Below are 57,671 nucleotides of genomic sequence, written 5' to 3'. Positions count from 1 at the left end.
GGTGCGGCCATCGAACGCGATGCCGCCGCGCATGACGAGCGCGATGGCACGGGCATGGGCGATGTCGGTGCGTGGATCGGCATCGAGCACGACGAGATCGGCCAGCTTGCCGGGCGTGATGCTGCCCAGGTCATCCGGGCGGCCGATGATCCGGGCGTTGTCGATCGTCGCCATTTCCAGCGCTTCCAGCGGGGTCGCGCCGCCGGCCACGAAGGCGCCCATTTCCCAATGCACGCCGATGCCCTGCATTTCCCCATGGCTGCCCACGCCCACCAGGCCGCCAGCGCGGCGCAGGCGCACGGCATCACGCGCAAAGCGCTGCCAGGTCTGCCAGGGGGCAGCGGTCCAGTGCCGATCGCGCAGCCGGGCCGCCAGCGCGAACGGCGGGGTAAAGCGCGTGAGCCGCGCATCGTCTTGCGGGGCGTGGTTTTCGATTTCGTCGAAAAGCAGGGGCGCGCCGCCATAGAGCACGGTGATCGTGGGGGTGTAGGCGATCTGGCTGGCCACGAACAGGCGCACCACGTCGTCATGGATCGGGGTGATGGGCAGGTTGTGCTCGTTGCCGGAAAAGCCGTCGATCGCGTGGGTCAACTCCAGCACATAGTCGGCCGCGCCCTCGGTCGTGGGCATCAAGCCCAGCTTGCGCGCGGCATTGGCCATATCCTGCCGGGCCGCGCGGTCGCCGATCATGTAGCTCTTGATATTGCGCGTGCGATAGGCATCGCGATAGCGGGTGAGCACATCCTGCGCGACGCCCTGCGAGGTAATCGCGCTGTTGACGAAGACGCCCGGCCCGGTGCTGAACAGGCGCGGCCCGGTCGAAAGCCCGGCGTCCATGCGATCGGCATAGGCAAAGATATCGGGCGTGAATGGCTGCACTTCCAGCACGGAAGTGACGCCATATGCGAGCAGCGCGGGAAATTCCCAGTGCGTGCCATCGTGGATGGTGCGCGGAATGGGGAAGAAGTGGGCATGCGCGTCGATCAGGCCCGGGATGATGAACTTGCCCGCCAGATCGCGCACCTGCGCCCCGACGGGAACCGGCACGGTGCCACGCGGGCCAATCGCGGCAATACGGTCGCCCATGATCACCACATCGGCATCGGCGATGACGGCACCGTGGTCCATGGTCAAAACCGTGGCGCCGCGCAGCACCTGCGGCATCGCGGGCAGCGCGCGGGGTACCTGCACCGAGAGATCGCGCGGGGTGGCAGTGCTTTCGGGATCGGCGGCGGTGAGTGCCGCAGGCGCGGCATGGCGCCAGAACGGCCCGGTGGTCCACGACAGGCCATCGCCATCCCAGCGCATGGTATCGGCGCCAATGCGGGTGATCTGGCGCTGCGCCGCAGTGGCATCGGCCAGGTTCACCGGCTGGTCCGTGGCGGGCAGGGGCAGCAGGTGCAATTCGAACGCGGTGCGCGCGGCGAGCCAGTGGCCGTCGGGCGAAATCCGCAGTTCGTCGACCGGGCGCGGCTCCTTGACATATTGGCCAGCCGCGCGGGCGACGATGCGGGCGCGTGGGCGCAGGGTGCCATCTGCTTCCACGCGGGCGAGGGCGCCGCCGCTGTTGACCCACCAACTGCTATCGTCGGTCTGCTGCAGTTGCTTGAGGCCGGCGCCGTGCGCGATCACGCGCGGCGCGCTGCCGTCCTGGCCCAACGCGACCACGTCTACCGGCCAGGCGGGATCGAGTTCGTTGGGCGCGTGCAACCGGTCGAACTGCGCGGCGCGCAGGGCCACCACGCCGCTGCCATCGCGGCTCCAGCGCGGTTCGGTCCAATAGGCGCCCTGCGGCCCCAGCGCGTGGGGCGTGCCGCCATGGGCGGGAATGGTCCACACGCCGCCGCCCGTTTCCGCGCTCCAGCGCACGAAAGCCAGGCTCTGCCCATCGGGCGACCAGGCGGGCTGGAACGCATTGCCGGCAAACAATGCGCGTGGGGCGCCACCGGCGCGGTCGGCGAGATAGAGCGTGCCCAGCGCGGTAAAGGCAATGGCCTTGCCATCAGGAGACAGCGCCGCGCCTTCGGCCAAGTGGCTGCGCACCGTGGGGCCGTCTTCCACGCGCTGCCTGACGCGGCTTGGCGGGGCGAGCGCGAGGTCGACCGGTGCCGTGAACGGAATCGGGGTTTGCGCGCCGCTGGCCAGGTCGATCCGCACGAAACCGCCGTTCTTGGCCAGGATCAGCGCGCGGCCATCGGGGGTAAAGCGATAACCGGGGGTGAGGTCGTAGTAATAGCCGCCTTCCTGCCCATCGTGGTCGATCGGCCAGGCAATCCAGCGGTCTTCGCCCGTGGCCAGGTTGCGCAGGCGCAGGCCGGTCTCGCTGGTGGCAGGCGTGGTGCCATCGCGCCGCGCGGCATAGGCCAGCAACTGGCCATCGGGCGAGAGCACTGGCCGCATGCCGCCCGGCACCACGGTTTCCACCGCGCTTGTAGCCAGATCCTGCCGCACGATGGACCAGGTGGGCGGGTCCTTCTCGGTCCAGGTGTGGCCGCGCTTGGTGGCATACCACACCGCCTTGCCATCGGGCGAAGGCGCCGCGCCCAGGGCGTTAACGCGCTCGTCCCAGCCTTCGTTGCCGCTGGGTTGCGCCTTGACCAGCACGTGCGCCGCGCCGCCGTCGAGCGGCACGCGCCACAGCTCGAATGCGAGGACGGCATGGACCGCGCGGCTGACATAGACGCTGCGGCCATCGGGCGCCCATGCCGGAGAGGTCATGAGCACGAGCGACGTTTCGTGCGTCAATTGGCGTGCGCCGCTGCCATCGCTGCGCGCGACCCACAGGTTGGTCACGCCCGAGCGATCGGAAATGAACGCAATCCATTGCCCGTCGGGGGAGGGCACCGGATTGCGTTCGAATGGCGTGCCGGTGAGCACCGCTTGCGCCGTACCGCCGCCAGCCGGCATACGATAGATATCACCCAGGATATCGAACCACAGCCAGGCGCCGTCGGGCGAGAGCGCTGGCTGCGCCCAGGTCGCTTCGTGGGCCTGATAGGCCAGATGCCGGGGCGGCTCGGCATGAGCGGCCCCGGCGGCCAGCGCCAGTACCAGGGAAAGAACCGGCGCGGCTTGGCGCATCAGAGCGACCAGTCGGCCCGTAGGCCCAGCGTGCGTGGGCGCACGATCGAACCGGCCGGCACCGCCTGCGACGTGAATGGCGCGTTGAGAATGCCGAACTTGTCGAACACGTTGTTGGCAAACACCATCACCCGCAGCTTTTCGCCCACGGTCACGCTGGCGCGCAGATCGAAGATGTTGAAATTGCCGCGTGTCGCGGTGTTGCCAAACGCGACCGGAGCTGACGACAGGTAGCGATGCGCCACTTCGAACGAAGGCTTGAGCGGCGCATCGGCAAACTCGAACTTAAGGTTGTTGGCCACCGACCAGCGCGACGATCCGGGCAGGACCGAGCCCGAGGCATAGCCGCCGCCCACGGCAAAGGTATCGGGCAGGAACGCGGTGAGGCGCGCATCCTGGACCGTGGCGCTGGTGCTGAAGCTGGCAAAGCGCGCCAGTTGCGCCGTGGCGGACAGTTCCACGCCGCTGATATTGGCGCTGCCGGCGTTGGAGACATAGGAATAGTATGACGGCGCCGGGCCAAACAGGCGTGCCTGAATGCCTTTCCAGTCGATATTGAACACCGTCGCCTCGACATAGAGGCGGTTGTCGAGCGCGTGGAATTTCACGCCCATTTCATAGTTCTTCACCCGGTCGCTGTTGTATTTGACCGGGATGGTCGGCAGCAGGCCGGCGTTGGGGTTGATCCCGCCCACGCGATAGCCTTCCGAATAGGTGGCGTAGGCCAGGAAATCCTTGGTGGGCCGCGCCGTGATCGTCACCTTGGGGGTGAAGCCGTCTTCCTTGTTGGAGACGTAGCCCTTTGCGTCCGTGGCGTTGTAGCCACCCGGATAGCCGCCCAGCGCACCCGCCTGGTTGACGACGGTGGCGTTGTAGCGGTTCCAGAAATAGCGGCCGCCCACGGTGATCTCGATATCGTGGCGCGGGGCATAGGTCAGTTCGCCGAAGACGCCCACGTCCTGGTTATAGGTATCGGAAAGATAGCCATAGAGGCGGTCGCCGGGGGTCAGCACGCTGCCGGCATAGCCGCCGAACAGCGCGGGATTGGCGTCGATGTAGGCCGCCGCCCCATTCTGGAAGATCTGGTCGTAGCTATGCTTGCGCGCTTCCATATAGCTCGCGCCGATCAGGTAGCGCAGCGGGGTATTGCCCTTGGAGGCAAGGCGCACTTCCGCCGTCTTGATATTGGCATTGGCATTGCCGGCCGAATAGGCCGCACCCGATCCCGTGGTCACGCCGGTGACGTAGTAATAGGGATAGGAAAACTGGGTGAAATTGTGCTTCTCGATAACCGAGCCGATCGCGGTCAACTCGGCGCCGCCCAGGTCCTGGTCGAGGCGCAGCGAGTTCATCCAGAAGCGCGTGCGCTGCGGCTCGGCCCGTGCGGTGTTGCGGATGTAGGGGTGGTCGAGGTCGAGGTAGGTCTGGTCCTCGAGGTAGGTATCCTGCCAGGATGACAGATAGCTGACCTTGGTCGCGGCCGTGGGCGTAAACACCACCGAACCGCGCAGGCCGCGCGTGCGGAAATCGTTGCTGCCGTTCACCCCGGTGCCGGGATTGTCGAGATAGCCTGCGTCAAAGCGCTGCAGCGCGACCAGGCGCACCGCCAGCTTGTCGGTCACCAGCGGCACGTTGATCATGGCCTTGGCGGCATAGTTCGCTTCGCCATGGCTGTTCTTGGTGGTGCCGACCAGGCCCGATGCGGCGGCATCGATCTTGGTCGGATCGGCCAGGTTCACCACATAGTTGACGAGGCCGCCCAAGGTGGAAGAACCGAACAGCGTGCCTTGCGGGCCGCGCAGCACTTCCACCCGGTTGAGATCGAATGTGTCGACATCGGGGATGGCGATGGGAAAGCCCGGTTCAACCAGCGGCACTTCGTTAAGGTAATAGCCAACCGTGGTCTGGCCCTGTTCGTGATAGGTCGTCGCCGCGATCCCGCGGATCACCACCTCGGAAATGCCAGGCTGATAATCGTTGAACACCACGCCGGGCAGGCGGGCGATGTAATCGCCCAGGCTCTGCGCGTTGGCGGCGGCCAGATCCTTGCCCGAGACGGCGCTGGCGGCGATCGGCGTCTGGTCGAGCGCCACGGCGCGCTTGGTCGCGGTGACGACGATGCTGCCGGCGCTTTCGGCCGCCGGTTCATCTGCGGCCAGGGCCGGCTGGGCAGCGAGTGCCAGCGCGGAAACGCCGGCCAGGCAGGCAAGATGCAGTGTGGTCCTCATGGTACTTCCCCTGTGCATGTCATGGATCGCCCGGTTCGGCTATCCTGCGGTTTCGTCCCTGTGTGCCGCTGCATGGGCCTGCAGGCGGTCGTCGTTGAGCCGCTGCATCCACCCGGCAAGCACCGGATCGGGATGGGCGGCGATGATTTCGCGCAGTTCGGGCAGGTCTTCCTCCTGGCCCAGCTTGAACCGCGCATCGGTGGCGGTGACGGTGGCGCGAAAGCCGATGATCCGCGCCATCAGGTGGGGCAGGCGCGCGCCGGCCTCTTCCATCTGCCAGGGCCGCGGCTGGTCCGCTTCGACATGGGTGGTCAGTCGGCGCACGGCAGGCATCGTGCCATCCTCGTCGAACGTTACGCGCACCGCGAAGGCGGCGACGGCAAAGTTCCAGGTGGGGGCCCAGTGCGGCTTGGTCACCAGCGCGGGCGAGACATAGCCCTGCGGCCCCATGACGAGCACGTGCGCGCGCGGATCGGCCTGCAAGGCGGCGACCTGCGCGTTGCGGCGCGAGCAATGGCCGATCAGCGCCGTCACCTGGCCGCTGTCATCCAGTTCGGCCACCAGCGGCAGGGGCGTCGCGAAAAAGCCGGCCTCGCCATGGTTGACGAGCCATGCCAGCGGATAGTCCGCCACGAGCCGGGCCAGATCGGCAGGGGTGCCAGAAGGAAAGTCCATGGCCGCCATCTTGCCGCTTCCCTGGCCCGGCAAAAGTGCCAGATCCGCAATTTGTCGGGGGCCAATACGCCGGGCTCAACCCCGGCCCAGTGCACCCAGCACGCGCACCGCCTGTACCGTGCGTTCCGCGGCATGGCTGGCAAAGCCCAGGCGCAGGCCATGGGGGGCATTCTCGGCCAGGCGATAGGATGCCGATTGGGCAAAGGTGATGCCCGCCGCGCCTGCGCCTTCCTCGATCCGGGCGAGCGCGGCAAGATCCTGAAATTCCAGCCACATTGCCAAGCCGCCGGCGGGCAGGCGGGCGCTGACCAGATCGCCCAGTTCATCCTGCACGGCCTGGGCCAGCGCATCCCGGCGCTGGCCATAGATGCGCGTGGCCTTGCGCGCATGGCGGCGCACTTCGCCTTCCTCGAACAGCATGGCCACGGCATCCTCGGTCAGGCTGTTGCCCATGCCATCGCCGATCGAAACCTGGTGCGCCGCCGCCGCGATCACCGGCGTTGGCGCCACGATATAGCCCACGCGCAGCGCCGGCAGCAGCAGCTTGGACAACGAGCCGACATAGATCACCACATCAGGCGCATAGGCGGCCATGGGCAGCAGCGGTTGCGAGCCAAAGCGGAATTCGTGGTCGTAATCGTCCTCGATGATGGCAAAGCCGAACTGGCGGGCCAACTCCACCAGGCGCAGCCGTCGCTCGGGCGCGAGCGAAACGGTAGAGGGGAACTGGTGGTGCGGGGTGAGGAACACCGCGCAGACCTTCCGGCTGCGACAGGCATGCTCAACCGCGTCGACGTCGATGCCCTCGTCGTCGAGCGGTACCGGCAGCACCGGCACTCCGGCGGCCTGGAACGCGGCGACGGCGGGTTCATAGGTCAGCGCCTCGGCCAGGGCGACCGCACCGGGACGGGCCAGCAGCCGTGCGGCGAGCGCGATGCCCATCTGGCTGCCCCGCGTGACGCACACGTTTTCCGCGTCCACCACCAGCCCGCGCTCCTCGCGCAGCATGGTAGCGAGGCTCGCGCGCAGCTTGTCGCTGCCGCAGGGATCGCGATAGCCCAGCTGCTGGCGCCGCGCGGCATAGAGCGCAGCGGTGCGAAAGGCGCGCGCCAGGGCCTCGGGTGGGAATAGGCTGCCATCGGGGCTGCCCTCGTCCAGCTTGATCACCCGGCCAGGCGGCACGGCAATGGGTCGATCGGGTGGGGAGACGAAGCGATAGATCGGCCGCCGGCCGATGGGCGGACTGGCCTCGATCGCCTCGGGCCGGCTGCGGGGCAGCCGCTTGGCCACCGCCGTGCCCTTGCGCCCGGCCGCTTCCAGCCAGCCTTGCGCCATCAGTTCCTCGTAGGCCGTCACCACCGTCTTGCGATTGAAGCCCAGTTCCGCCGCCAGTTCCCGGCTGCTGGGAAGCGCCGAGCCGGGTTGCAGACGCCCACGCTCGATCTCGTGGATCAGGGCATGGGCCAGCTGCATATAGAGCGGCGTGGCCTGATCGCTGCGAATGCGCTGTTGCAAGGTAAGGGACCAGCCGCGGCGCATGGACCTGTGATGGACTCCGCAAAAGGGGTGTTGTGGGGTCCAATCGGGGTTTTGGGATTGGGGGTCAAGGGGCTTCCCTTACAGCGCTGCGCGGCACCTCCGTTCGTGCGCCTTACAAGACCTGTCCGAATGGGGTGGGCCCCCGCCGCCGTCAGACCTTTTCGAGCATCAGCGCGATGCCCTGGCCGACCCCGACGCACATGAATGCCAGCGCATAGCGGCCGCCGCTGTGGTGCAGTTCCTCGATGGCGGTCATGACGATCCGCGCGCCAGACATGCCCAGCGGATGACCCAGCGAGATGGCGCCGCCATTGCGGTTGACGCGCGGATCGTCGGCACGGATGCCAAGGGACCTGAGCGTGGCGATCGCCTGGCTGGCGAAGGCTTCGTTCAACTCGATCACGTCGACCTGTTCGAGCCCGATCCCGGTGATCCGGCACAATTTGCGGGCCGCCTCGATCGGGCCTGCGCCCATCACGCGCGGGGCAATGCCCGTTGCGGCCATGCCAAGTATCCGGGCGCGGGGCGTCAGGCCGTGGGTGCGGGCGGCCGCTTCGCTGGCAACCAGCATGGCCGCCGCGCCATCGTTGAGGCCCGAGGCATTGCCGGCGGTTACCGTCCCGTCGGGGCGGACGACCGGCCGGAGCTTGGCAAGCGCTTCCAGGCTGGTGGCGCGGGGGTGCTCATCGCGCGCGAAAATCGTGGGCTCGCCCTTGGGCTGGGGAATGCCGACCGGCACGATTTCCACCGCCATTCGGCCGCTGACGATCGCTGCTGCGGCTTTGTCCTGGCTGGCGAGCGCGAAAGCGTCCTGTTCCTCGCGCGTGATCTGCCACTCGTCCGCCACATTTTCGCCGGTCTGCGGCATCGTGTCCACGCCATAGGCCGCGCGGAGCAGCGGGTTGATGAAGCGCCAACCCAGGGTGGTGTCCTCGATCTTCTGCCCGCGGTCGAAGGGGGTGGCTGCCTTGCCCAGCACAAACGGGGCGCGGGTCATGCTTTCGACGCCCCCTGCAATGATCAACTCGGCATCGCCGGCGCGGATCGCCTGGGCGGCCATACCGACGGCGTTGAGACCAGAGCCGCACAGCCGGTTGACGGTGGCCCCGGGCACCGCTTCGGGCAGGCCTGCCAGCAGCACCGCCATGCGCGCGACGTTGCGGTTGTCTTCGCCCGCCTGGTTGGCACAGCCAAACAGCACGTCGTCGATGGCTTCCCAGTCCACCCCGCCGTTGCGCTCGCCAAGCGCGCGCAGCGGAATGGCGGCGAGATCGTCAGCGCGGATGGTGGAGAGCGCACCGTTCAGCCTGCCGATCGGGGTGCGGATAGCGTCGCAGATAAAGGCGTGGCGCATCAGAGATCCTGGCTTGAGGACGGAGAAGACAGCGCGACCGAGAAACTGGCGCCGGTTTTTGCCCGAATTTCCTCCACCGTCACGCCAGGCGCACATTCGACCAGGCGCAGGCCCGGCTTGGCGCAGGCGAGCACGCAGAGATCGGTGACGATCAGATCGACGCAGGCCCGGCCGGTCAGTGGCAGCGTGCAGGCCGGCAGGATCTTGTGCCCGCCGCTTTTGCTGGTGTGCTCCATCACCACGACGATGCGGCGCACGCCCGCGACGAGGTCCATTGCCCCGCCCATGCCCTTCACCATCTTGCCCGGGATGGTCCAGTTGGCGATGTCGCCGCCTTCGCTGACTTCCATCGCGCCCAGAACGGCCATGTCGATCCGGCCGCTGCGGATCATCGCAAAGCTGTCTGCGCTGGAAAAGAAGCTGGACGTGGGCAGGGTGGTGACGGTCTGCTTGCCGGCGTTGATGAGATCGGGATCGGCTTCGCCGGGATAGGGAAACGGCCCGATGCCAAGCAGGCCGTTTTCCGATTGCAGCGTCACGTCGATGCCGGGGGGAACATGGTTTGCCACCAGCGTCGGAATGCCGATGCCAAGATTGACATAGTATCCATCCTGCAACTCGCGGGCTACGTGGGCCGCCATTTCGTCGCGGGTCCAGCTCATGCCACAATCTCCGGCGCGCGGGTGGTCAGCTTTTCGATGCGCTTCTCGTTGATCGTCGACCGGACGATCCGGTCGACATAGATGCCGGGCGTGTGAATGCAGTCCGGGTCGAGCGCGCCGGCCGCGACGATCTCTTCCACTTCGACGACCGTGACCTTGCCCGCCGTCGCCATGTTGGGATTGAAGTTGCGCGCGGTTTTGCGGAACATCAGGTTTCCTTCGGGATCGGCCTTCCATGCCTTGATGATCGCCAGATCGGCACGCAGCCATGTTTCGCGGACATATTCCACGCCGTCGAAGGTTTCGATCGGCTTGCCCTCAGCCACGACCGTCCCCACTCCGGTCTTGGTATAGAACGCGGGAATGCCCGCGCCGCCCGCGCGGATGCGCTCGGCCAGCGTGCCTTGCGGCGTGAGTTCCAGTTCCAGCTCGCCGGAGAGGTATTGCTGCTCGAACAGCTTGTTCTCGCCGACATAGGACGAGATCATCTTCTTCACCTGCCGGCTTTCCAGCAGCATCCACAGGCCAAACCCGTCGGCACCGGCATTGTTCGAGATGACCGTAAGGCCGCGAACGCCGCGTGCGCGGATTTCCGGGATCAGGCTTTCCGGGTTGCCCGACAGGCCAAAGCCGCCGGACATGATCGTCATGCCGTCGAACAACAGGCCGTCCAGCGCGTCGGCGGGGCTATTGTAGAGCTTGTTCTTCATGGTTCCTCCAGCGGTGCAGACCGTGCGCCGCCCAGATGCGTGTCAGTCGGCAATCGTCAGCAGCCCCTGGCCCGAGACGCCGACGGGAATGGCGGTGAGCGACCGACCCTCGCAGGCGCCCGAGAAACAGGCGCCGGTATCCGCGCGGAACAGCGCAAAATGCTGGCTGCACAGGATGGCGCCGCTCTGCATGAATTCGTCTGGCGCGTGGTTGAGCGGCAGCGAATAGTGCGGGCAGAGGTTGAGATAGGCGCGCACGCCGCCATCCGGGATGTGGACCACGAACATCGAGAAAGCGCTGCGGCCACGGCCAAAGCGATATTCCCTGGCAGTGCCAACCGGAATGTCCGCGATGGGGCCAAGCAGGGTTCCGGGCGCCGGGGCATTGGGGCGGTATCGCCACAGGCCTGGATCATCCATCGTGCCCCGCGGGCGCGTCGGCCAGGGTGAAGGCATAGTCGATCCCGAGGCTGCCATCGGCCTGTGCCTGGGGCCGCACGATCAGCGATTGCTTCACGCCGAAGACCGCGTCGCTTGCCAGATATGGGTCACCCTCGATGAACAGATGCGTGACGAGGCGACGATAGCCTGGTGCCGTGATCATGAAGTGGATGTGGGCCGGTCGGTTCGGATGGCGGCCGAGCGCCTCAAGCAGCGCGCCGACCGGGCCATCGTCGGGGATGGGGTAGCTGACCGGCACGATCGTGGCGAAGGCAAAGCTGCCGTCTGCGGCAGTTTCAAAGCTGGCTCGCAGGTGTCCGGCAGGCTGCTGCGGGTCCTGCACGTCGTATTGCCCGTTTGGTGCGGTCTGCCACACCTCTACCAGCGCACCGGCGAGGGGTGCGCCGCGTACCGTGGATACCATCCCGCGCATGTGCAGCGGCGTGCCTTCTTCCGGGCGCTTGAGGATCGAAGCCCCGGCGGCAAGCACCGGCTGGCGGCCGGCATAGAACGGGCCAAAGACGGTGGACTCGCTCACGCCCTCGCCAGCAGCATGATTGAGCGCATCGACCAGCATCGAGACGCCAAGCACGTCCGAAAGCAGGATGAATTCCTGCCGCTCGGCGGTGCACATCTGCCCGGTGCGGGTGAGAAACGCGATTGCCGCTTCCCATTCGGCCTCGGTAAGGCGCGTTTCCCGGATGGCGTCGTGCAGGTGGCGCAGCACCACGGCAAGGATCTGCCGCAACCGGGCATTTGGTGCCTCGGCCATGCGGTCGATCGCGGCCGTGGTAATGGCGGCAAAGTCGGGCGTGCTCATGCGGACTCGCTTTCGCTTGCAGCGGGTGGATCGCCGGCCCAGGCGCGGGCGATCAGGTCGCGGACCCCTGCGCGCTCCAAGGGGCGCGGGTTCCAATAGGCGTTTTCGAGCGCCTGGTCGGTTGCCACGTCGATGCCGGATTCGGGCATGCCCAGATCGCGCAGCGCGCACGGTGCGCCAACTTGCCGAGCCAGCCGATGGAGCGCCGCAGCCGGATCGTCGTCACCCAGGGCAGAGCGGAGCATCGCCATCGCTTCGGAGATCGCCGGCGCGTTGTAGGCGAGCGCGTGGGGCAACACGATGGCGTGGGTTTCGGCATGGGGCAGATCGAAACTGCCGCCGAGCGTGTGGCACAGCTTGTGGTGCAGCGCCATGCCGACCGAACCGAGCACCATGCCGCACAGCCATGCACCATAGAGCGCCTGGCTACGCGCCGCCACGTCGGCCCCGTCCGCAACGACGCGCGGCAGTGCTGACGCCAGCGCGCGGATGCCTTCCTGCGCGACCAACTGCATCACTGGGTTGGTATCGCGGGCATAGAGCCCCTCGACCGCATGGGCGATGGCATTGATGCCGCTGGTGCCCGAGATGCCCGGCGGCAGGCCCAGCGTCAGGTCCACGTCATAGACCACGGCGTCCGGCAGGATTTCCGGCGCCCGGCGGGTGGTCTTGCGGCCTCCTGCGGTCTCACCCAGGATCGGTGTCATTTCCGATCCGGCATAGGTGGTGGGCACGGCGATGTGGCGCACGCCGGTCCGCACGGCCAGCGCCTTGCCCAGGCCGATGGTGGAGCCGCCGCCGAACGCGACCACGCCATCGGCGCCGCATGCCGCCAATTCCGCTGCGGCGCGGGCCGTGACTTCGACCGGGGTGTGCATCGTCGCCTCGGTGAACGTGGCGACGATCGTGTTGCCAAGCGACCGGGTTGCCGCGCGTGCCTGCTCTGCCTGTTGCGGGGTGGACAGCAGCACGGCGCGACGCGCGCCTTGCTGCGCCAGCACCGTGGGCAGCGAAGCCACGGTGCCGGTTCCGAAGGTGACCTGCGTTGGCAGGCCCTGATAGGTGAAGTGCCGCATCCTTGGCTCAGCGCCGGTAGAAGGGCGGAATTTGCGCGTCGACATTGACCCACACCGACTTGGCCACGGTGTATTCGCGCATCGCCTCGAAACCCATTTCACGGCCATAGCCAGAACGGCCGACGCCGCCGAAGGGTGAGCCCGGATGGACCCGCTTGTAGCTGTTGATCCACACCATGCCGGCGTGAATCTGCTTGGCGAAGCGGTGCGCGCGGGTGATGTCCTGCGTCCACAGCCCGGCGCCGAGGCCATATTCGGTGCCGTTGGCGATCGCCAGCGCCTCCTCGTCGGTGCGGAAGGTCAGCACGGTGACGAAAGGACCGAACACTTCCTCCTGCGCCACCCGGTGATCGGGCTGGGCGCGCACGATGGTCGGCTCCACAAAGCAGCCCGCCGCCAGCGCTGCATCGACAGGCGCGCGGCCGCCGGTCAGCACGTCGCCGCCCTGTTCGCGCGCGACCTCGACGAAAGACAGCACACGCTCTTGGTGCAGCCGCGAGGTAAGCGGCCCCATTTCCGTCTGCGGATCGAGTGGATCGCCCAGCCGGATCGAGCGGGCGAGCGCCACGAACTTTTCAAGGAAAGCGTCGGCGATGGCTTCGTGCAGGATCAGCCGCGATCCGGCGATGCAGGCCTGGCCCTGATTGTGGAAGATCGCAAAGGCCGATCCACCCACTGCCGCCGGCAGATTGGCATCGGCGAAGACGATGTTCGGTCCCTTGCCGCCCAGTTCCAGCTGCACCTTCTTGAGGTTGGTGGCCGATGCCTCGACGATCCGCCGACCGGTGGCGGTAGAGCCCGTGAACGCGACCTTGCCGATGCCGGGATGTTCGGCAATGCGCTGGCCCGCGTCGTGGCCGTAGCCGGTGACGATGTTGATCACGCCGTCCGGAAAGCCGACCTGCTGCATCAGCTCGCCAATCCGCAAGGTGGACAGCGGCGTGATTTCCGACGGCTTGATCACCACCGTGTTGCCCGCCGCGAGTGCGGGGCCCAGCTTCCAACTGGTGAACATCAACGGGAAGTTCCACGGCACGATCGCGCCGACCACGCCGATCGGTTCGCGCTCGACATAGTTGAGGAAGCCCGCATCGACCGGCACGACAGAGCCTTCCAGCTTGTCTGCCATGCCGCCGAAATATCGGAAGCACAGCACCGTGCGCGGCACGTCGAGCGACAGGCAATCGCGGATCGGGTGGCCGGTATCGAGCGCTTCGAGCCGCGCAAGGTTGGCAGTATCTGCCTCGATCGCGTCGGCCAGCTTGAGCAGCAGGCGCCCGCGATCGTGTGCAGCCAGCGCCCGCCAGGCCGGGAAGGCGCGCGCGGCCGCCTCGACCGCGCGATCTACATCGGCGGCCGTGGCGATGGCGACTTCGGCGAGGGTCTCGCCGTCAAAGGGATTGGCCACGGTGATCGTGCCGCCATCGGCACCATCGCACCATTTTCCGTCGATCAGCAGCTTGGTCGGGAAAGCGGGAAGGGGATCGATCCGTGCCATGGTCAGAACTGCACCGGCGTGACGGGGGCGGTGCCCTCGGCAATCATCTGCGGGATCTTGGCGGCGCCGTTTTCCCAGACGAGCAGCATCGAGCGCTTGGTCGAATAGCCCTGGTGGCGGATATCGGCAGGCATGCAGCAGATGTCGCCGGCACGGGCCAGCACGCGGGCGCGCGGCTTGCCGGTTTCCTTGTCCTTCACGTCCCAGGTGATCTCGTCGGAAAGCTGCAGGAACCACTCGCAGCGATCGTTGCCATGTTCGACCGGCAGGATGAACTCCTCCGACGTGGGGCAGAACAGGCTATCGCCCACCACCGAGCAGACACTGGGGTTCCAGGTCACGTCAGAGCGGGACAGGTAACCAAACAGGTTATAGGCGCTCACCTCGTGCTCGAAACCGGGCTCAGCCTCGACCACCGGCTGGTCTTGCGGCACATCGGCGAACTGGCGGTTTACCGGGAAGCCGGCGGTATCGGTGCGCAGCGGCGTGTCGCCGGGCAGGCCGACCATGCGGTGCGCCGTCACGCGCTGGCGGGTGATGGCGGCATCGTTGGCTCCCTGCTTCACACCCCAGGGAACGCCGGTTTCCATCGGCGCGGCAAACGGGTCATAGCCCGCCACCGTCCAGTCAGAGAGCAGTTCCTTGAACGTCGCCATCAGCGCGGCCGACTGGAAACGCTCGGAATAGTCGCGGCCGGCGCTGCGGTAGGCATCGTTGAAGCGCCCGGCGAACATCGTCACTTCGCCATAGTGGTTGATGGTGCCGAACACCGCGTCGAAGTTCACCACGCCATAGAAGAAGCCCCAGGCGACATCGCGCATCATTGCCCGCAGGAACACGTCGATCGGGATGATGTGGGTTCCGCCCGGCCACGAGAGGTGGGCGAAATACTCGTCACGCTTGAAGTGGAAGCCGCCGGCGCGGAAGGCGCGGAACCCGGTCTGGTTGCTGATTTCCAGCGTTTCGGTGTCGGTGCTGGCGGTGCTGGTGGTGGGCGCAGCCTGGGCGTCGAGCGATAGCGACATGGCCATGGAATTTCTCCTGAAAGGGTCGGGAAAGGCGCGGCGCGATCAGGCCGTGGTCTGGCAGATCTCCGCCCATTTCTGGACGGTCACGTCGCCAAGGATCGTCTGCACCAGGATGACGGCGGGTTTTTCGGCATGGAAGCGATAGGCCGCCCCCACCGGCAGCAGTCCCTGGTGGCCGCGCCCGAGCACGAGGCGGCCCATCTTGCGGCCTTCGGGCATGGCGTCGGCCAGTTGCACCGCGCCCTCATGCTCGGGATCGACATGATCATCCGGACGGGCGAGCTTGACGAGGTGGACTTCGACATCGCCATCCATGCACAGGACAAACTCGTCGTGCGCACAGGTGTACCAGGGTGAGGTGCCTTCGGCGCGGGCAGCTTCGATGACATATTCAAAGTTGATGCCCACAGCGACACGGGCATAGGGCGCGTTGGTCTTTGCCACCTCGAAGACGTTGGAAAACACATAGTTGCGGGGATCGTCGTTGATGATCTCGACGCCGCCCTTCTCGTAATCATCCAGCGAACCAAAGCGGGTGATGACGTCGGACATTTCCAATCTCCTGAGCGTGCCACGGCGCGTGTTCGCGCTCCAACCCTGACGGGACAGTGGCTTGGTCGAGGGCAGGCTAGGAGCGTGGCGGCCTGTCTTCCTGCACGATTCCAGCGTGCTTCGGCACGGCTTGCACAGATTCGCCCGAAAGCGCAGGCACGCCCGTTCCGGGGGGCTGTACGATCGTACGGTTCGTCGCTAATCGAAATGGCGAAACGACCTTCAAGGAGCGGAGAGAGAGACATGATCGTGAGGATGGGCGCGGCAAGCATCGCGCGGGTGCGGGCATGACCAGCGTGCGCTCGGCCCTGATCATCGGCGGCGGAATCGGGGGTATGTCCTCGGCCCTCGTGCTGCGGCGCCTGGGTGTGGCGGTGGACCTGATCGACATCGACCCAGCCTGGCGCGTCTATGGCGCCGGCATCACCATCACCAGCCCGACGCTGCGCGCCTTTGATCAACTGGGCATTCTGGACGACGTGCTGCGCGACGGCTTTTCCGGCAACGGCATCCGGGTCTGCACGATCGAGGGGCAGCAGGTGGGCGACGTGCCCGATCCGGCCGGCATGCCCGGCAGCGGCGGGATCATGCGGCCGACGCTGCACCGCATCCTCTCGGAAAAGACCCGCGCATCGGGCGCCACTGTACGGCTGGGGCTGACCGTCGACGCGCTGCATCAGCGGGATGACCAGGTCGATGTCGTGTTCAGCGATGGCGGCCGTGCCAGCTATGATCTGGTGCTGGGGGCCGACGGCGTGTTTTCGCGCACCCGCAGCCTGATCCTGCCAGATGCGCCTCAGCCCGAATATACCGGGCAAACGATCTGGCGGCTGTTCGCCGATCGCCCGGCAGAGATCGACCGCCGCCATTTCTTCCTGGGCGGGCCGGTCAAGGTGGGGCTGTCGCCCGTGTCGCGCGACAGCTTGTACATGTTCCTGCTCGAAACCTGTCCGCGCCGCAGCGTGGTGCCAGATGAGGAACTGTACCTCGGCTTGCGTGATCTTCTGGATGGATACGGCGGCCCGTTGCGGGCGCTGCGCGAGGGCCTTGGCCCCCGCTCGCAGATCGTGATGCGGCCGCTCGAGGCGTTCCTGCTGCCGCCACCCTGGCATGTCGGGCGCGTGCTGTTGATCGGTGATGCCGCGCATCCCACTACGCCCCATCTCGCGTCTGGCGCTGGCATGGCGGTGGAGGATGCCATCGTGCTTGGCGAGGAACTGGCCCGCGGTGACGACCTGCCCGAAGTGCTCGCCCGCTTTGCCGAGCGGCGCACGGCGCGCTGCCAGCTGGTCGTGCGCAACTCGATGGAAATCGGTCGTCTCGAGCGCGCCGGCGCGCCGCCCGCCGAGCAGACCCGGATCGTCGGCGAGACACTCGCCATGCTCGCCCAGCCCATTTGATGCCTTTGCATGCGCTGCGCGCGCAGCAGCAGCAGCAGGAGATAGCGATGTTCGACACCGAACCCCAATTGCCGCCCGCCACCCCCGACACCGGGCGGCCGCGTACCCTGGACGAAGCCAAGGCGTGGATGCTCGATCGCACGGGCAAGGCGATCCACCCGATGAACAACCTGGCCGCCGACGATACCGCTGCCGTCCTCACAACGCTCCAGGGGCTCGATCCGGTGAACTGGGCAGCGGCCTGGCGTGACGCTGGCGAAAAGGCGTGGCAGCGCGCCGAGACGGAAAGCGATCCGGCGCTGCGGCGCAAGGAGTATCTGCGGGCGCACGGTTTCTTTTTCCTCGGCCGTTTTCCGTGCCCCAACCATCCCGACAAGCTTGCCTGTGCCGCGCGCGAGCGGGATGCCTATCTGGCCGCCGGCGCGCTGATGTCGCCGCCGCTGGCCCGCGTGGTGGTGCCGTTTGACGGCCATGCCGGTGAAGGCGGCGAGGTCGTGTTCTACTACCGCCGGCCCCAGGGCGTTGCTCGCCCCCGTGTCGTGGTGATGTGGGGCGGGGTGGACGCGTGGAAGGAACAGATGACCGCGGCGTGCGACCTGCTGCTGGCCCGCGGTATCGCCACCATCGCGATGGATGGGCCAGGCACCGGCGAATCGCCCGTAAAGGGCACCGCCGATGCCGAGCGTCAGTTCCTCCCCGTGTTCGACTGGGCAGCGGCGCAGCCGGATCTCGATGGCGCCAAGGTCGGCCTGCTCGGGCGCTCGTTCGGCGGCTATTGGGCGACCAAGCTCGCCCATGTCGTCCCTGACCGCGTGGCCGGCGCGGTGAACTGGGGTGGCGGCGCGCACTTCATGTTCCAGCGCGAATGGATCGAACGCTCGCGCCATCCTGACAGCTATCTGATGGAACTGGTCGAGACGCGGATGCGCATGCTCGGCGTCGATAGCTGGGAGGGCTATATCCAGGGCTTTGCCCAGCTCTCGCTGCTTGAGCAAGGCCTGCTCGATCGCCCTTCGGCACCGCTGCTGCTGGTCAATGGGCGTGGCGACAGCCAGTGCCCGGTGGCCGATATCGATCTTCTGGTCGGCCACGGCAGCCCCAAGGCAGTGCGCATGTTCCCCGGCGGCCACATGGGCATCACCCCGCAAACGCTGCCGACCATCGTCGACTGGCTCGTCGGCGCCGTAGGTGCGGGAGCATCGGCATGACCGCGCGCAACTGGGTGCAGGACATGCCCACCGAAGAGGCCTATGCGATCAACCGCATCCTCTATCGCGTCCAGCATGACCGCGCGGAGGAAACCCGCTTCTTCGACAATCCGGCGCGCTACATCGCGGACGAACCGCTGTCTGATGCGGCCCGCGCCGCGCTCGACGCCACCGACATCGGCGGGCTCTATTTGCTGGGCGCCAACCCCTATCTGCTGCGCGCCTATTGCCTGCAACTGCGGGTTCCCGAAGCCGACTATCTGGCTGCCCTGCGCGCCGTAGGAGATGCGACCCATGGCTGAGATTACCGGCATTTATGCCGTGAGCCACACCCCCGTGATGACCAATATGCCCGATGCGCCCGCGCCCGCGCGGCGCGAGGCCGCCTTTCGCCAGTTCACGCGGGTGGGACAAGAGATCGCGGCGATGCAGCCCGACGCGCTGGTCCTGGTTTCCGATGATCACCTGCACAATTTCTTTCTCGATAACCTGCCGCCTTTCTGCATCGGCGTGGCGCGATCCTACCCCAGCCCGGTGGAGGGTTGGCTCAAGATCCCGAGGCAGCAATTGCCGGGCGATGCCGCGCTTGCCGCGCATCTGCTCCAGTCGGTGATGGCGGCGGGCTTTGACCCGGCGCTGTCGATGGAACTGACGCTTGACCACGGCATGATGACCCCGCTCGATCTGGCCGGGATTGCGGGGGCCATCCCGGTAGTGCCGATCCTGGTCAACACGGTGCAGCCGCCGATGCCGGCGATGCGGCGCTGCGTGGCGTTCGGCCGGGCACTGGGGCAGGCTATCAGGGGCTATATGGGCGCCGCGCGCGTGGCTGTGCTCGCCACCGGCGGGCTGAGCCACGATGTTGGCACGCCGCGCATGGGCCAGCTCGACGAGGCGTTCGACCGTGGCTTTCTCCAGCAGTTGGAAGCTGGCGGGCTGGATGCGGCTGCCGACTTTGCGGAAGCGACGGTCGACACAGCCGGCAATGGCGCGGAAGAAGTGCGCAACTGGCTGGTCGCCCAGGGCATTGCGGAAGGCGCGCCGTTCGAAACCTATCACTATGACTGCATCACCGACTGGTATACCGGGATCGGGCTGGGCCGCTGGAGCATGATGGCATGACGCTTGCAATCCATATCGACGGCCCCGCCGGCGCGCCGCCGCTCGTCTTCCTACATGCCATCGCCACCTCCGCCGCATTGTGGCGCCCGCAGGTGGAGCAGCTTTCCCAGCGGTTTCGCGTGGTGCGGGTGGACCTGCCGGGCCATGGCGCCAGTGCATTGCTGCCCGAAGGCGCTGGCTTTGCCGACTATGCCGATGCGGTTGCCGAGACGCTCTCAACCCATGGCATCGATCGGTTCAGCCTGGTCGGCATGTCGTTTGGCGCGATGGTGGCGATGCAGGTGGCGCTGCGCCATGCTGCCCGGGTGGAGCGCCTGGTGCTGGCCTGCTGTGCCGCGCGCACGCCCCCGCCCGTCGCCGCGATGTGGCATGAGCGGATCGCGATGGTGGAGCGCGAGGGGATCGAGACGCAGGTCGAAACCAGCCTCGACCGCTGGTTCACGCCCGATTTCGCTGCTGCCTCGCCGCAGACGCTTGACGGGGTGCGCGGCATGATCCGCCAGACGCCCGCCGCCGGCTTTGTTGCGGCAGCGCGGATCATCGCCACGCTCGATCACATGGCCTTGCTGCCAAAACTCGCGATGCCATGCCTGGTGCTCGCTGGTGCCGAGGACAAGGCAGCGGCGCCCGCGATGATGCAAGACTTCGCCGCGCATATCCCGACCGCGCGGTTTGCCACTTTGCCGGCCGCGCACCTCGCCAATGTCGAGGCGCCAGGTGCATTTGGCGAAACGATCGCGCGTTTCGTGGAGGGGCAATGACCGCGATTACACTGATTCATGCGCTGGAAGCCTCGATCGCGCCGATCAACGCCGCCTTTGCCGAGCATTGGCCACAGGCGCGCCTGGCCAACCTGCTCGACGACAGCCTGTCGCGCGACTTGGCCGAGGCTGGCGCGCTTACCGACGCGATCGTTGCGCGGTTCCGCACGCTGGGCCGCTATGCGGCAGGGGCAGGGGCCGATGGCATTCTGTTCACCTGCTCTGCCTTTGGGCCGGCGATCGACGCCGTTGCCGCCGATCTGGCGCCGCTGCCGGTGCACAAGCCCAATACGGCGATGATCGCACGGGCCGTCGCGGCGGCGGGGGCAGGGCGCATCGCGCTGCTGGCGAGCTTTGCACCGACGCTGCCTTCGATGCTGCCCGAATTCCCCGATCCCGACCGGGTGCTGCCGGTACATTGTCCCGGTGCGCTCGACGCGCTGCAAAGCGGCGATGCCGCGCGGCACGATGCGATTGTTGCAGCGGTCGCTGCCACTCTGCCCGAGGATTGCAGCGTGGTGGCATTGGCGCAGTTCAGCCTGGCCCGCGCTGCAGCCGCGATCGCGCCGCAAGCCGGCCGAACTGTGCTGACCACGCCGCAATGTGCGGTAGAGGGCATTCGCGCGGCAATTTTTCACGAGGCTTGCGTCGAGAATCGCGGCGCGATCCGCTAACGCCGCCGCGCGGCCCTGTCGAAGCGCCGCGCTGCACGGGGGACGAAACGAGCGTGACGGGACGTACGCAGAAGAAGACCAAGCGCGAGATCATCCTCGACGCAGCAGAAGCGCTGTTTGCCGTGCATGGCTTCGACGGGGTCTCGATGCGGATGATCGCCGAACGCGGGCCGGTCGGGCTCGGCCTGCTGACCCACCACTTCCCCGCCAAGGATCAGCTGTTCGCCGCCGTGCTGGAACGGCGCGCCGATATCATCAATACGGCACGCCTCGCTGCGCTCGACGCGCTGGACAAGCCAGACCTGGAAGCACTGCTGGCGGCCTTTCTGCGTCCCTATGTCGAACGGATCGCCGAGGGCGACGAAGGCTGGCGCTCCTATGCCCGCCTGCACGCGATGATGACCCAGGACGCGCGGTGGACACCGGTTGCCGCGGCGATCTTCGGTGGGGTGGCCGAAGAAATGATCGCCCGCATCCAGGTGGTGGAGCCGCGCCTCACGCCCGATCTGGCCGCACGTGGCTATGTCCTGCTGCTGGGCGGCATGGTGAGCATGTTTGCCGACACCCGGCTGCTCGACCGGCTGACCCACGGGCGCCTGTCCAGCAGCGATGTCGTGGCGAGCTTCGATCCGATCGTCCGTTTCGCCGCCGCCGGCATCCGCGCCCTGGCGGAGCCGGCGGGAACTGATCCCCACGCCGCCTAAAGCGTCGCGTCGCAGCCGACCTGGGCGCGGCGGCGGATCGCATCGTGTGATCGCGCGGCGGCCTTGCCGACGGCGGCCACATCGATACCCAGCAGCTGGCCTGCGCGCTTGAGGAAGCGGCCGTCGACCATGACGGTGTCAACGTTCGCTGGCTGGCCGTGCTGGACCAGCTGGAAGGTGGCGTTGCTATCGTCCACCGCGATCATGTTGAGGTCGCTGGTGCGCACCAGGATCAGGTCGGCGCGCTTGCCGGGCGCGATCGATCCGGTCGTGTCTTCAAGCCCCAGCACCCGCGCACCGTTCAGCGTCGCGAGCTGCAGCATCTGGCGCGGCATGGTCAGGCCATTGGTGGGATCTGCCGGGTTGCCGGGCCGCATAATGATCTCGGTGAACGAGGCGCCGCGCTGCTGGGCGATTCGCGCAGATGCCATGATCGTGCGCATCGCGGCAAACGGATCCACGCAGGTCTGCGCCGTTACATCGACGCTGAAGCCGATGTCGTGGAACGGCACGCCGTTTTCAAGGAAGCGGATCAGCGGCGGCAAGCCCGCACCAATTATCGTGTCGGTAGAAGGGCAGAGGGAAATCTTGACGCCGCGCGCCGCCAAAAGCTGGAGCAGCTGGTCCGGCGTGCCGGGCCCATGGGTAAAGATGAACTCTGGCCCCAAAAGGTGCAGAACCTGCGACAGGTCGGCATGCGGGGCGATCGATTTGAGCCCGTGGCGCCGCGCCGCTTCCACTTCGGTGACGAAGTGCTGCGTGGTGTGGATGACGACGCCCAGATCGATCCGCTCGTCGCCATGCTGGCCGAGCCAGTCGAGCATGGGGACAATTTCGCCATCGTCGACGGCGGTGGAGCCAGGATGCGGCAGATGGCCATACCCGAAGCGCGCGCGGATGCCGCTGTCTGCCAGGGCCTGCGCCTGCGCCAGCGCGTCTTCGGTATTGCGCAGCGCATTGGACCAGTTGTGGCAAGTGGTGACGCCAGCATTGATCGCCTCGGTCGCGGCATAGCGGATGGCGGCATAGTGATCCTCGGCGTTGTAGCTCCCGGCAAGGCGGTGCAGCGCGAAATAGCCGGGCGCATCATGCGACAAACCGCGCCAGATGCTGTTCCACATGTGCCAGTGCGTCTCGATGAAGCCGGGCATCAGGATCATGCCGGCAGCATCGATCACTTCGGCATCGTCGGCTGGCAACTCCTCGGCCACGGCGACAATGGCGCCGCCGCGCACCAGCACATCGCCGCGGGCAAGGTCGCCTATTGCGGGGTCCATGGTGAGGATGCGGGCGCCGCGGATCAGATATGCACCGCGGGGAAGATCGGTTGCCACGGCCTGGTCGTTATTCACTCGCATCTCTCCTAACCATCCCGCGCTCTGCAGCATGCGCTGCGGCCCGGTCTTTGCGCCATCCTTGGCATTCTCCCCGACGACAGGGAAGTTCCTGCATGTTCCGGGCATTTGCCTGCACGGAAACGACCGGGGAACTGCGCGTGCCGTTTTCATGCATCGGCCGTGCTGCATCATGCAGGATTCCGGCAAAGGGCCTGCCTAGACCAGCATCAACCGCATGTGCCCTGCGCCGGACCAGCCAGCGCAAGGGACACAGCAAACAACGCAAATGGGAGGATGCCTTGAACCCACGCTATTTCCTGTCGACTGCACCGTTGGCGCTCGCGCTGTGCGCGATGCCCGCTGCCGCGCAGACCGCATCGGCCGCCGCGCCCCAGGCGCCTGCTGCGGAGCCCGCAGAGGCCGCCAGCGGCGCGCAGAGCGACGCGAGCGAGCAAGGCCTCAAGGACATCGTGGTTACCGCGCAACGTCGCTCGGAAAACCTCCAGCGCGCCGCGATCGCGGTCAGCGTGGTATCGTCTGACGCACTTGCCCGGCTCAATGTCACCCAGTCCTCGCAGCTGACGACGCTGGTGCCCGCCTTGCAGGTCGCCTCCAGCGGCTCGTCCAACCTGTTCTACTTGCGCGGCGTGGGCACGTTCGCGGTCAATTCGTTCAGCGATCCGGCGATCGCGTTCAACTATGACGGCGTTTATGTCGGCCGGCCGAGCGCTACCACCGGCGTGTTCTACGATGTCGAACGGGTCGAAGTGCTCAAGGGCCCGCAGGGCACGCTCTATGGCCGCAACGCCACCGGTGGCGCGATCAACATCTTGCCGGCGCGCCCGAAACTGGACGGCAATTCCGGCGATTTCTCCGCCACGCTCGGCAACTACAACACGGTGGTGCTGCAAGGCGATGTCAATCTGGTGCTGTCTGACAAGGCCGCGCTGCGTATTGCCGGCATCTACAGCAAGCATGATGGCTATTTGAGCGATGGTACCAATGACGAGGACGGCAAGGGTGCCCGTGCCCAATTGCTGTTCCGCCCGACGAGCGATTTCTCGATCCGCATCGCTGCCGATTATTACAAGGCTGGCGGCGTGGGTGGCAGCGCGGCCCTGGTTGGCGTGCGCAATCCTGTGACCGAGGCAATCACGCCGGCACCCACCGATCGCGGCACCGGGTTGTACGATCCGCAGGTGCAGGCGCTGTTCCCGCAGCAGGTCAGCTTCCAGATCGGTCGCACGCTTCAGCCGCTCGCCCCCTATCCAGGGCAGAACAGCACGTTCTGGGGCGTCAATGCCGAGCTGAGCTGGACTACCGCTGCCGGCACGCTGACCGTGATTCCCGCTTATCGCCGTGCCGATGTGCACGCGCTTAACGCGGTTACCTCGTTCATCAGCCTGTTCGACGAGAAGACCACCCAGAAGAGCGTGGAAGCGCGCTTCGCTTCGCCCGATACCGGCTTCTTCCGCTACCTGCTCGGCGCGTTCTACTATCGCGAGGAATCGCAAACCGCCGACGTGTTCGCCCAGCAAACGCTGACCAACTATCTGGGTGGCGCGCTCGATACGACATCCTATGCCGCGTTCGGCCGGGTGACGCTGGCCTTTACCGACAGGTTCCGCCTGAGCGGCGGGCTGCGCTATACCAGCGATCGCAAGACCGTCGACGGCGCGTCGCAGACGCTGGTGGCGGTCTGTGTTGCGGCCAGCTGCCCGGGTGGCCTGGTGTTGCCCTATACGCAGACCCCGGCCGGGCTGATCTCCAGCCTTGGCCTGGTGGGCCCGCTGCCAAGCCCGGTTCCGGCATTCAGCAGCATCTATGCTGATCCGTCCGCGCCCACCAGCATCCTGGGCAACAACCGCGCGGTGCTCAACATGGAGCAGAAGAACAGCCGCGCAACCTGGCGGGCCGGTGCGGAATATGACGTGGGTCCGCACTCGCTGCTCTATGCCTCGGTCGAAACCGGCTATCGCGGTGGCGGGTTCTCCTTCGCCGTCGATCCCACCCGGCAGCAATACCGCCCCGAAACGATCCAGGCCTACACGATCGGATCAAAGAACCGCTTTTTCGATAATCGCCTCCAGCTCAATCTCGAAGCCTTCTATTGGCGCTACAAGAACCAGCAGATCGCCCATCTTGGCGTCGATTCGAACGGTGCTTCGGCCTTCTTTACCGAAAACATCGGCAACTCGCGCAACTATGGCGCCGAGGGAGAGGCACAGTTCCTGGCTGCGCGCAACACGCTGCTCACTGCCAACATCCAGTATCTCAATGCGAAATACACCGATTTCCGCTATTCGACGCCCGCGCCGCCGCCTACCCGCTGCGCGGTGACGGCCCCGGCGCCGGGCTCTGCCTCCTCGGTGGTGGATTGTTCGGGCCTGCGCGCGTTGCGTTCGCCGGAATGGACGATGAACTTCGGCGTGCGCCAGACCATTCCCATCGGCACCGCGAAGATCGTGCTGCAAGGTGACGCCCGCTACCAGTCGTCCAGCTATGTCGGGTTCGAACTGCTCGATATCGAACAGCAGGCGGCCTATTGGACCGGCCAGGCCTCGGCCACGTATTCGGGCGAAGACGATAAATGGTCGGCGACACTGTTCGTCAACAACATCGGCAACCAGCGTCCGTGGGGCGATATCGTCTATAACGCCAATGCCAACTTGTTCGCCGGTTCGCCCGGCGCACCGCGCCTCTATGGCTTCCGCTTCGCGATCAAGTATTGATGGCGGTGCTGAGCCCCGGGATGGGCGTCCCGGGGCCCAGTGGCCACCGCTCAGCGAAGCGAACGGCGATAGGCGGCCGGGGTAACGCCCGTCGTCCGGCCAAAGATCCGGGTAAGGTGTTCCTGGTGCGTGAAGCCGCACCGCACGGCGATCTCGGCAATCGGTAGATCGCCGCGCAGCAGGTCGCGCGCACGCTCCACCCGCTGCTCGATGATGTACTGATAGGGCGCCCGCCCGGTTGAGCGCTTGAACTGGCGCGCGAAATGGATCGGGCTCAAATTGGCCGCACGGGCAAGATCGTCCACGCTGATCGGCGCTTCCATCTTCTCTGCAACCAGAGCGCGCACCCGGGCGATCTGGCTCGGCTGGAGCCCGGTGATCCGCGGCAGTTCCACCCGTTTTGCCAGAGCATGATGGCGAACCAGTTGCGCGGCGATGAGGCGGGCGACGCTGTCGGCAAACAGATCGGATTGCCGCTCCTTGATCATCGTGCAGGCCAGCCGCGCCAGTTGTTCGAGCAGCGGATCGTGCTCTCCCATGCGCGGCAGGAACTCCACCGATTCCAGCGCGTCGTCGCACAGTTCGCGCACTGTCGCCGCGATCAGCTTGCGATGGACGTAGAGGTGCACCGTCTCCAGCGGTGACATGAGCGCCACGCCGAAGTCGCGCTGCGCCGGCAGGATAAACAGCCCACCGGTGCCGATCCGCGCCTCGCGCCGTTCGCCGCTCAGTTCGCGCCGGATGCGCACCGGGCCATTGAGATGCACGATGATGAGATGATGGTCATTTCCGCCGAACGTGTCGGCATAGGGGGCCTCGCGCTGGTGCGAGGCATAGAACGACTGCCATTCCAGCGAGTCGCTCGACTGCAAGACCTCGTGTTCCGGCCGCAGCAGAATGCCGTGAGTGTCTGCGGCTGTAAGTCCCGATTCGGTGCCGATACGCATAGCCAATCCTCTCTCCCGGCCTGCCGGTTTTTCCGGTCCCGCACGCGGCGTAGCGAAAAACCGTACGATTGTACAGTCGCGGCTTGATGGACGATGCCATGGCCACCTGGCGGACTCGCGGTGCCGTGGCAGCCATGCCCGACCGCCGGCAGCTTTGCCCGGCCGATCAGCCCATTGGTTGACATGGATAATCGGCCGGTGTTCAACACCGCGCCAAGGACACCGCTCCGCAATCGGCACGCGCACCGCCGCCCCTGCCTGGCAAGGACAAGACGATGGCGGAACCTGGAATCGCAGACATCACGTTCGGACGCGCCGCACCCGGAATCAGCGTGCGGGACATTCACGCCGCGCACGACTTTTACGTGGGCGTGCTCGGCTTTGAGAAAATATTCGAGAACGGGTCTCCGGTCGGCTTCATGGTCCTCAAGAAGGGGCGCGCGGAAATTCACCTGAGCCGCACGCCCGGTCACAAGCCGTCGACCACCAACGTCATGCATATCTACGTCAGCGACGTGGCGGCACTTTATGCCATCTGCGAAAGCAAAGGCGTGCGGATCATCAAACGCCTGGCCGACAAGGACTATGGCCAGCGCGCCTTCGTGTTCGCCGATCCGGATGGAAACCGCATCGACGTGGGCGAGCCCTCGAACTGATGCCCGCAGGAATGGATCGATGACCGTGCCTGTTTCCAGCGCCAAGTGCCCGGACCAGCGCCTGGCGCTGGTCGCGGGCCTTGCCGTTGCTGCATTCCACCTGCTGTTTGCCGGGCGGTACGACCTGTTCCGCGACGAACTCTACTTCATCGTCTGCGGGCAGCACCCGGCGTTCGGCTATGTCGATCAGCCGCCCGGCGTGCCCTTGCTCGCCGCTGGCCTGTTCAAGCTGGGATGGGGCGCCTTTGGCTTGCGTGTGCCGACGGCGCTGGCGGGCGGGGCGCTGGTATGGCTGGCGATGCGCTTCGCGCGGCTGCTGGGCGGGGGGAGGCTGGCACAAGCGATGGCCGGCCTGGCCTGCGCCCTCGCGCCCATGCTCATGGGCATCGTTGCCACGCTCAACACCTCCGCGTTCGAGCCGCTGGCCTGGACGGCGCTTGCCTATCTGCTGGTCAAAGCCGGTCGCGAGGGGGATGATCGCGCGTTGCTGGGGGCGGGGCTGCTGGTCGGGCTCACGCTCGAGATCAAGTATGCCATGCTGTTCTGGATGGTCGGCCTGACCGCCGGCCTGCTCGTCACGCCGGGCCGCGTGCTGCTGCGGCGGCCGGCCTTGTGGGGCGGCGTGGCGATTGCCGCCATCATCGCGGTGCCGTCTTTCCTCTGGCAATATGCCCACGGCTTTCCGTTCCTGGAATTGGCAGCAGCGGCCAAGGGCAAGAACGCGGCGGTCGATGCCATGCCGTTCCTCGTCAACCAGGTGCTGGTGATGAACCCGGCGTTCGCGCCGCTGTGGATGGCGGGCCTGGCGGCGCCGTTCCTGGCAAGGCGCCTGGCCGATCTTCGTTTCCTGGTGATCGGCGCCGTCGTGGTGATCGTCATCGTGCGCCTTGGTCACGGCAAGGACTATTATCTGGCGCCGCTCTACCCCACCTTGTTCGTGATCGGCGCGACGGCGCTGGCACCCTGGGTTAAAAGCATGCCGGTCAAAGTGGGTGTGGCGGCGATCGCCGTAGCAGCCGTCATTGTCGCCGCCCTGGCCGCGCCGGTCGCCCTGCCGATCCTGTCACCAGCCGCGTTGGAACGCTATGTGCGGGCAACCGGGCTGGCGCCGCAGCAGCAAGAGCGCAGCTTTGCCGGCACAGCCTTGCCACAGAGCATGGCAGACCAGTTGGGCTGGCGCGATTTCGCGCGGCAGGTCGATGCAGCCTGGGCCCGCATCCCGGCGCCGGAGCGCGCGGTCACGGCCATCAAGGTGGACAACTATGGCGAAGCGGCCGCGCTCGATCTCTACGGCCACGACCTGCCGCCAGCGTTGAGCGGGCACAACCAGTATTACCTCTGGGGCCTGCGCGGACAGCATCCCATCCACGTGCTGTCGGTGCAGGATGACCTGGCCGCCATGCAGCCCTATTGCCGCAAGGTCACGCTGCTCGGCCAAACCTGGTCGCGCTATGCCATGGCATATGAAAACGGTAAGGTGATCGCCCTGTGCGAAAACGTGCAGCCATCGCTGACCGAGATGTGGCCGGATCTCAAGAACTTCTCCTGACGGCAGCCACAGCAGCAAACGTGCCTATTTGGCGGCAACGCCTTTTGCTAGGCTCCCGTTTTCCCCGGAAATGCCCCAACCTGGCGTAAACCGTGGTGCGAAATTCTGGCGCAAAGCGAGAGCATCCGGAAGACAAAATCGCCCGAAAATATGGCCAAATCAATGCATTGAAGTTTTCTGGGAAGAAACCCGTGGTGCGCTTACAGGACCAGTTTTTGTCCAATAACGCTATGAATTGGCTAAACTTTCAAAAGGACCATACGCCAATTCCCCACAAGACGCAACTTTTGCCTTTGTAAGGGGGCGTTTTTGAAGCCAATTCTAGGTTAATGACCCTTTCGCGTGGTCTGGTTCTTACACTGCTGTCGGCGCTTTGCGCAGACAAAAACGTGCAGGGCTCAAACTGCTCGGAAATGCTGGCCGGAGTGATGCGGGAATTGGGGCACCCAGAGCAACCTTGTCGCGCCTTGGCAGCGTTAGCCCCGCCACATCGCGAACTCGTAGCCGAGGGCGCCGCTCAACCATGGGCGGGCACTCGCTTGTTGTAGCCACCGGACCGGTAGGTTGGCATGGCGGGCAATTGAGAGATTTCCGAATCTTGCTGGCGTCGGCAAAGCCTGCACCGTAAGGTCCACGAAACTGGATGGACCGAATGCTCGACAAACAAGCGCTTAGCGAACGCGACATTTGCACCAAATTCATCACGCCTGCCATCAAATCGGCAGGTTGGGACGAGATGATGCAAATCCGGGAAGAGGTCAGCTTTACCAAAGGGCGCATCATCGTTCGCGGCAAGCTGGTGGCGCGTGGCAAAGGGAAGCGCGCCGATTATATTCTTTACTACAAGCCTAATATTCCGCTCGCCCTGATTGAAGCGAAGGACAATACGCAGCCGATCGGCGCCGGAATGCAACAGGCTCTGGAATATGCCGAAACATTGGATATCCCTTTCGTCTTTTCATCGAACGGCGACGGCTTCGTATTCCACGACCGCACCGGCCGGGACGAGACTGTAGAAACCACGTTGCCTCTCGATGGCTTCCCATCACCAGAGAACCTGTGGCGCCGCTATGCGGCCTGGAAGGGCCTGACGCCGCAAGGCGAGGAGATCGTACTCGAGGATTGCTACGACGATGGCAGCGGCAAGCAGCCGCGCTATTATCAGGTCAACGCCGTCAATTCGACAATAGAGGCCATTGCCACCGGTCAGAACCGAATTTTGCTCGTGATGGCGACGGGGACGGGCAAGACCTATACCGCATTCCAGATTATCTGGCGCCTGTGGAAGGGCGGACACAAGAAGCGCATTCTGTTCCTTGCCGACCGCAACGTGCTGGTCGACCAGACCATGGTGAATGATTTTCGGCCGTTTGGGCCGGCCATGGCCAAGCTTTCGACCCATGCCAAAACCATCGAACGCGAGGACGGTAGCAAGATCGACCTGACGACGGCGGTTACAGTCGACAAGAAAAGGTCTGATAAAAAGCGCCGCATCGACACGGCCTACGAGATTTACCTTGGCCTCTATCAGGCGATCACCGGGCCGGAGGAGCGACAAAAGCTGTTCAAGGAGTTCTCGCCCGGCTTTTTCGACCTTATCGTTATCGACGAATGCCACCGCGGCAGCGCTGCCGAAGACAGTGCTTGGCGCGAAATCCTGGAGCACTTTTCGGAAGCGACGCAGATCGGCCTCACCGCCACCCCCAAGGAAACCACGTACGCTTCCAATATCCATTATTTTGGCCAGCCGGTTTTCAGCTATTCCCTGAAACAGGGCATCCGTGACGGCTTCCTCGCGCCCTACAAGGTGATCAAGGTTCACGTTGACCGCGACATCCAGGGCTATCGCCCCGAGAAAGGCCAACTGGACCGCGACGGCAACGAAGTCGAGGACCGCATCTACAACGTCCGCGATTTCGATCGGACGCTGGTGCTGGATGACCGCACCAAGCTGGTAGCACGCAAGGTCTCGGAGTTTCTCAAGGAAAGCGGTGACCGCTATCAGAAAACCATCGTGTTCTGCGTCGATCAGGAACACGCCGCCCGCATGCGGCAGGCCCTGATCAACGAGAATGCCGACCTTGTGGCCGAGAGTTCGCGCTATGTCATGCGCATTACCGGCAACGATCCCGAGGGACAGGCGCAACTCGGCAACTTCATCGATCCGGAAAGTCGCTATCCGGTGCTCGTCACGACATCACGCCTGCTATCCACAGGCGTTGATGCCCAGACCTGCCGCCTGATCGTGCTGGATCGGGAAGTGGGCTCGATGACCGAGTTCAAGCAGATCGTGGGACGCGGCACCCGGGTACACGAGGATACGCGCAAGTTCTTCTTCACCTTGATGGATTTCCGGGGCGCCACCAACCATTTCGCCGATCCGGATTTTGACGGCGAACCCGTGCAGATTTACGAGCCGGGCGAGGATGATCCCATGTCACCGCCCGATGATGGCACCACCGCAGATCCCGACGACGATCACGCACCTGACGATCAGACGGGCGCCCCTGACGATGAGGAAACCATCATCGACGGCGGCGAGCCGCCTGACATCACCATCAACGATGACGGCGGCCGGCGCGGGAAAACCTATGTCGATGGTGTGTCCGTCCAGATCGTGGCCGAGCGCGTGGAATACCTTGACGAAAGCGGCAAGCTCGTCACCGAATCCTTGCGCGACTACACCAAGAAGGCTTTGCGCAAGCACTTCGCCAGCCTGGACGATTTCCTCACCCGCTGGAACTGCACTGAGCGCAAGCAGGCCCTGGTCGATGAACTCGCCGCCGAAGGCCTGGCGCTCGATGTCATTGCCGACGAACTGGGCAAGGACCTCGATCCGTTTGACCTGATTTGCCACATCGCCTTCGATCGCAAGCCGCTGACCCGGCGCGAGCGCGCCGACAATGTGCAAAAGCGCGACGTTTTCGCTCGATATGGCGACCAGGCCCGCACGGTGCTGCGCGCATTGCTGGATAAGTATGCCGACGACGGCGTGCTCAATCTTGACGACACCAACGTGCTGCGTATCCCGCCGCTGAACACGCTTGGCACCCCCGTCCAGCTGATCACGGCGTTTGGCGGCAAGGCTGGCTTCGAAGAGGCGGTACACGCGTTACAAAACGAACTTTATCAGGAAGTTGCTTGAATTTATGTCGGTTCGGACTTTGGTCAAATCCATTCAAGACATTATGCGCAAGGACAGCGGCGTCGACGGCGATGCCCAGCGTATCAGCCAGCTTTGCTGGCTGTTTTTCCTGAAGATCATCGACGATCAGGATCTGGATCTCGAACTCACGCGCAACGCCTACCAGTCTCCAATTCCTGCGCAGTTCCAGTGGCGCAACTGGGCCGCCGACCCCGAAGGGCTGACCGGCGATGCGCTGCTCGCCTTCATCAACGAGCAGTTGTTCCCGGCGATGAAGGGCTTGAAGCCCAGCGGCCAGCCCGGCGACCCATTGAGCAATCGGCGCCGCGTGGTGCGCGACGTGTTCGAGGACGCCTACAACTACATGAAATCCGGCCAACTGCTGCGACAGGTGGTCAACAAGATCAACGGCATCGACTTCAACAACCTGTCAGAGCGCCAGCACTTCGGCGACGTTTACGAGCAACTGCTCAACGACCTGCAATCGGCTGGCAACGCCGGGGAATACTATACCCCCCGCGCCGTCACCGCGTTCATGGTGGACCGCATTGACCCCAAGCCTGGCGAGATCATCTTCGACCCCTCCTGCGGCACGGGCGGCTTCCTCACCTGCGCGATGAAGCACATGCGCGAGCGCTATGTGAAGCGGCCCGAGGACGAGGCGCTGATGCAGGCCTCCTTGCGCGCGGTGGAAAAGAAGCCGCTGCCGCACATGCTCTGCGTCACCAATATGCTGCTGCACGGCATCGAAGATCCCAGCTTCGTGCGCCACGACAACACCCTGGCCCGGCCCTACATTGCGTGGGAGAAGAAAGACCGCGTCGATGTGATCCTTACCAACCCGCCCTTCGGTGGCAAGGAAGAGGATGGCATCGAAAGCAACTTCCCCCAGCATTTCCGCACGCGCGAGACGGCAGACCTGTTCCTGGCCCTGTTTATCCGCCTGCTGCGCAAGGGCGGCGTGGCGGCCATCGTCTTGCCGGATGGCAGCCTGTTTGGCGAAGGCGTGAAAACCCGGTTGAAGGAGGCGCTGCTCGAAGAGTGCAACCTCCACACCATCGTGCGCCTGCCCAACTCCGTGTTCAAGCCCTACGCCTCCATCGGCACCAACCTGCTTTTCTTTGAAAAGGGCGAGCCGACCAAGGACATCTGGTTCTACGAACATCAGGTGCCGGAGGGGCAAAAGGCATATTCGATGACGAGGCCAATCCGCGTCGAGCATTTCGCCTCATGCGTGGAATGGTGGGGCGGCGCGGAGCGCAAGGGCCGCGAGGAAAGCCCGCAGGCATGGAAGGTCAGCCTCGATGAGGTGAAGTCGCGCGGCTATAATCTCGATTTCAAGAACCCGCATAGCGTCGAAGCCGATCATGGCGATCCCGCCGAACTGCTGGCTGCACTGGATCAGGCCGAGGCGAAAACGACGGACCTGCGCGACCAGCTTAAGGCTATTCTGGCCGAGGCGCTGGCCCGATGAACGCCGCGCTATTGCTGGACCACTATGCGCGCATTGCCGACGCGCCCGATGCCATCGTCCGGTTGCGGCGGTTCGTGCTGGACCTTGCCGTGCGCGGTAAGCTGGTGGAGCAAGATGCGTCTGACGAACCGGCGTCGGAACTGTTGAAGCGGATTGCCGCCGAGAGAGCACGGTTGGTCAAGGCGGGGACGATCAGGACGAGAACCGAGCTTCCTGCAGTAGAGCCTCAACACATGCCTTATAGACTGCCGTGCGGTTGGCTGTGGGTCAGATTTGCTGAAATCGTTGAATTCTATGCAGGGCGCACCCCTGCGCGGAATGATTTGTCATACTGGAATACAGGCGATCATGCTTGGGTGAGCATTGCCGACATGGAAGATGGCGGCACAATCGAGCAGACAAAGGAAACTGTAAGCGAGATTGCTCAGAAAAACATTTTTAAGTCCGAACCCGAACCGGTCGGCACTATAGTGATGAGTTTTAAGCTTACCATCGGCAAGATTGCCCGCCTAGGTGTGCCCGCGTTCCATAACGAGGCCATCATATCGATCCATCCCCACGTTAGCGCTTTGGATGGGTATCTGTTCATGTCACTTCCTGAGCTGGCGAGGGCAGGTGACACAAAAGGGGCAATCAAAGGGGCCACCCTGAACAGGCAATCCCTTTCAAACATCCTCATTCCGCTGCCACCGCTTGCTGAGCAGCGCCGCATCGTCGCCAAAGTCGATGAGTTGATGGCACTGTGCGATCAGCTTGAGGCGGCGCGGGCAGAGCGCGAGGCAGCGCGCGACACTTTCACGCTGTCCACCTTGACCAAACTCAACACCCCCGATCCCGAAACCTTCGGTGAAGACGCCCGCTTCGCACTGGCCAACCTCGCCCCACTCACCACCCGCGCCGACCAGATCAAACAACTGCGCCAAACCATCCTCAACCTCGCCGTGCGCGGCAAACTGGTGGAGCAGAATGCATCTGACATAATCTCAGAAGTGCCGCCGCTTCGGCAATTTTCCGCCGCCAGCGGCATTGATCCAGCGGTGTTCGCAGAATTCAGCAAAACGATTGTGTTGCCGAGTGGATGGCAGGTCGCGCCACTGGCGCAACTGTCGGAAAACATTGTTGATTGCCCGCACACGACGCCGAAATGGAAGGAGGAGGGCGAAATCTGCATCCGGACGAACCAGCTTCGTCCCGGTGCTTTGGATTTGTCAGCGCCTCGCTACGTAAGTCTGGAAGAGTATGTCGAACGCGTCGAGAGGTTGGAACCGGTCGCGGGGGACATTCTCTACAGCCGGGAAGGCGGCATCTTGGGAATTGCCTGTCGAGTTCCACCGGGCATCCGGCTTTGCCTTGGACAGCGACTGATGCTCATTCGCGCTGGTGCGGAAACACGCACTGATTTTCTGGAATTAGTCCTCAATTCGCCCTTTATCACGTCAATCGCGAAAGCCTGCACAACTGGCGGTGCCGCGCCTAGAGTCAATATGTCCACAGTGCGGGCCTATCCGATCCCCTTGCCTCCGCTTGCCGAACAGCACCGCATCGTCGCCAAGGTCGATGAACTGATGGCCCTGTGCGACGAACTCGAAACCAGCCTCCTCACAGGCGAACAAACCCGCTCGCGCCTGCTGGGAGCCGTGCTTCACCATGCCCTCGAACCTGCCTGATCGGATCACGCCCAGATGAAGCCCTATACCCGCTCGATCATCGGCCTGTTCGACGGCAAGCGCCGCTACCTGATCCCGCTGTATCAGCGGCAATATTCCTGGCGCGACGACCCGCAGCTTGGTCTGCTGTGGGAAGACATCGAACGCGCCGTTGCCCGGATCGAGACCGATCGCTCCAGCTTGATCCCGCACTTCATGGGCGCGATCGTGATCAACCAGGTCAAGACCTATGGGGCGCAGGTGCAGGCGTTCGAGGTCATCGACGGCCAACAGCGGCTCACCACCTTCCAGCTCCTGCTGGCCGCCTTGCGCGATGTCGCGGCAGAGCATGGATCGCCCTACGCGCAGGAAATCGCCAAGTATCTGCTCAACGACGGGGTGATGGAGCGCCCGGACGAGGAGCGCTACAAGCTCTGGCCCTCGATCACCGACCGCCGTGCCTTCGTCCACCTGATCGACCCGGCCGCCGATCTGTCCGGCATCGCCGGCCTTGCCGAAGGGGACGAACTGGTGGGCAAGCTGGCCACGGCGGCGCATGGCTCGTTCCGCAACCGCATCATCCGGCACCTCACCGTTAACGGTGCCTTTGACGAAACCCGCTTGCAGGTTCTGTTCGAGGCGCTGAAGGATGGGCTGGCCGTCGTATCCATCGAGCTGGAGGGTGGGGACGATCCGCAGACCATCTTCGAAACGCTCAACAGCCGCGGTGTGCCGCTGTCGCCTGCCGACCTGCTGCGCAATTTCATCTTCCAGCGCGCCAAGGGCCTGGGCCAAAGCGCCGGCTCGCTCACCATCGACAAGCTCTATGAAAAGCACTGGCTGCCGCTTGATCGCGCGTTCTGGACGCAGCAGGCCTCGCGCGGGCGGCAGACCCGCACCCGGCTGGACTGGATGCTGACCGACCACCTCGCCATGCATGTGGGGGATATTGTTTCGATCGAGGGGCTGTTTGCCGATTACCGCAAGTGGATCCTCAATCGCTCGCCCTTCGCGACGGTGGCAGAGGAACTCGAGTCGATTTCGGCGACTGCGGCCGTCGAGCATCGGCTGTTTGCACCACGCGATGGCGATCCGGTCGGGCGGTTTGGCCAGATGGCGGATGCCTTCGATGTTTCCACCGCGATGCCGCTGGCCATCTATCTGGCGACGGAGCCAAGCGTTGCCGCGCGGCTGGCCGAGGCTTTCGCCGTGCTGGAAAGCTATATCCTGCGGCGCGACATTTGCGGCCTGACGACGAAGAATTACAACCGGTTCTTCGTGGGACTGGTGACGCGGCTGCGCGATTGCGAGGGTGACAAGGTTGACGAACTGATCGCCTACTTGTCGAGCCGGACGGCAGACCTGGATCGTTGGCCGGACGATGCCGAATGGCGGCACAGCTGGATCATGCGTGAACAATACAAGTCTGCGCGGCAGCCCCGGCTGCGGTACATTTTCGAAGCTATTGAGCGGGCCAAGCGGACATCGCTGAACGAAGATATCGTGATCCGGTCGGCGCTGACCATCGAGCATATCATGCCGCAAAAATGGCAGGCATCGTGGCCGATTCCGGAAATGATCGGGTTGACCGAAGACCAATATGGCCCCGAACTTGTCAGCCAGATCCGCGCCCGCGAGACTGCCGTGAACGCCATCGGCAACCTCACTTTGCTGACCCAGGCCCTGAACGCGACGATCTCGAATGGCCCGCTCTTGGACAAGCTGGCGGCGATCAAGGCGAATACTGCCTTGGCATTGAACCGGGAAATCATGGCCTATGAAACGTGGAGCGAGGCTTCCATCGAAGAGCGCGGCGCGGCGTTATTCGGTGTGGCAGCGAAGCTGTGGACTGCCCCGCAGCGCGCCGAAATTCCGGGGTTGGGCGAGGGCGCAAGCTGGACCGTTCTCCCAACGCCATTCCCCACCAACGGTACGCAGTGCCGCTTCACTTACATGGGGAAGGACTACATAGGTATGGTTGTGGATGGCGCGCTGGTGATCGACGGCGTCGATGGACAATACTATTCGTTCTCAGCCGCCTCCAGGGCTGTCACCTCGACGCATAGAAATGGTTGGAATGACTGGTACATTGGCATTTCAGACGGCAGCTGGATGCCTGCCGCTGAATGGAGGCTCTTGCCAAGCGCCGTTGGATAAATTCACGTTGCCTGTCGTAGATTTACGGCCCCGGAATTGGGATCGCTGACGTTTCTGAATTCTGTGGGTCGGCTCGAGGGATTTTCCAGCCTCACTTATTTCGAGACTAAACCAAGCTAAAGGCGGCAGTGGTTTAAGAGTCACTCACCGTGATTGAGCAGCTCACGCCCTTTCCGACCTTCGCCGCACGCCGCTGGCAGTCCTCCAACGCCTTGGCATTGCTCGCCCAAACGCTGGCAGCTTCCCGCAACGCCCGCCACCTCTGCGGATCGGACACCTGCAGCATCCGCTCCCCAGCCGCCCAGCCATCGCGCTGGAGCAGGCTGGCGGCACGCTCCTCCGGCCAATGCCAGCCTTCTGGCACCGCCCGGTCAACGAAGTCCGGAACAATCCAACCCAGCAGGAAGCCCGTCATCACGCCGATGGCCGCTGCGACACCCAGCCAGCGCAGTTGCTGAAGCCCCCTCAGGATGGATTGCACGATGTCGTTGATCGTGAGGACGGTGCGATCCAGATCAATCCGCGCGGCGCCGAAGTGCTGTCGTTCAACTTCACTGGCCCTGGCCGTGGCATGATAGATCTGGCCGGCAATGCTCTCAGGCGTCAGCTGCAGCGCGGGACTGCTGGCCAGCGTCTCGAGCGCGGCCGCCGCGTCGTCCTGGCAGGCATGGATGCGGGCCAGATCCTCGGTGTAATCGCGGCTGTGCAGTTCCTGCTGCCGGGCGGCAAAGCCTTCGACAGCCGCAACAAGGGCAGCAAGCTTGTGGGTCATCGCCTCGAACGCCACTTCCGGACGGTCGAGGTCGGCCTGGGCGTTCGCGCGGCTGGCGGAATTGTTGGTCACAGCCCCATCCCCCGGTCCCGCCCGCGCTCGAGCGAGTGGGTCAGTTGCTGGGCGATCGACCTGGTCCTCGCCGCTTCGCTGATGTCATGGCCACTGACGCCCGGCAACCATTCCCGCGACCATTGCTTGCCGATCAGCTGGTTACCACGCTTGCTGAGTGCACTGCCCAGTTCGTGGTCCTTCTCCAGGCCCTTGGCCATGGCGCGCATCTGGCTTTCCACCTGCTCGCGCGCCTCGCGGTTGTTGGGGCCGGTGAGACGGCCACGCTGGTCCTGAAGCTGCTGCCAGGACTGAACGAAGTGCTCGGCGCGCAATTCGGGATTGGCGCGAAGCTTGGCTTCGAGCTTCATGGCGCCGATGGCATTGGCGGTGCGGCCGATGGAGGCCTCAACCATGAGGCTCGGATTGCGCTGGAAGGCGGTGTCGAGATCGCGCGCGCTGCCGCCGGGTAGGGCATCGAGCGCCTGGGCGGCGCGGGCCTGCGCGGTCTTCTGGTATTCGAGCGCGGGGAGCTGCTGTCTGGTCATGCGGTCGATCTCCGCCGTGGCGCGGGCATAGCGCTCGACCGCCTGCTCGAGGCTGGGCCTGGTCTGGATCTGCTGGGCGGCTGCCAGGGCCGGTTTCGTTGGATCGCGCTGTGCCTGCTGATCCTGGGCAAGCGGCCTGGCAAAGCTGGGCACGCTGAGCCGCAGCCCGGCAAAGCGACCCTTGCGTTCGGTTTGCTCTGCGTTGGCTGGTGGCTGTAGCGCCGGCTCGGCTTTGCGTTCTCGCTGTTCGTGCTCCTGTTCGGCATAATCCCGCGCCATGTCCTTGGACCGGTCGCGCGACAGCAGCGCGGCCAGCCGCTCGCGGTCGGCAAAGTCAGCCTTGGCGGAATGCAACTCGACATGATCGCGATGTCGCGAGAGCGCGACATAGGCGCCATGGCGATCGAGCCCTGGCGTGGCCAGGACATGCACCCGGTCAAGCGTCGCCCCTTGCGCCTTGTGCACCGTGGCCGCGTAGCCATGGGTGAGGTCGGCATAGTCCTTGTGGTCGAACGCCACGGCGCGGCCATCGTCGAGCCGCACCGCCATGCCGGTGCGATCAACCCGCTCGATGGTGCCCAACATGCCATTCTTCACACCCAGTTCGCGTTCGTTGCGCAGGAACATGATGCGGTCCTGCTCGGCAAACAAGCGCATGCCGCGGGTGGTCTCGACCGCCACATCGGCACCCAGCGTGCCATGATCGCGCAGGCGATCCCGGGCCTGCGCATTCAGTTCATCGCATTCTGCATTGGTATGGGTGAGAATAAGCCGGCTGGCCTCGGGATGGGCCTGCCGATCGGCATCCCAGCGCCCGATCAGCGCATCGCGCGCCGATTCGCGGGTACGTGATTCGACCACCATCCCGGCGGCATGATAGGCTTTGATGGCTTCGCCCGTCCGGCCGGTGGCCAGCTGCCGCGTGGCCTCGCGCTGCCACTCCTCGGCCTGCCGGCGCACTTCGGTGATCTCTACAGCGCCATGCCGCTCGGCCATGCTGCGGAAGGCCGCGCCGGCTTCAATCGCCTGGAGCTGCTGCGGATCGCCAACCAGCACGACCTTGGCGCCTTGCTTCTCTGCCTCGCTGACCACGCGTTCCATCTGGCGCGTGCCGATCATCCCGGCTTCGTCGATCACCAGGATGGAATTGGGCCTCAGGGTCTCGCGTCCCTGCGCCCACTGGTGCTCGAGACTGGCAATGGTGCGCGAGGCAATGCCCGAACCGTTTTCCAGATTCTCGGCGGCAATACCGGACAGCGCAATGCCACGCACATCGTAGCCGGCTTTCTCCCAGGCCTCGCGCGCCACACCGAGCATCGCGCTCTTGCCGGTGCCGGCATAGCCGATCACGCTGGCAATACCGCTACCGCCGGTGACATGCGCGAGCGCATGGCGCTGCTCGACCGACAGCACCAGGCCGCGCGTTTCAGCGCGATCCAGCGCGGCATTCAGATGACGCGCCGGCACGCCATGGTAGCGTTCTGCGTCGAGCCTCGCCGTGGCCATCTCCAGCCGCTGTTCGGTCTCGAGCATGGCGCGCGAGGTAAAGCGCTCTTCGCCGCGCCCGTCAGGTCCCAGTCGGACCAGATCGGGCGAGCCCCGCACCGCCGCCAGCACGGCGTCGAACTGATCTTTCCCTTCGCTGTGCCGGTGCACGAACGTGGCAAGGTCGCGCGACGTGAAAGTCGCCTGTTGGTGGGTGATGGCATCAAGCGCGATGCCGGGGTTTTCGAGGATCTTCTCGCCATTGCTCCGGGCGATGGCAAAATGCTCTTCCAGCCGTTCGCGCACCAGGCCTTCCTGCGCCATGCGCGCGGCGGCCGGGCCGATCTTGTTCTGCGGCTCGAGATCGATGCCCTGCGCCTCCAGGCTGCGGTGATCGATCCGTGCGTCGATATCGAGCTGGGCCAGCCGACCATTGACGTGCTCGGCCCAGGCTTCGCGCCAGCGGGTCAAGAGCTCCGTCCTGTTCCACTCGCGCACCTTGGCGCCGAAGCCGTTCTCGCCAATTTCGCGCATCCCCAACATCACATGGGCATGCGGTTTGGCGAGGCCGTCTGGTCCGACATCCCAGTGCACATTGAGATCGGCCACCATGCCCCGGTCGACGAACTCCTTCTGCACAAAGTCCCGCGCCAATTGGATGCCATCGGCCTGGTTCATCTCGCGAGGAATGGCGAACTCGATCTCGCGGGCGAGCTGCGCGTCCTTGCGCACTTCGACCGCTTCGACATCGTTCCACAGCTTCGCCCGGTCGCGCCATTCTTCCGGCGCGCCCTCGGGCAGCATGACTTCGCTGTGCACGACGCCGGTCTTGTTGGAGAAATCGTGGTGCCGGTCGAGCTGCTCATCATAGAGTCGATCGGCCGAGCGATAGGCCGCCGCGGCCACGGCGCTCGAGCCGCCACCGCGCGAAACAACTTTGGCCGAGAAGTGGTAGATCGCCATGGCGACACACCAGATACGCCTAAAAGCGCACGTCAGCACGACGTATAAGCGCGCCCTCAAAAGATTTCATCATTCTCGGGACGGCGGAATCCCATGAGGTTTCAGGGAATTGGCATTGATCGTCAAGGCCGATAACTGGGAGGCCTCGCGGCACAACAGACCGCCGTCACGGAACCAACACCATGCGCAAGCCCCGCAACTATGACGAGGACCTCAAGGCTCTCACCGCCAAGGCCAGGCAACTCAAGGCACGCAAGCAGAGCCAGCTTGGCGAACTGGTTGAAGCGACTGGCGCCGATGCAATGCCCATTGAGGAGCTGGCCGGCGCGTTGCTGTCGATTGCCAGCATCACCGATCCACAACGACGGGAGGCATGGCGCAAACGCGGCGCCGCGTTCTTTTCTGGCGAGCGGGTCGAACGCGCGCCTGGCACAGGCACTGGCAACAACGCGCAACCAGCAGCGCCGCACGATCAGCGCCCACCATCGCCTGGCCCTGCAACAGGCGCGGCATGACACGAGGGCCTGGCAGGTGAAGCGGCGCGAGCGGACGCGACAATTGATCGAGCTGGGCGGGCTGATTGCCAAAGCGGGCCTCGTCGAACTGACCGATGATGATCGCGCCGTGATCCTCGGGCTGCTGGTCGAGGCAGCGGCGAAGCTGAGCACCGACGAGACCGGCAACCAACTCACGCTGTGGAGGCGACGGGGACAGCGGGCATTTGCCGATGCCGACGACAAAGACTGAGCAGCGGGCAACACGCGTTCCACAACCCGTCGCCAGCGCATTGCCCCGCGCCAGCCGCGTCGCCATAGGGACATGCATGGACGACAAGACCAAGACCCGCATTCTCGGCGTCATCGAACGCGCACCGCAGTGGCTTCGCAACGATCTGGCCGCCAAGGATCCGGCGGCCCGTGCCCGCGCAGAAGAGGCGTTAGCAGCAATGCTCGTCGATGCACTTGATGAGGTCAACAAGGCAGCCGATTGACGCCCAGCGACAATACCAAGCGGACTGGCTGACCTCCACGGCATGGCTATCCCGAAAGGCACAATTCGACGTGCGAGGCATGATGAACAGCGAAGACCTTGATCCGCACCTGCTGCATGCTTGGCTCGCCGCGCGATCGCTGGCGCGTGGGTTGCCCATGCCAGTGCCAGATCATGGCGGCCTCCGCGTCGATACCGGATCGGAAGCTGAGACTGTTCGCTGGGTGTTTCCGTGCATCAGTGATGGGCTCAAGGAGCTTGCCCGCACGATCCATCAGCCGCGCCAGTTCCTGAAGGTCTGTGAACCATCGGAGGCCTTGCGTGCCGCACTGCCAGCACACTGGGCCATTCATGCGCCCAGCCACGTGATGCGTGCGAATGGCATAATCCCGCGCCGACAACTCGCGGACGGATACGCTATCGCGGTCGAGCAGTCTGGCCCCGTGACGTCGGTCCGCATTGTCACAGCCACCGGCATCTTGGCCGCCAGCGGCTACGGTACCGAGACCGATGGCGTGTTCGTCTACGACCGAATTGTGACCGAGGCAGAGCACCGCCGCAAAGGCTTGGGTCATGTCCTCATGCAGACCCTGCACGAGGCTAGAAGCGATCCCCACAGTGTCGAATTGCTGGTCGCCACTGACGACGGTCGGGCACTCTACGAAACGCTGGGATGGGGGAAGATCGCGTCCTACGCCAGCGCTTCGATTGTAATAACGTGAGCCGCTCTGCCGAGGGGCAGCTGGCGACCAACTCAAGCCGTTCCGGTGCGGGCGCCGCAATGACGGCTTGCGCTGAAACCGGTCCTTCGTAAGTTTGACAGCTGCCGTTCGGTGACGCGCCCAATCTTGCCATTCAATCGCAAATTTCCTGCTCACGAAAGCCGACAATATTTCTTACTGGAGCGCGCCGGTCGAGCAGTGTAAGCGGTAGGCGACGTAGCAGTGGGTGGCGCAAAGGCATTATGACGGACAATCTCACGAAGCTGAAAGAGTGGTTTCGGGCCGGTACGGCAGAGGGTGAGAAGGCGTTATTGGAACGGTGCTTCGTCTACGTCGATGAGTTTTCAGATGCGATAGCTCCGCCGGCGGGAAACCCCCACCTATTGGTTGGACCAAAGGGGAGCGGGAAGAGCGCCATTCTCGACTTTACTCTGCGTATTTCGCAGCAGCAAAAAATACCGGCGATTCTACTTACACCCGTCGATTTCGACACAACAGGCTTGCCGAGTGGCGCATCAACAGGCGACTTGGTACGAATTTTCCAAAGCATCCTCGTCAGTGCGATCGCCACAAAACTTGCCGAGGATGGAACGGGTTGGTTCGACGGAGATCAGGCTGACCTCTATCGAGAAGCAGTGAACGTTGGCGCCCGCTCGCCGGATTTTTTTGGAAGGATGGGCAAATTCATCGCATCCGCTGCCAAGCCGCTCATCAAGATCGACCTTAATGCAGCTTTTCCGCACCTCACCTCGCAGACGCGCTCAGAGCTTGAACAAGCTGTTGGACGGGTCCTAGGCACAAAGTCTTTCTATCTTTTGCTAGATGACACTGATCAGATAGGGAGCCCCGATCAGCCGACCCATTTAAACCGAATCTGGGCTCTGATCCTTGCAGTTAGGCGACTTGCGACATCAATCCCAGAACTGAAGGCAATCGTTAGCCTCCGCACTGAAATTTGGGAAAGACTCAAGGTTGATGACGCAGGTCAGCGTGATCAGACAGATCACTTCAAACAGCTCATTGTTAGATTGAAGTCCCAACGAAAGGACGTGGAAGCGATCGTTTCTCGTCGCGTCAGCCTTGCCGCCATTGGATCAAACATGCACAGCGACCCTTACGAAGTTTTTTTTGAAGGTCGGTCGGCGCGTGCACCTTATAGTGAAGAATGGCGCTCGTGGCCAGATTTGATAGCAGTTCGTTCACGAGAGCGGCCACGCGACGCCATTCAGTTGGTAAGCGAGTGCATCGACAAAGCCAAACGAGAAGGCAAGGCGCTCATTGACGAGCAGGTTTTTCAGTCTGTCATGCCCGCATTTTCTGAGTCTGTGGCGCAAGAGTTCGCCAAGGAAGTCAAGCGCGAGTGCCCTCAAGCGTTGGAGATTGTGCGTTCATTCGCTTCAGTAGAGTACGACTCAGGCGGCTTCACGATGTCATCTCAGCTAGCGCTTAATCATCTAAAATCTATTCTTACAAGATTTAGCGTAAGCCTCTATGGCATTAGTCTAAGTCAGCAAAAGGAGGCAGATGTCTTTGAGCTCTGGCGATTCTTTTACCTTAATGGCGTTTTGAATGCTCGTGCTAGTGACGGTATAAATGAAAAATATCGCCATTTGGACCCATATGATGACCCAATGTTCGTCGTTAAGCCGCGATGGAATGACCTTCAGAAGGTGCTATGGGAGGTTAACACCGTGTATCGGGACTTTCTGATAAGCGTGCAGGCTGAAAACCAGAAGTTGACGGGCCTTGCTGTCAAGCGACGTTCAGTAAAAACTCGCAAGCGACCGGCATGATAATGTTGACGATGTGAACTCTAATAACGAGCGGTTTCAGTAAAACAACATGATGGAACGCTCGTGGTTGATAAAATGCATCATACGAATAGCAACTATACTCACATTTTGGATAAGAATCTGACATTCGTCTACCCGCCAGTCGCGAGCAGTCCGAGAATCGAATAACAGTGCTTCAGGAATGGCAGGTCTTTGATTAGGACCTGCCGTTCCCGGCGGGCTCGCGAACGGCCGTTTTGTCCCAGACCCGGACCACAAGGGCTAAAGCCGTTAGGCCATGGAGATCGACACGCCGGTTATTCCTCACCCCGCTTGTCGCGCTGTCGCTTCCAGCTGGGCGATGCGCTCGGAACAGATGGCATGAACGACGCAGCCGAGTTCCTCGACCTGCTCGCCCAGCCAGGCCAGTTCCTCTTCGGTGATCCGGTAGTGCTTGGAATAGCGCGCCTTGACGTAGGCTTCCTTCAACTTCTCGAACATCGCCCGCTGCTTGCGGTTGTCGCTGGGCCAGACGTGGACGAGACGAACGTCCAGCCGTTCGGCCTGGGTACGCAAAAACGCCAGATTGTGGACGTGTGGCGTGTAGAAGGTCACGACCAGCAGCACGCAATGGTAGAGGAATTCCGTAGCTTGATGCATGTCGAATGCAGACTCTTTCAGCCTGCCCTGCGACAACGTGTATTTGGCGGTGTCTAACCTGCCAGCCGCGCTAGGAAACCACTCCTCAAAATACTCCTTCGCCATGGCCAGCGCCGCATGCGGCGTCTTGGGCTTGGGCTGGTGCAGTTCGGTGTCGTCGCTCTGGTAAAGCGCGATGCCATCGCGTGCCACGTCCATGAAGAAATAGCGCCCATGAGCCAGCCCGTCGTTCACCTCCTGCAGGGTGTGGACGATGAAATTGACAGGCGTCTTGATCGTGCCGGCAATGCCGTACTCGCGCATCAACCGGTCATCGACCTTGGCCCAGTACTTCACCCGGTCGGTCAGGCGGTTGTCGTTGACGATGATCAGCAGGTCATAGTCCGACTGGTAGCCCTTGGCGGTGTGGGGCTCATCAACCCAGCCGCCGCGCGCATAGCTGCCATAGAGAATGACCTTGAGAATGCGGCCCTTCTTCTTCCACTCGTGCGAGGCCAGGGCCAGCGCGTCCTCGAATTCCTCGAAGACGATCTGCACCACGCGCTCCAGCTCGCGCTGCTTGTTAGCGGGAAGATGGTCGAGATCGCTGCGCATGACATCGGCACCCTGTCGCGATGGCCGCCCGATGGCAAGTCATCGGGCGGCCTGAATTTTTCACCACGGCCACCAGCGCTGCCACCAGTGCCCATAGACCGCGCGGGTCAGCGTGGAGAGGGCCTTGGCCAGCTCGGCCTGCACCGCCTCGACACTGATGCCGTAGCGCTGGGCCAGCTCGGCATAGCTGGCGCCCTCAAAGCGCACGGCTGCGAAGATCGCCCGCTGCCGCTTGGTCATCCGGCGCAGACCACGCTGGCCACGCCGCCAGAACGCGCGTGGCGACAGGGTCGGTAGAACGGGCGAGCCCCATTCGGGCGGGAGAGGCCGGTTCATGGCCGGTCCTCCCCACAGGCCAGGAGGAAGCCGGCCGCCTTGCTGGCCGCACTGGCGGCGCGGAAAATCGCCTTCTCATCGGCGCACAGCACTTCGAGCCAGGCCCCGATGTAGTCGGAATGCCGCACGGTCGGAACAATGCCCAGCGCGGCACAAGCAAAGGCACTGGCCATTTCCGCGACAAGTTCCTCTTTTGCATAGGACGCAGAGCCGAACTCTCCGGTCTGGTCACGATCCAGCCGGCTCTTGTGGCCGGTAGCATGGCCCAGTTCGTGCAGGGCCGTGCGAAACCAGTTGATCGGCTCGAGGAAGGCAGCCTGGGGCGGCACCTGCACCACGTCATGGGTGGGCGAATAGAACGCTTCCCCGCCGCCGATGCGGAAGGTCACCCCGCTGTTCTGGATCACGCGATCAGCGCCGGCAATCGCCAGCTCGGGCGCGATCGGCGCCACCGGGGCAATCATGTCCTCGGGCAAGCCCTCGCACTGGTCGAGGTTGAACACGGTAAAGCGCTTGAGAAAGGCCACTGTGCGCGCTTCGCGGTCTTCGTCCCTGGCCTTGGCGGCTTCCGCGCGCGGGGTGAAGCGATCGGCACAGCAGACCACCGTGCCCTTCTCGCCGCGCCTGACATGGCCCCCGGCGGCCTCGGCCTGGCGATAGGTCAGCCAGCGCTGCGAGGAAAAGCCCTGCTCGATCGCAGCGGTCCAGAGAATCAGAACATTGATCCCGGAATAGGTCCGGCCCGAACCGGCATTGTGGGGCAGCGTGCAAGGACAGCGGCTGGCGTCCCACGGCTGCACCCAGGGCAGGCGCCCGGCTTCGAGTTCGGCAATGATGCGGTAGGTCACCTCGGAATAGAGGGACTGGCGTTCGCTCGTGTTCACGGTGCTCATGATCTTCAAGCTCCTTAAACCGCCATGGCCCGGCGCCGGGGTGGCGGGGGGCGGCAGGAGCGGACCAAGAGCCCCGCTGTCAGCGGCGGGGTGCACCGCAGGGCGCAACAACGTGGAGCACCCGGACCCGCGCAGCGGGCCGGGTTGCACCCCGTCGCGGCGGGGCTACAGGGCCGTGACGCCCCCCGTCACCCTGGAGCCGAGGCAAACGCCGCCGCGCACCCAAAGCGCGGCGACAATCGGAGGGGAGCCACAGGCGGACCGACAGGACCGGCCAGCGAGGCCGGGCCAGGTGTCAGCGATCGCACCGGCACTGCCGACGAGACGGCGCAGCCGGCTCGGCTGGAGCGCAGCGGAAGGAGAGCGCGGTCAGACCGAGACGGCCTGAGACACAATCTGCACGACCCTCAAAATTTCTTTTCGTACCTTGGCGTTCAATCGGCGGTGCTGGCGTGATCAGGCGTAGATTCAGTGCTTTGGCACCGTTTTTGGCACTCTTGACGCCGACCACAGACCGGCAAATCTCACAGCGAAGGAGCAAGGAAACCAACCACAGCACAGAAAGACCAAGCCATGACCGACCAGCCCCCGGACCGCATCCTGCGTCTCAATGCCGTGCTCGATCGCACCGGCCTGACCCGCGCTACTCTCTATCGCAAAATCCAGGCGGGGACGTTTCCCAAGCAGGTCCGCATCGCCATGCGCTGCACCGGCTGGCGGGAATCCGCTATCCGTGAATGGATGCGCAACCCGATGTTCTACGAGGTCGACGAAGCGCGATAGGAGCGCGCCCTGTTGCGGACTTCGCTAGCGAGACACGCGCAGGTATTCTGTCTGAGCGCGGCCTCACCGAGTGCCGCGCGATGTCAGACCAGTGTGGATGCGACAAGTCTGCCGATGCCGGCAAAGGCCTTGTCGAACTGCGCCTCGGTGGGTCTTCCTCCACGGGTATAAACCGCGATGACGATCGGCAATTCAGGATGGGGCCAAGCGACGGCAATGTCGCCAGCCATATCCTGGCCACTGTGCCCAGTCTTGTTGGCGATCCGCCAGCTTTGGGGCAGCCCGCCGCGCAATCGGGGGTTGGTCTGATTGCCGATCAGCCAGCGCGTGAGCAACCCCTTCGATCGGGCTGCCAGCACATCGCCCAAGACCACCTTCTGGAGCGTGCTGGCCATCGCCGCCGGCGTTGTCGAGTCATCAGGCCCGCCTGACGGCACTCGGTCGAGCGCTGGCTCGAAATGGTCGACCCGCGTCCTCGTATCGCCAATGGAGCGCAGGAACGCTGTCAGCGCAGCGGGGCCACCTGACCGCGCCATCAGCATGTTGGCACACACCCCATCACTGATTTCCACAGCGGCCTTGCACATCGCTGCGACTGTCATCGCGCCCTTGGCGAGGTTTTCCTTTGCGATGGGCCCCCACAACCCGAGCGTATCCTGCGCGGTATAGGGCACGAGAGCGTCCAACTTCTCTTCGCCGCGGTCGACCCGAGCCAGCACGAACGCCGCAAGCGATGCCTTGTAGGAACTGCACATGATAAAGCGCTCGTCCGCACGCCATGTAAGTGTCTGGCCGGTCGTGACGTTCAAGGCATGGACGCCGATCCGCCCTCCGGTCGTGCGTTCATACTCGGCCATTGGATCGGCGCTGGCGCACCGGGCGAGAGCGGGCCAGCACGGCAGCGCCGGCATGCCCAAGGCAATGGATCGTCTTGTAAAGTTCATGGTCGAAAGCCTTTGTCCATGGCGAGGCGGGCAGGGTGCCAGCGCCGTGCCGCGAAGGCGCTGGTCGTGGAGCCGGAGCTAAAGCATGTTGATTTGCCTGAGCCACAGCTCGACCAGTTCCGGCCACTTGCCGACCGGGTCATTCGGATGGCGGAGAGCAAAAGCATGTCCCCCACGCGCGAACAGGTGCAATTCGGTGGGGACACCGGCCTTATTGAGTGCGGACGCATACATCAGGCTGTTGCAGACGGGATCGATCTCGTCGTCCCAGGCCTGGACGATGAATTGCGGGGGCGCGGCTTTGGACACGGGCAGCTTTGGATCAAACGCTCCGTGATCTCTGCAAATATGCCCTGGATAGAGCGCGATAGCGAAGTCCGGTCGGCTGCTGATCCTGTCGATGGCATCGATCGGGCGGTAGGTCGGCGCAAGGATGTTGCTGGTTTGCGCAACCAGATAGCCGCCCGCAGACATGCCCAGCACGCCGATGTGGTGGGGATCGATACCCAGTTCCGTGGCTTTTGAGCGCACCAGGCGGATAGTGCGCTGGGCGTCCTGCAAGGCGCGGGGAATTTTCGGCGTGATCTGGCGGTCTTTCTCCGCATCGTAGAAGTCGTTTCCACCGGGCGCGCGGTATTTGGAGACGATGCAAGTAACGCCCTTGGCCGTCAGCCAATCGCATAACTCCGTGCCCTCCATGCCGACGAAGACTTTCTGGAAGCCACCCCCCGGAAAGACAATGACCGCCGTCTTGGTCCTCGGCTTCTTGGGCGAGATGATGGTCATCGTCGGAACTGCGATGTTCATTACGACCTGTGACTTACCACCAGTTGCCGCAGCGTCGTGGTACGTCCTGACGGTTTCGGCGGGCTGGGGCCGGAAAGTTCCGTCAGGAACGGCGCCCGGCCAGATGTTGATTTGCTGCGATCCTGCCGGAGCCTGCCAGATTTCGACCTTGTCGATGGCGCCATCGGGGGGCGAAGTCTGCTTGCCTTGCTGCGCGATAGCCGAACTTGCGCAAATACAGACGGCACCTGCCAGCGCCAAAAGCCGTACGATGTTCAATCGGCTCATGCCCGTCTCCGTCAACACCCTGAACGACAGCGGCTCGGCAGGCGCGCGACGGTGCATAAAATCTCATGGCGAAACGCTGCCGGTCCGCGATAAAGGAAATGATATTGGCAGGATGCTTGACTAGCAAAGGATCATAAATCGTGTCGGACAAGAGAATTTCTCATGGCGGCGCCTGGCCAGTGTCTCTCAACGGCCTGCGCGCGTTCGAGAGCGCCGCGCGGCACTTGTCGTTCACCAGCGCGGCCAACGAGCTCGGCGTGACGCAAAGTGCAGTCAGTCATCAGGTGAAGGCTCTGGAGGACCGGTTGGGCGTCAAGCTGTTTCGCCGCACGTCGCGCGGGCTTGCCGTCACGGATGAGGGATTGGCGCTCTTCCCCACGCTGAATGCGGCTTTCGAGCAAGTGACAGGGTTGATCGATCGCTTCGATCGCGGGGTGCGCCAGGAGGTGTTGACCGTCAGTGCCGTTGGCACCTTCGCGCTGGGCTGGCTGCTGCCACGCATGGAGCGCTTCAGACAACTGCATCCGTTTGTCGACTTGCGACTGCTGACCAACAACAACCGGGTCGATGTTGCAGGAGAAAGCCTCGACTGCGCGATCTGCTTTGGTGACGGTGCGTGGCGGGGCCTCGAAGCGACGCATCTGATGCAGGCGTCCCTGTCCCCGCTCTGTTCGCCGGCGGTCGCCGAGCATCTTCACGCGCCGGCCGATCTCAGGGATACGACGCTCCTGCGCTCCTATCGCGGTCAGGACTGGCTAACCTGGCTTGCCGCCGCAGGTCTACCTGACCAGCGCCTGTCCGGCCCGGTGTTCGACTCCTCGGCCCTCATGGCACAGGCCGCGATGCGCGGGTTCGGGGTCGCCATTCTACCGCTGGAAATGTTCGAGGCCGAACTGCAGGGTGGATGGCTAATCCAGCCGTTTACGCTGGCCGTTTCGACCGGCTCTTACTGGCTCGCACGATTACGTAGTCGGGAACCGACAGCAGCGTTGATCTCCTTCCGCGATTGGTTGGTGGGGGAGACGGCCGAGTATTGCGATCCATCAAGATAAATCAAGCAGGATGGTTTCTTCCACACTACCCGATCAGACGTGGCGTGCTGAACTGCCACGCGACTGCTACTGCGACCAAGATGGGAAAATTCAATAGGTTGCGCGGGAACCTTTTAGCCTTCACCATCGACAGATAGCTCAGGCCGCACCCTTTTACATTCAAAAGCCAAGGCGGAGTTTTGGGACTTATTGGTCGCTCCCGCGAGGCGTGTTCAGTGGCAAGTTCTTCGCCAAAACCCGACACATTGCGTTCGCTCGATCGGCCTCGCATGGCAGCATCGTCCGGATGGTCGATCAGAAAGTGATTGGCCATTCCCGTTATGTAAAAGCGTGAACTTGGCTACCGATATGCTGTTGAAATCTCGGTAGGCGTCCGGCATCCAACGCCCGGAAAGTCTCACTAATCGCAAGTCGCATAAAGAGCTCATATTCAATTCTAACTTGGACAAATTGTGCGATTACACGAACAAACGTTTGATAAATTGCGCGACTGACTAGCTTGCCGAAGCAGGTTGAAAGTGCCTCACCAGATGAGACAGTCAGAACCTTTCGAGGCTTTCGATTGTAACCCGCTTCTACAAGTCTCGCAGTCAAAGCCAGCACCCTGAGCGAGGGTGGATCGGACATGTCTATCGACGACAGTGGTTTTTGGCGATCAAACAGTGCACCGCAACCACGTTTGCATAAACTAGCGTCGATTTCTGTCCAACGCCGCAAATCGGCTTCAAGCCGTGCAAACCGCGCGCGAAGTTGACTGGCGATGGCCGTACCGTCGGGCCCTGTTCCGACCAAAGTGAAGGCGAGCGCTTCGACTACTTCAATCGCAACCACGTCACTTTCCCAACTATACCCCATACTCCACGCTACGCGAGCCCCTTGTGGGGCCACACCTAGAGCGCGGTCATAGTCAGAATCGCGGCAAATAGTGACTGTATTGATCCCGAGTCTCTCTACATCTTGGCAAATCAAATTGATAGTCGATTTGCTTCCAATAGATTTAAAGTGAGCACTCTTATCTAAATTTATAATGCCAAATAGGGAGCTCCAGTATAATGTATCGAGAGTACTCTGACCAATCTCTAGCTTCACGGCATCTGAGTAAGAGCGCGAGGCTCCGCCTTCGCAGAATACTACAAGGTCAACGCCAAAAAATCGGTGAATTCCGTACAGGGCACTGGCCGTTCGGGTAAATGTCATTTCACCAACGACTCCATGTCAATCGCCTTGTCGATCAACGGCCCGACAATATCAGGAGAATGAGTCGCAGAGACAATTTGAGCGTTAGGATTGAGCGCTCGCAAGCTACTTACGAGACGTTCCTGCCACAATACGTGGAGAGATAGTTCGGGCTCGTCAGCGATAAAAATCGCTGGCATTTCCCTTTGCAACAAAGCTTCGCTCATAAGGATGAGCAATTGTTTTTCGCCGCTCGAAAGCATTTGCGGCGTCAACGACGTACCACTGCGTGAGGTAAAGATCATTTCATTGCTCTCAGAAAACGACATGCGTTTTCTCTGAAATAGATCGTCCGCTATGGATTGGAATCTGTCGCGCTGCTTGAAAATTTCTTTAAGCTGTGCCTGCAAATTCTCCCACTTTCTAACTACCTCTTCAATCCGATATAGGCCGATACGAAATATTATTTCATCAAAATCCAAGCCGCTACGGGGATCTTTCGCCAACTTCGCCTTGTTTTCGACTGCTCGTTCGGCAAAGCCTGCCAACAGCCTCCCTGTCTCTCCCTGCACATGCAATTCTTTGAATATATTTTGCAAAGCTTCGCTATACTGCGGAACAAGCTCCAATCTACTCGCATCGAACGGATCAATGTCGCTCCTGTGTTCGATCAAAGAAACGAAAATATACTCTTGAAAAACTCTTATTTTGTCATCTTTTTGCTTAGAAAGGGTTGCAAAATACCGAACTAGGTCGTTGGAAAGTGCTTCAATTTTCTGGTCAATGCTCGACTCGAAGGTGCGATCATCCCTAGGCCGGTCCTGCGGCGACATTCTATGAATAGAAAGCCAGTTCACTTTTACCAAATCTTGCAATACTGGCAGAAGTCCAGTTTTAAACCTGTGATAGTATTCAAAATAATGAGGGTCACGATGCAAGCGCCGTAACATCATTTGCTCTTCTGTATCATCAAGAGAAAAGCGGACTTCTTTTTGATTTCCCCCACCAGGAACGATATGATAGTCGATTAGTTCGAACGGACTACCCTTTTTCACAGACCTTGTGACTGTTATAGACGGTTTATCGTCCTTTTGCTTCGGAAGAAGCGAAATCGATATCTTTTTAAAGGGCATCCTGTCCAGTGTTCTGAAGTCTGCAGTAAGCGCGGCGGCGAGCAGATTTATAAAGGTCGTCTTCCCAGTGCCATTCTGCCCGATGAAGAAGGTAACCTCCGGGTCCAGCGGAACATCGAAATCGTACGTGCCCCAGAACCCCTCAATTGCCACACTCTTGATCAGATACATACGGATGGCCCTACCTCGCAACGCAACGCGGAATTCGCTGGGTACGGGCTGCGTGTCAAGGGCTAGCGATTTCTTTCGGGCGTTCCCCTGAACAAGCCTGTAGCCGCATTGCCTGTGACACCCACGCTGAGAGTTCTGGGACCAGTATATAGAGATAGATTCTGGCGGCTGCTATCGGGCAGCGGTTGCAGGCCAGAGAACGACCCGAGTTGGGGCGCTTTGCCGACCGTCAGCTTCAGGGCGCCCCATCGACAGCTTTTGTCCGTAGCAGGCGTTCGCATTGGCTGATGTGAACGACGTAAGTTGGTCGACTTGTTCCGGTAAGCCGGGCAGCCTTTAACCGGCTGCCCGGCCGCGCTTACGCTGCGGATAGCTTCAGGCCGTCCAGGTAATCGCTCCACCACTGCGCCATCTTCACGCGTTCGTCCCAGTGTTGCCCTCTGGCGTAAGTGCCGCGCACAGCGTTGGAATGCCCATGAGCCAAGGCCCGCTCGATCGCGTCGAAATGCCACAACCCACTTTCGTTGAGTAGCGTGCTGGCTGTAGCCCGCCAACCGTGGGCCGTAACGGTATCCTGATCGAAGCCCATGCGGCGAAACGCCAGGTTGATTGCGTTCTCACAGATCGGCACAGTAAACTTGCGCTGGCCGGGGAACATGTAGGGCAATTGTCCGGTGCGCTCCTGCAGGGTACCCAGCATTTCCAACGACTGGCGCGAAAGTGGCACGGAGTGCGGCCGGCGAAGCTTGGTGCGCTCGGCTGGTACGCGCCAGACGGCACCCTCCCAGTCGATCTCATCCCATTTGCCAAAGCGCAATTCCCCCGGCCGCAGGAAGACATGCGGCAGAATCTGCATGGCCAGTTTGACCACTTCGGTGCCGGTAAACTCATCGATGGCACGCAGTAGCACGCCGAGCTTGCGCGGCTCGAGGACGGCAGCACGGTGCTTGACGAGGGGGGCGGCAAGAGCGTCGTCGAGTAAGGCGGCGGGATCGTTCTTGCACAGCCCAAGCACGGCGCCATGGCGGAATACGCGACTGGCGAAGGCGCGGGTACGACGAGCGGTCTCGCGCTTGCCTTCACTTTCCACCTTGCGCAGGACGTTCAGCAAGTCCGGCGGCGTGATGTCGGCGATCGGTAGGTGCCCGACAGTATGGGCGAGGTGGGAGAGGAACCAGTGTGCCTTCGTGATGGTCGCGGGCGCCTTGCCGCTGCGTTCCAGCCGCACGCTGATGAAATCCTCGGCCACGGCGCGGAACGTGTTGCTGGCGTGCAGGCGGGCCTCAATCTTCTTCTTGCGGCGCTCGACGGCCGGATCGCCGCCATCGCGAATCAAATCGCGCGCCTTGTCGCGCAGCGCGCGAGCCTCTTTCAGGCCGACGTCCGGCCATTGGCCCAGCGACAGGCGCTTCTCGACGCCGTGAAGGCGATATTTGAAGTACCAGATCTTCGCGCCGGAGGGTCGAACCTCAAGATAGAGGCCTTTTTCGTCGGGCTTGCGGTAGGGGGAGTTTGAAGCCGAAAACCCGTTTATTTGCAGAGCTTTAAGCGACATTTGGGGGCAACGCCTTTTGCTAGGCTCCCGTTTCCCCCAGAAATGCCCCCACTTGGGGTGAAAAGTGGTGAGAAATCCTGGGACAAAGCGAGAACATCCGGAAGACAAAATCGACCGAAAATCTAGCCAAATCAATGCGTTGAGACGTTTTGGGAAGAAGCCCCTGGTGCCGCTTACAGGACTCGAACCTGTGACCCCCGCATTACGAATGCGATGCTCTACCAACTGAGCTAAAGCGGCCCTGCCGTGTGGGCTGGCGGGCGATTAGCTTTGCACGCACGGGATTGCAATGGGTTTTGCACGCGCTGCCGGGTTTTTGTGGATATCTCTGAACATCCATCGCCAGGGCGGTTTGATGGAGCGCAATGCGCGGCGTGCCCAGGCCGGCATGATCGCCGTGCCACGAACACCTTTGCAGGAGCAAGCGATGACCCACGTGCCCGGTGATCTCAAGGATGCCTTTCCCGACGATGCCGCGCTGTTGCACGCGCTCAAGCTCGGCAATGCGCATGTGCACCGCCTGGTCGAGCAGTATCACACGCTCAACCATGCGGTGCACCGGATCGAGAGCGAGGTTGCGCCCAGCTCCGACCAGCATGTGGAAGCGCTCAAGAAGCAGCGGTTGGCGGTTCTGGACGCGCTGGCCGAACAGCTGGCGCTTGCCAAGGCCGGCTGAGCGCACAACGGCCATGCGCAAGCCTGTGGAGAACATCGGGATCGCCGGAAAAAAGCAGGTTGACGGATCAGCCCGCGCCGCCTAATCGGCCGCCCTACCGCGCGTCGCCAGACGCGGCGCGGACCTGGGGCGGAGTAGCTCAGTCGGTTAGAGCAGCGGAATCATAATCCGCGTGTCGGGGGTTCGAGTCCCTCCTCCGCTACCACTTTTCCTGATATTCAGCAGCGATAATGGCGCTCTTACAGGGGCGCGGTCGCCAGGCGCGCAGTGTTTTGCCCGCATGGCCGTGTCCTTGCATTGGCTTTGCGCTGGCGCTGCACGTGGCCTTGCGGCAAACCCTTGGGCATGACCTCACCCCGTGATCTTGGCCCTGCCGCAACGCTGCGGCGACTGCTTGTCGGGCGGGTGCAGGCGTTGTTCCATGATCGGGCCAAGGGCGAAAGCCCGATCGTGCGTTCGAACGATGCGCTGTTTGCGCCGGATTCGGTGATCTGGCGGGTGCATGGCGATGTCACCACGATGATGATCGGGGGCGTGACCGCGCTGCTGCTGCAAATGCTGCACCCGGCAGCGCTGGCTGGCGTGTGGGACCACAGCACTTTCCGCAACGACATGCTGGGCCGTCTGCGCCGCACCGCGCGGTTTATTGCCGTGACGACTTACGCCGAGCGTGGGCAGGCGGATGCCGCGATCGACAAGGTGCAGGCAGTGCACGAATATGTGCAAGGCACCCTGGCCGACGGCACGCCCTATCGCGCCAGCGACCCCCACCTGCTGGCCTGGGTGCACGTGTGCGAGGCTATCGGTTTTCTCGATGCGTGGATCGCCTATGGCGAGCCCGGCATGTCAACCGCAGATTAGGACACCTATATGCGCGAGGCGGGTGTGGTGGCGCGCCGGCTTGGCGCCGATCCGGTGCCGGAAACGCGCGCGCAGGCCGAGGCACTGATCGCCGCGTTTCGCCCTGAACTGCATGCCGATCAGCGCACACGGCAGGTCGCGCGCATGGTGCTGTCGCAGCCATCGCCGTCGCTGGCCGCCGCTCCGGCCCAGCACCTGCTGTTCCAAGCGGCGGTCGACCTGATGCCGCGCTGGGCGCAGGCGCTGCACGGGCGCCACTTGTCCCTGCCGGCGACGCCGATCGTGCGCGGTGGCGCCATGGCCATGGCGCGCACGTTGCAATGGGCGTTTGCCCCGGCCCGCCGCCTGCCACCGGCAGATTGAGCGGCGCGGTTCAGGGCTGGCCCAGCCGCCATTGCAACAGGCGCACGAACGGCTCTGGCTCATCCAGGCGGAACGCCACGCGTCTGATGCTGCGGCGGCGCAGCAGGCGATGATGATCGATCGGGGCGCGCAAATGCACGATCACGTTTGGCCAGGCCAGCAGCGCCGCATTGAGCGTGGCGGCATCGCGCACTTCGGCGCCGTCGATGGCCATGCTGACGCTCTCGATACGGTTGAGCGGCACTGCCACGTCGAGAAGCAGCCCGGCGCGAATGCGCAAGCTGTCTGCCTCCAGCAGGATCGGGCGAAAGCGGAACGATTTGACCACGCCCACCAGGTAGACCAGCCCCAGGTCGCTCACGACGAACATTGCCAAGGCCGCCAGGCGGCTCCAGTGGCCCAGAAAGACGTGATAGACCGCCACTTCGATGGCCGAGAGCGACAGGAGCGTTATCGCCATCGGCGTAAGGTGCCGGTGATAGGCAAAGGCGCCGGCGCCGGGTGGAACGTCGGCTGGTCCTCCCCAGCGCAACAGGGCCATGTGCAGCACCACCAGTTCCGCGCGGGCCAGGCGCACCAGGGCAGGGGGCAGGAATTGTGCGGCCACGCTTTCCCAGCGCGCGGCCGTGCCGCCCCGGCGCATGATAGCCAACGCCTGCCGACCGGCGAGAGCAAGGTGGGCAAGCAGCGCCAGCGCCATGGCCACCATCGTGCCGGGCATGGCCAGCAAGGCGGCACGCAGGGTCGGCGGCGCGGCCATGCTAACGAGGCAACAGGCGCCTGCCAGCGTCGCGCATACGGTTCGAGCGTCGGGACGGCCGGCGCCATCGCGGATGATACGTGACAACAGCAGGCTATCGGCGGCCAGCCACAGGCAAAGCCACAAGGACAGCGCGGGGTGGCTTTGCGCCACCGGTAGGC

At 63.5% G+C, this 57,671-nt stretch carries 48 protein-coding genes, 2 tRNA genes and 1 pseudogene (2 of these 51 running past the window's edge); 24 read left to right on the top strand and 27 right to left on the bottom strand.

The window, feature by feature from the left end:
• From C8K14_RS17405 to C8K14_RS17345, 13 genes are all read right to left on the bottom strand, one after another.
• Positions 1-3,081 carry the 5' portion of an amidohydrolase family protein gene (locus tag C8K14_RS17405; protein WP_107717932.1) on the bottom strand. It extends 57 nt beyond the left edge of the window, so 3,081 of the gene's 3,138 nt are visible here — the first part of the coding sequence; its start codon is at positions 3,079-3,081; its stop codon lies beyond the left edge, outside the window.
• Positions 3,081-5,309, bottom strand: a complete 2,229-nt coding sequence (locus C8K14_RS17400) for a TonB-dependent receptor (RefSeq protein ID WP_107717930.1) — start codon at positions 5,307-5,309, stop codon at positions 3,081-3,083. The genes C8K14_RS17405 and C8K14_RS17400 overlap by 1 nt, the downstream gene beginning before the upstream one ends.
• A 39-nt stretch (positions 5,310-5,348) precedes the next feature.
• On the bottom strand, positions 5,349-5,984 hold the full coding sequence (locus C8K14_RS17395) for an FMN-binding negative transcriptional regulator (protein WP_158271949.1): 636 nt from the start codon (positions 5,982-5,984) through the stop codon (positions 5,349-5,351).
• A gap of 75 nt (positions 5,985-6,059) precedes the next feature.
• A complete protein-coding gene (locus C8K14_RS17390) occupies positions 6,060-7,523 on the bottom strand; it encodes a PLP-dependent aminotransferase family protein (RefSeq protein WP_107717926.1) in 1,464 nt (487 codons plus the stop codon).
• Between the two features lie 151 nt (positions 7,524-7,674).
• Complete coding sequence (gene pcaF, locus C8K14_RS17385; protein ID WP_107717924.1) at positions 7,675-8,877, bottom strand: 3-oxoadipyl-CoA thiolase; 1,203 nt, start codon at positions 8,875-8,877, stop codon at positions 7,675-7,677.
• Entirely contained in the window at positions 8,877-9,539 is a 663-nt protein-coding gene (locus C8K14_RS17380; RefSeq protein ID WP_107717922.1) for a 3-oxoacid CoA-transferase subunit B, read from the bottom strand. The genes pcaF and C8K14_RS17380 overlap by 1 nt, the downstream gene beginning before the upstream one ends.
• Positions 9,536-10,249 carry a CoA transferase subunit A gene (locus C8K14_RS17375; protein WP_107717920.1) on the bottom strand — a complete coding sequence of 238 codons (714 nt, stop codon included), beginning with the start codon at positions 10,247-10,249 and terminating at the stop codon, positions 9,536-9,538. Before C8K14_RS17375 ends, C8K14_RS17380 begins: the two co-directional genes overlap by 4 nt.
• Positions 10,250-10,291: 42 nt before the next feature.
• Positions 10,292-10,669 (bottom strand): Rieske 2Fe-2S domain-containing protein, encoded by a 378-nt coding sequence (locus C8K14_RS17370; RefSeq protein WP_158271948.1) that lies wholly within the window; start codon positions 10,667-10,669, stop codon positions 10,292-10,294.
• The gene (locus tag C8K14_RS17365) at positions 10,662-11,510 is read right to left on the bottom strand and encodes a dioxygenase (RefSeq protein ID WP_107717916.1); all 849 of its coding nucleotides are present in this window, start codon (positions 11,508-11,510) and stop codon (positions 10,662-10,664) included. Before C8K14_RS17365 ends, C8K14_RS17370 begins: the two co-directional genes overlap by 8 nt.
• Complete coding sequence (locus tag C8K14_RS17360) at positions 11,507-12,586, bottom strand: maleylacetate reductase (RefSeq protein WP_107717914.1); 1,080 nt, start codon at positions 12,584-12,586, stop codon at positions 11,507-11,509. The genes C8K14_RS17365 and C8K14_RS17360 overlap by 4 nt, the downstream gene beginning before the upstream one ends.
• A gap of 7 nt (positions 12,587-12,593) precedes the next feature.
• Entirely contained in the window at positions 12,594-14,084 is a 1,491-nt protein-coding gene (locus tag C8K14_RS17355; RefSeq protein ID WP_107717912.1) for an aldehyde dehydrogenase family protein, read from the bottom strand.
• A 2-nt stretch (positions 14,085-14,086) separates the two neighbouring features.
• Positions 14,087-15,115: a hydroxyquinol 1,2-dioxygenase gene (locus C8K14_RS17350; RefSeq protein WP_107717910.1), complete on the bottom strand. Its 1,029-nt coding sequence runs from the start codon at positions 15,113-15,115 to the stop codon at positions 14,087-14,089.
• Positions 15,116-15,154: 39 nt separating this feature from the next.
• Positions 15,155-15,664 (bottom strand): hypothetical protein, encoded by a 510-nt coding sequence (locus C8K14_RS17345; protein ID WP_062784844.1) that lies wholly within the window; start codon positions 15,662-15,664, stop codon positions 15,155-15,157.
• A 287-nt stretch (positions 15,665-15,951) separates the two neighbouring features.
• Between C8K14_RS17345 and C8K14_RS17340 the strand changes: the two genes are divergently transcribed.
• Genes C8K14_RS17340 through C8K14_RS17310 form a run of 7 tightly spaced genes read left to right on the top strand, consistent with a single transcriptional unit; the run spans position 15,952 to position 21,533 of the window.
• A complete protein-coding gene (locus C8K14_RS17340; protein WP_107717908.1) occupies positions 15,952-17,064 on the top strand; it encodes an FAD-dependent oxidoreductase in 1,113 nt (370 codons plus the stop codon).
• A gap of 47 nt (positions 17,065-17,111) precedes the next feature.
• Positions 17,112-18,272: a S9 family peptidase gene (locus C8K14_RS17335; protein WP_051146480.1), complete on the top strand. Its 1,161-nt coding sequence runs from the start codon at positions 17,112-17,114 to the stop codon at positions 18,270-18,272.
• A complete protein-coding gene (locus C8K14_RS17330; RefSeq protein ID WP_107717907.1) occupies positions 18,269-18,574 on the top strand; it encodes a subunit of meta cleavage enzyme in 306 nt (101 codons plus the stop codon). The genes C8K14_RS17335 and C8K14_RS17330 overlap by 4 nt, the downstream gene beginning before the upstream one ends.
• Positions 18,567-19,394 (top strand): 2,3-dihydroxyphenylpropionate 1,2-dioxygenase, encoded by an 828-nt coding sequence (locus C8K14_RS17325; RefSeq protein ID WP_107717905.1) that lies wholly within the window; start codon positions 18,567-18,569, stop codon positions 19,392-19,394. Before C8K14_RS17330 ends, C8K14_RS17325 begins: the two co-directional genes overlap by 8 nt.
• Positions 19,391-20,155, top strand: a complete 765-nt coding sequence (locus C8K14_RS17320; protein WP_022678213.1) for an alpha/beta fold hydrolase — start codon at positions 19,391-19,393, stop codon at positions 20,153-20,155. The genes C8K14_RS17325 and C8K14_RS17320 overlap by 4 nt, the downstream gene beginning before the upstream one ends.
• Complete coding sequence (locus C8K14_RS17315; protein WP_062784838.1) at positions 20,152-20,829, top strand: arylsulfatase; 678 nt, start codon at positions 20,152-20,154, stop codon at positions 20,827-20,829. Before C8K14_RS17320 ends, C8K14_RS17315 begins: the two co-directional genes overlap by 4 nt.
• A 53-nt stretch (positions 20,830-20,882) precedes the next feature.
• Entirely contained in the window at positions 20,883-21,533 is a 651-nt protein-coding gene (locus tag C8K14_RS17310; RefSeq protein WP_022678211.1) for a TetR/AcrR family transcriptional regulator, read from the top strand.
• On the opposite strand, the gene C8K14_RS22470 is transcribed toward C8K14_RS17310, so the two are convergent.
• Positions 21,530-22,885, bottom strand: coding sequence for an amidohydrolase family protein (locus C8K14_RS22470; RefSeq protein ID WP_158271947.1), 1,356 nt, complete (start codon positions 22,883-22,885; stop codon positions 21,530-21,532). The two genes, C8K14_RS17310 and C8K14_RS22470, sit on opposite strands and share 4 nt — an antisense overlap.
• Before the next feature lie 284 nt (positions 22,886-23,169).
• On the opposite strand from C8K14_RS22470, the gene C8K14_RS17295 reads away from it, so the two are divergent.
• Positions 23,170-25,602 (top strand): TonB-dependent receptor, encoded by a 2,433-nt coding sequence (locus C8K14_RS17295; RefSeq protein ID WP_158271946.1) that lies wholly within the window; start codon positions 23,170-23,172, stop codon positions 25,600-25,602.
• 50 nt (positions 25,603-25,652) lie between these two features.
• Here C8K14_RS17295 and C8K14_RS17290 read toward each other — a convergent pair whose 3' ends face one another.
• Complete coding sequence (locus C8K14_RS17290) at positions 25,653-26,549, bottom strand: helix-turn-helix domain-containing protein (RefSeq protein WP_107717900.1); 897 nt, start codon at positions 26,547-26,549, stop codon at positions 25,653-25,655.
• Positions 26,550-26,824: 275 nt separating this feature from the next.
• Here C8K14_RS17290 and C8K14_RS17285 point away from each other — a divergent pair, with 275 nt between their 5' ends.
• The 6 genes from C8K14_RS17285 (at position 26,825) to C8K14_RS17260 (ending at position 37,176) form a co-directional block, all read left to right on the top strand.
• Positions 26,825-27,205 (top strand): glyoxalase/bleomycin resistance/extradiol dioxygenase family protein, encoded by a 381-nt coding sequence (locus C8K14_RS17285; protein ID WP_107717898.1) that lies wholly within the window; start codon positions 26,825-26,827, stop codon positions 27,203-27,205.
• 19 nt (positions 27,206-27,224) lie between these two features.
• On the top strand, positions 27,225-28,754 hold the full coding sequence (locus C8K14_RS17280; protein ID WP_158271945.1) for a glycosyltransferase family 39 protein: 1,530 nt from the start codon (positions 27,225-27,227) through the stop codon (positions 28,752-28,754).
• A 652-nt stretch (positions 28,755-29,406) separates the two neighbouring features.
• Positions 29,407-31,899 (top strand): EcoAI/FtnUII family type I restriction enzme subunit R, encoded by a 2,493-nt coding sequence (gene hsdR / locus C8K14_RS17275; RefSeq protein ID WP_107717894.1) that lies wholly within the window; start codon positions 29,407-29,409, stop codon positions 31,897-31,899.
• Complete coding sequence (locus C8K14_RS17270; protein WP_233251128.1) at positions 31,829-33,373, top strand: class I SAM-dependent DNA methyltransferase; 1,545 nt, start codon at positions 31,829-31,831, stop codon at positions 33,371-33,373. Before hsdR ends, C8K14_RS17270 begins: the two co-directional genes overlap by 71 nt.
• Positions 33,370-35,040 (top strand): restriction endonuclease subunit S, encoded by a 1,671-nt coding sequence (locus C8K14_RS17265; RefSeq protein ID WP_107717890.1) that lies wholly within the window; start codon positions 33,370-33,372, stop codon positions 35,038-35,040. The genes C8K14_RS17270 and C8K14_RS17265 overlap by 4 nt, the downstream gene beginning before the upstream one ends.
• 15 nt (positions 35,041-35,055) lie before the next feature.
• Entirely contained in the window at positions 35,056-37,176 is a 2,121-nt protein-coding gene (locus C8K14_RS17260) for a DUF262 domain-containing protein (protein WP_107717888.1), read from the top strand.
• A 133-nt stretch (positions 37,177-37,309) separates the two neighbouring features.
• Here the strand turns inward: C8K14_RS17260 and C8K14_RS17255 are convergent, their stop codons facing one another.
• Together C8K14_RS17255 and traA are read right to left on the bottom strand one after the other, a co-directional pair.
• Entirely contained in the window at positions 37,310-38,020 is a 711-nt protein-coding gene (locus tag C8K14_RS17255; protein WP_107717886.1) for a DUF6118 family protein, read from the bottom strand.
• A complete protein-coding gene (gene traA / locus C8K14_RS17250; protein ID WP_107717884.1) occupies positions 38,017-40,995 on the bottom strand; it encodes a Ti-type conjugative transfer relaxase TraA in 2,979 nt (992 codons plus the stop codon). The genes C8K14_RS17255 and traA overlap by 4 nt, the downstream gene beginning before the upstream one ends.
• Before the next feature lie 182 nt (positions 40,996-41,177).
• Between traA and C8K14_RS17245 the strand changes: the two genes are divergently transcribed.
• The 5 genes from C8K14_RS17245 to C8K14_RS22465 all read left to right on the top strand — a co-directional run bounded on the left by C8K14_RS17245 (position 41,178) and on the right by C8K14_RS22465 (position 44,500).
• Entirely contained in the window at positions 41,178-41,510 is a 333-nt protein-coding gene (locus tag C8K14_RS17245; RefSeq protein WP_107717881.1) for a conjugal transfer protein TraD, read from the top strand.
• Positions 41,511-41,526: 16 nt separating this feature from the next.
• On the top strand, positions 41,527-41,742 hold the full coding sequence (locus C8K14_RS17240; RefSeq protein ID WP_107717879.1) for a conjugal transfer protein TraD: 216 nt from the start codon (positions 41,527-41,529) through the stop codon (positions 41,740-41,742).
• Positions 41,743-41,818: 76 nt separating this feature from the next.
• Positions 41,819-41,986: a DUF6771 family protein gene (locus C8K14_RS22920; RefSeq protein WP_166643368.1), complete on the top strand. Its 168-nt coding sequence runs from the start codon at positions 41,819-41,821 to the stop codon at positions 41,984-41,986.
• A 79-nt stretch (positions 41,987-42,065) separates the two neighbouring features.
• Entirely contained in the window at positions 42,066-42,707 is a 642-nt protein-coding gene (locus C8K14_RS17235; RefSeq protein WP_233251127.1) for a GNAT family N-acetyltransferase, read from the top strand.
• 242 nt (positions 42,708-42,949) lie between these two features.
• A complete protein-coding gene (locus tag C8K14_RS22465) occupies positions 42,950-44,500 on the top strand; it encodes a P-loop ATPase, Sll1717 family (RefSeq protein WP_133726866.1) in 1,551 nt (516 codons plus the stop codon).
• A gap of 303 nt (positions 44,501-44,803) precedes the next feature.
• On the opposite strand, the gene C8K14_RS17230 is transcribed toward C8K14_RS22465, so the two are convergent.
• Genes C8K14_RS17230 through C8K14_RS17220 form a run of 3 tightly spaced genes read right to left on the bottom strand, consistent with a single transcriptional unit; the run spans position 44,804 to position 46,962 of the window.
• Entirely contained in the window at positions 44,804-45,733 is a 930-nt protein-coding gene (locus C8K14_RS17230; RefSeq protein WP_107717877.1) for a nucleotidyltransferase and HEPN domain-containing protein, read from the bottom strand.
• A gap of 60 nt (positions 45,734-45,793) precedes the next feature.
• Complete coding sequence (locus C8K14_RS17225; RefSeq protein ID WP_107717876.1) at positions 45,794-46,069, bottom strand: sigma factor-like helix-turn-helix DNA-binding protein; 276 nt, start codon at positions 46,067-46,069, stop codon at positions 45,794-45,796.
• Positions 46,066-46,962, bottom strand: coding sequence for an ArdC family protein (locus tag C8K14_RS17220; RefSeq protein ID WP_166643367.1), 897 nt, complete (start codon positions 46,960-46,962; stop codon positions 46,066-46,068). Before C8K14_RS17220 ends, C8K14_RS17225 begins: the two co-directional genes overlap by 4 nt.
• A 573-nt stretch (positions 46,963-47,535) precedes the next feature.
• Here C8K14_RS17220 and C8K14_RS17215 point away from each other — a divergent pair.
• On the top strand, positions 47,536-47,745 hold the full coding sequence (locus C8K14_RS17215) for an AlpA family transcriptional regulator (protein WP_107717875.1): 210 nt from the start codon (positions 47,536-47,538) through the stop codon (positions 47,743-47,745).
• Positions 47,746-47,828: 83 nt separating this feature from the next.
• Here C8K14_RS17215 and bla read toward each other — a convergent pair whose 3' ends face one another.
• Together bla and C8K14_RS17205 are read right to left on the bottom strand one after the other, a co-directional pair.
• Positions 47,829-48,602, bottom strand: coding sequence for a class A beta-lactamase (gene bla, locus C8K14_RS17210; protein ID WP_199223769.1), 774 nt, complete (start codon positions 48,600-48,602; stop codon positions 47,829-47,831).
• A 165-nt stretch (positions 48,603-48,767) separates the two neighbouring features.
• Positions 48,768-49,763 carry an alpha/beta hydrolase gene (locus tag C8K14_RS17205; RefSeq protein WP_199223768.1) on the bottom strand — a complete coding sequence of 332 codons (996 nt, stop codon included), beginning with the start codon at positions 49,761-49,763 and terminating at the stop codon, positions 48,768-48,770.
• Between the two features lie 140 nt (positions 49,764-49,903).
• Between C8K14_RS17205 and C8K14_RS17200 the strand changes: the two genes are divergently transcribed.
• Positions 49,904-50,815, top strand: coding sequence for a LysR family transcriptional regulator (locus tag C8K14_RS17200; RefSeq protein ID WP_304593356.1), 912 nt, complete (start codon positions 49,904-49,906; stop codon positions 50,813-50,815).
• 318 nt (positions 50,816-51,133) lie between these two features.
• Here the strand turns inward: C8K14_RS17200 and C8K14_RS22460 are convergent, their stop codons facing one another.
• The 4 genes from C8K14_RS22460 to C8K14_RS17185 all read right to left on the bottom strand — a co-directional run bounded on the left by C8K14_RS22460 (position 51,134) and on the right by C8K14_RS17185 (position 55,090).
• On the bottom strand, positions 51,134-52,012 hold the full coding sequence (locus C8K14_RS22460; protein ID WP_133726865.1) for a hypothetical protein: 879 nt from the start codon (positions 52,010-52,012) through the stop codon (positions 51,134-51,136).
• Positions 52,009-53,295: an AAA family ATPase gene (locus tag C8K14_RS17195; protein WP_107717871.1), complete on the bottom strand. Its 1,287-nt coding sequence runs from the start codon at positions 53,293-53,295 to the stop codon at positions 52,009-52,011. The genes C8K14_RS22460 and C8K14_RS17195 overlap by 4 nt, the downstream gene beginning before the upstream one ends.
• Before the next feature lie 358 nt (positions 53,296-53,653).
• Complete coding sequence (locus tag C8K14_RS17190; RefSeq protein WP_107717869.1) at positions 53,654-54,850, bottom strand: site-specific integrase; 1,197 nt, start codon at positions 54,848-54,850, stop codon at positions 53,654-53,656.
• 164 nt (positions 54,851-55,014) lie between these two features.
• Positions 55,015-55,090, bottom strand: a tRNA-Thr gene (locus tag C8K14_RS17185).
• Positions 55,091-55,277: 187 nt separating this feature from the next.
• On the opposite strand from C8K14_RS17185, the gene C8K14_RS17180 reads away from it, so the two are divergent.
• The 3 genes and pseudogenes from C8K14_RS17180 to C8K14_RS17170 all read left to right on the top strand — a co-directional run bounded on the left by C8K14_RS17180 (position 55,278) and on the right by C8K14_RS17170 (position 56,750).
• Complete coding sequence (locus C8K14_RS17180; protein ID WP_107717959.1) at positions 55,278-55,526, top strand: YdcH family protein; 249 nt, start codon at positions 55,278-55,280, stop codon at positions 55,524-55,526.
• A 128-nt stretch (positions 55,527-55,654) separates the two neighbouring features.
• Positions 55,655-55,731: transfer RNA gene (locus C8K14_RS17175), tRNA-Met, on the top strand.
• Between the two features lie 140 nt (positions 55,732-55,871).
• Positions 55,872-56,750: pseudogene (locus C8K14_RS17170) on the top strand (oxygenase MpaB family protein).
• A 10-nt stretch (positions 56,751-56,760) separates the two neighbouring features.
• On the opposite strand, the gene C8K14_RS17165 reads toward C8K14_RS17170, so the two are convergent.
• A protein-coding gene (locus C8K14_RS17165) for a hypothetical protein (protein ID WP_107717868.1) crosses the window boundary here: on the bottom strand, positions 56,761-57,671 show its 3' portion. 88 nt of this gene lie beyond the right edge of the window; 911 of the gene's 999 nt are visible here — the last part of the coding sequence; its start codon lies off the right edge, out of view; it ends in the stop codon at positions 56,761-56,763.

Origin of the sequence: Novosphingobium sp. GV079, assembly GCF_003058045.1 — a bacterium.
Lineage (GTDB): Bacteria > Pseudomonadota > Alphaproteobacteria > Sphingomonadales > Sphingomonadaceae > Novosphingobium > Novosphingobium capsulatum.
This window is presented reverse-complemented; position numbering and strand designations above follow the sequence as displayed.

Coding starts and splice junctions, on each gene's coding strand:
- C8K14_RS17400 (WP_107717930.1), bottom strand. CDS start 5,309: ATGAGGACCACACTGCATCTTGCCTGCCTGGCCGGCGTTTCCGCGCTG.
- C8K14_RS17395 (WP_158271949.1), bottom strand. CDS start 5,984: ATGGACTTTCCTTCTGGCACCCCTGCCGATCTGGCCCGGCTCGTGGCG.
- C8K14_RS17390 (WP_107717926.1), bottom strand. CDS start 7,523: ATGCGCCGCGGCTGGTCCCTTACCTTGCAACAGCGCATTCGCAGCGAT.
- pcaF (WP_107717924.1), bottom strand. CDS start 8,877: ATGCGCCACGCCTTTATCTGCGACGCTATCCGCACCCCGATCGGCAGG.
- C8K14_RS17380 (WP_107717922.1), bottom strand. CDS start 9,539: ATGAGCTGGACCCGCGACGAAATGGCGGCCCACGTAGCCCGCGAGTTG.
- C8K14_RS17375 (WP_107717920.1), bottom strand. CDS start 10,249: ATGAAGAACAAGCTCTACAATAGCCCCGCCGACGCGCTGGACGGCCTG.
- C8K14_RS17370 (WP_158271948.1), bottom strand. CDS start 10,669: ATGGATGATCCAGGCCTGTGGCGATACCGCCCCAATGCCCCGGCGCCC.
- C8K14_RS17365 (WP_107717916.1), bottom strand. CDS start 11,510: ATGAGCACGCCCGACTTTGCCGCCATTACCACGGCCGCGATCGACCGC.
- C8K14_RS17360 (WP_107717914.1), bottom strand. CDS start 12,586: ATGCGGCACTTCACCTATCAGGGCCTGCCAACGCAGGTCACCTTCGGA.
- C8K14_RS17355 (WP_107717912.1), bottom strand. CDS start 14,084: ATGGCACGGATCGATCCCCTTCCCGCTTTCCCGACCAAGCTGCTGATC.
- C8K14_RS17350 (WP_107717910.1), bottom strand. CDS start 15,115: ATGGCCATGTCGCTATCGCTCGACGCCCAGGCTGCGCCCACCACCAGC.
- C8K14_RS17345 (WP_062784844.1), bottom strand. CDS start 15,664: ATGTCCGACGTCATCACCCGCTTTGGTTCGCTGGATGATTACGAGAAG.
- C8K14_RS17340 (WP_107717908.1), top strand. CDS start 15,952: ATGACCAGCGTGCGCTCGGCCCTGATCATCGGCGGCGGAATCGGGGGT.
- C8K14_RS17335 (WP_051146480.1), top strand. CDS start 17,112: ATGTTCGACACCGAACCCCAATTGCCGCCCGCCACCCCCGACACCGGG.
- C8K14_RS17330 (WP_107717907.1), top strand. CDS start 18,269: ATGACCGCGCGCAACTGGGTGCAGGACATGCCCACCGAAGAGGCCTAT.
- C8K14_RS17325 (WP_107717905.1), top strand. CDS start 18,567: ATGGCTGAGATTACCGGCATTTATGCCGTGAGCCACACCCCCGTGATG.
- C8K14_RS17320 (WP_022678213.1), top strand. CDS start 19,391: ATGACGCTTGCAATCCATATCGACGGCCCCGCCGGCGCGCCGCCGCTC.
- C8K14_RS17315 (WP_062784838.1), top strand. CDS start 20,152: ATGACCGCGATTACACTGATTCATGCGCTGGAAGCCTCGATCGCGCCG.
- C8K14_RS17290 (WP_107717900.1), bottom strand. CDS start 26,549: ATGCGTATCGGCACCGAATCGGGACTTACAGCCGCAGACACTCACGGC.
- C8K14_RS17285 (WP_107717898.1), top strand. CDS start 26,825: ATGGCGGAACCTGGAATCGCAGACATCACGTTCGGACGCGCCGCACCC.
- C8K14_RS17280 (WP_158271945.1), top strand. CDS start 27,225: ATGACCGTGCCTGTTTCCAGCGCCAAGTGCCCGGACCAGCGCCTGGCG.
- hsdR (WP_107717894.1), top strand. CDS start 29,407: ATGCTCGACAAACAAGCGCTTAGCGAACGCGACATTTGCACCAAATTC.
- C8K14_RS17265 (WP_107717890.1), top strand. CDS start 33,370: ATGAACGCCGCGCTATTGCTGGACCACTATGCGCGCATTGCCGACGCG.
- C8K14_RS17260 (WP_107717888.1), top strand. CDS start 35,056: ATGAAGCCCTATACCCGCTCGATCATCGGCCTGTTCGACGGCAAGCGC.
- traA (WP_107717884.1), bottom strand. CDS start 40,995: ATGGCGATCTACCACTTCTCGGCCAAAGTTGTTTCGCGCGGTGGCGGC.
- C8K14_RS17245 (WP_107717881.1), top strand. CDS start 41,178: ATGCGCAAGCCCCGCAACTATGACGAGGACCTCAAGGCTCTCACCGCC.
- C8K14_RS22920 (WP_166643368.1), top strand. CDS start 41,819: ATGGACGACAAGACCAAGACCCGCATTCTCGGCGTCATCGAACGCGCA.
- C8K14_RS17235 (WP_233251127.1), top strand. CDS start 42,066: ATGATGAACAGCGAAGACCTTGATCCGCACCTGCTGCATGCTTGGCTC.
- C8K14_RS22465 (WP_133726866.1), top strand. CDS start 42,950: ATGACGGACAATCTCACGAAGCTGAAAGAGTGGTTTCGGGCCGGTACG.
- C8K14_RS17230 (WP_107717877.1), bottom strand. CDS start 45,733: ATGCGCAGCGATCTCGACCATCTTCCCGCTAACAAGCAGCGCGAGCTG.
- C8K14_RS17225 (WP_107717876.1), bottom strand. CDS start 46,069: ATGAACCGGCCTCTCCCGCCCGAATGGGGCTCGCCCGTTCTACCGACC.
- C8K14_RS17220 (WP_166643367.1), bottom strand. CDS start 46,962: ATGAGCACCGTGAACACGAGCGAACGCCAGTCCCTCTATTCCGAGGTG.
- C8K14_RS17215 (WP_107717875.1), top strand. CDS start 47,536: ATGACCGACCAGCCCCCGGACCGCATCCTGCGTCTCAATGCCGTGCTC.
- bla (WP_199223769.1), bottom strand. CDS start 48,602: ATGGCCGAGTATGAACGCACGACCGGAGGGCGGATCGGCGTCCATGCC.
- C8K14_RS17205 (WP_199223768.1), bottom strand. CDS start 49,763: ATGAGCCGATTGAACATCGTACGGCTTTTGGCGCTGGCAGGTGCCGTC.
- C8K14_RS22460 (WP_133726865.1), bottom strand. CDS start 52,012: ATGACATTTACCCGAACGGCCAGTGCCCTGTACGGAATTCACCGATTT.
- C8K14_RS17195 (WP_107717871.1), bottom strand. CDS start 53,295: ATGTATCTGATCAAGAGTGTGGCAATTGAGGGGTTCTGGGGCACGTAC.
- C8K14_RS17190 (WP_107717869.1), bottom strand. CDS start 54,850: ATGTCGCTTAAAGCTCTGCAAATAAACGGGTTTTCGGCTTCAAACTCC.
- C8K14_RS17180 (WP_107717959.1), top strand. CDS start 55,278: ATGACCCACGTGCCCGGTGATCTCAAGGATGCCTTTCCCGACGATGCC.